The sequence below is a fragment of the Acinetobacter sp. CIP 64.2 genome (assembly GCF_000369645.1).
In the GTDB taxonomy this organism is placed as follows: domain Bacteria; phylum Pseudomonadota; class Gammaproteobacteria; order Pseudomonadales; family Moraxellaceae; genus Acinetobacter.
In genome coordinates this window covers 36,704-85,228 of record NZ_KB850126.1, presented here as the reverse complement: position 1 = coordinate 85,228, position 48,525 = coordinate 36,704, and the positions used below count along the sequence as shown (strand labels likewise).

35 protein-coding genes, 8 pseudogenes and 2 other annotated features are annotated in these 48,525 nt (G+C 42.5%); of the genes and pseudogenes, 11 read left to right on the top strand and 32 right to left on the bottom strand.

Annotation, left to right across the window (positions count from 1 at the left end; genetic code table 11):
• Nucleotides 1–545: 545 nt before the first annotated feature.
• The 7 genes from F895_RS19820 to merT form a co-directional block, all read right to left on the bottom strand.
• The gene (locus F895_RS19820; protein ID WP_000993245.1) at nt 546–758 is read right to left on the bottom strand and encodes a DUF3330 domain-containing protein; all 213 of its coding nucleotides are present in this window, start codon (nt 756–758) and stop codon (nt 546–548) included.
• A gap of 65 nt (nt 759–823) precedes the next feature.
• The gene (gene merE, locus F895_RS00050; protein ID WP_001087807.1) at nt 824–1,060 is read right to left on the bottom strand and encodes a broad-spectrum mercury transporter MerE; all 237 of its coding nucleotides are present in this window, start codon (nt 1,058–1,060) and stop codon (nt 824–826) included.
• Nucleotides 1,057–1,422 carry a mercury resistance co-regulator MerD gene (gene merD, locus F895_RS00055; RefSeq protein WP_001277463.1) on the bottom strand — a complete coding sequence of 122 codons (366 nt, stop codon included), beginning with the start codon at nt 1,420–1,422 and terminating at the stop codon, nt 1,057–1,059. The genes merE and merD overlap by 4 nt, the downstream gene beginning before the upstream one ends.
• Nucleotides 1,423–1,439: 17 nt before the next feature.
• Nucleotides 1,440–3,125 carry a mercury(II) reductase gene (merA, locus tag F895_RS00060; protein ID WP_000209293.1) on the bottom strand — a complete coding sequence of 562 codons (1,686 nt, stop codon included), beginning with the start codon at nt 3,123–3,125 and terminating at the stop codon, nt 1,440–1,442.
• Between the two features lie 38 nt (nt 3,126–3,163).
• Nucleotides 3,164–3,589 (bottom strand): organomercurial transporter MerC, encoded by a 426-nt coding sequence (merC, locus tag F895_RS00065; protein WP_000522997.1) that lies wholly within the window; start codon nt 3,587–3,589, stop codon nt 3,164–3,166.
• Between the two features lie 27 nt (nt 3,590–3,616).
• A complete protein-coding gene (merP, locus tag F895_RS19815; RefSeq protein WP_004178136.1) occupies nt 3,617–3,892 on the bottom strand; it encodes a mercury resistance system periplasmic binding protein MerP in 276 nt (91 codons plus the stop codon).
• Between the two features lie 13 nt (nt 3,893–3,905).
• Nucleotides 3,906–4,256 (bottom strand): mercuric ion transporter MerT, encoded by a 351-nt coding sequence (gene merT, locus F895_RS00070; protein ID WP_001294659.1) that lies wholly within the window; start codon nt 4,254–4,256, stop codon nt 3,906–3,908.
• Between the two features lie 71 nt (nt 4,257–4,327).
• On the opposite strand from merT, the gene merR reads away from it, so the two are divergent.
• Nucleotides 4,328–4,783 (top strand): Hg(II)-responsive transcriptional regulator, encoded by a 456-nt coding sequence (merR, locus tag F895_RS00075; protein ID WP_001166628.1) that lies wholly within the window; start codon nt 4,328–4,330, stop codon nt 4,781–4,783.
• Nucleotides 4,784–4,905: 122 nt separating this feature from the next.
• Here merR and F895_RS00080 read toward each other — a convergent pair whose 3' ends face one another.
• Together F895_RS00080 and F895_RS00085 are read right to left on the bottom strand one after the other, a co-directional pair.
• Complete coding sequence (locus F895_RS00080; protein ID WP_001067793.1) at nt 4,906–5,610, bottom strand: IS6-like element IS1007 family transposase; 705 nt, start codon at nt 5,608–5,610, stop codon at nt 4,906–4,908.
• 50 nt (nt 5,611–5,660) lie between these two features.
• A pseudogene (locus F895_RS00085) lies at nt 5,661–5,834 on the bottom strand (metal-sensing transcriptional repressor); the annotation flags it as partial.
• A 56-nt stretch (nt 5,835–5,890) separates the two neighbouring features.
• Between F895_RS00085 and dmeF the strand changes: the two are divergent.
• Nucleotides 5,891–6,853, top strand: coding sequence for a CDF family Co(II)/Ni(II) efflux transporter DmeF (gene dmeF / locus F895_RS00090; protein ID WP_005245015.1), 963 nt, complete (start codon nt 5,891–5,893; stop codon nt 6,851–6,853).
• Between the two features lie 372 nt (nt 6,854–7,225).
• Here dmeF and F895_RS00095 read toward each other — a convergent pair whose 3' ends face one another.
• The 7 genes and pseudogenes from F895_RS00095 to F895_RS00120 form a co-directional block, all read right to left on the bottom strand.
• Nucleotides 7,226–7,840, bottom strand: coding sequence for a thiol:disulfide interchange protein DsbA/DsbL (locus F895_RS00095; RefSeq protein ID WP_005245012.1), 615 nt, complete (start codon nt 7,838–7,840; stop codon nt 7,226–7,228).
• 619 nt (nt 7,841–8,459) lie between these two features.
• Nucleotides 8,460–9,026, bottom strand: a pseudogene (locus F895_RS0119185) (recombinase family protein).
• A 178-nt stretch (nt 9,027–9,204) separates the two neighbouring features.
• Nucleotides 9,205–10,071: a DUF7281 domain-containing protein gene (locus F895_RS00100; RefSeq protein ID WP_004676005.1), complete on the bottom strand. Its 867-nt coding sequence runs from the start codon at nt 10,069–10,071 to the stop codon at nt 9,205–9,207.
• Nucleotides 10,062–11,306 (bottom strand): hypothetical protein, encoded by a 1,245-nt coding sequence (locus F895_RS00105; RefSeq protein WP_004826997.1) that lies wholly within the window; start codon nt 11,304–11,306, stop codon nt 10,062–10,064. The genes F895_RS00100 and F895_RS00105 overlap by 10 nt, the downstream gene beginning before the upstream one ends.
• The gene (locus F895_RS00110; RefSeq protein WP_004676008.1) at nt 11,303–11,935 is read right to left on the bottom strand and encodes a condensin complex protein MksE; all 633 of its coding nucleotides are present in this window, start codon (nt 11,933–11,935) and stop codon (nt 11,303–11,305) included. The genes F895_RS00105 and F895_RS00110 overlap by 4 nt, the downstream gene beginning before the upstream one ends.
• A 24-nt stretch (nt 11,936–11,959) precedes the next feature.
• On the bottom strand, nt 11,960–15,679 hold the full coding sequence (locus F895_RS00115) for an ATP-binding protein (protein WP_005245007.1): 3,720 nt from the start codon (nt 15,677–15,679) through the stop codon (nt 11,960–11,962).
• Between the two features lie 268 nt (nt 15,680–15,947).
• Nucleotides 15,948–16,880, bottom strand: a complete 933-nt coding sequence (locus F895_RS00120) for an IS5-like element ISAba12 family transposase (RefSeq protein ID WP_010590202.1) — start codon at nt 16,878–16,880, stop codon at nt 15,948–15,950.
• Nucleotides 16,881–17,190: 310 nt separating this feature from the next.
• On the opposite strand from F895_RS00120, the gene F895_RS00125 reads away from it, so the two are divergent.
• The 6 genes and pseudogenes from F895_RS00125 to F895_RS0119180 all read left to right on the top strand — a co-directional run.
• Complete coding sequence (locus tag F895_RS00125) at nt 17,191–18,516, top strand: ISNCY family transposase (protein WP_010590320.1); 1,326 nt, start codon at nt 17,191–17,193, stop codon at nt 18,514–18,516.
• A 557-nt stretch (nt 18,517–19,073) separates the two neighbouring features.
• Nucleotides 19,074–19,721, top strand: coding sequence for a hypothetical protein (locus F895_RS00130; RefSeq protein ID WP_004827010.1), 648 nt, complete (start codon nt 19,074–19,076; stop codon nt 19,719–19,721).
• Nucleotides 19,718–20,059 carry a hypothetical protein gene (locus F895_RS00135; protein WP_005245004.1) on the top strand — a complete coding sequence of 114 codons (342 nt, stop codon included), beginning with the start codon at nt 19,718–19,720 and terminating at the stop codon, nt 20,057–20,059. Before F895_RS00130 ends, F895_RS00135 begins: the two co-directional genes overlap by 4 nt.
• Entirely contained in the window at nt 20,035–20,439 is a 405-nt protein-coding gene (locus tag F895_RS00140; protein WP_005245002.1) for a hypothetical protein, read from the top strand. Before F895_RS00135 ends, F895_RS00140 begins: the two co-directional genes overlap by 25 nt.
• Nucleotides 20,421–21,131: a PP2C family serine/threonine-protein phosphatase gene (locus F895_RS00145; protein WP_004827016.1), complete on the top strand. Its 711-nt coding sequence runs from the start codon at nt 20,421–20,423 to the stop codon at nt 21,129–21,131. Before F895_RS00140 ends, F895_RS00145 begins: the two co-directional genes overlap by 19 nt.
• Nucleotides 21,132–21,327: 196 nt before the next feature.
• A pseudogene (locus F895_RS0119180) lies at nt 21,328–21,564 on the top strand (hypothetical protein); the annotation flags it as partial.
• A 124-nt stretch (nt 21,565–21,688) separates the two neighbouring features.
• Here the strand turns inward: F895_RS0119180 and brxL are convergent.
• From brxL to brxC (F895_RS00170), 5 genes and pseudogenes are all read right to left on the bottom strand, one after another.
• Nucleotides 21,689–23,728: a protease Lon-related BREX system protein BrxL gene (brxL, locus tag F895_RS00150; RefSeq protein WP_005245000.1), complete on the bottom strand. Its 2,040-nt coding sequence runs from the start codon at nt 23,726–23,728 to the stop codon at nt 21,689–21,691.
• 29 nt (nt 23,729–23,757) lie between these two features.
• Entirely contained in the window at nt 23,758–26,382 is a 2,625-nt protein-coding gene (pglZ, locus tag F895_RS00155; RefSeq protein ID WP_005244998.1) for a BREX-1 system phosphatase PglZ type A, read from the bottom strand.
• Nucleotides 26,379–28,316: a DUF262 domain-containing protein gene (locus tag F895_RS00160; protein ID WP_005244997.1), complete on the bottom strand. Its 1,938-nt coding sequence runs from the start codon at nt 28,314–28,316 to the stop codon at nt 26,379–26,381. Before F895_RS00160 ends, pglZ begins: the two co-directional genes overlap by 4 nt.
• Nucleotides 28,316–31,855 (bottom strand): BREX-1 system adenine-specific DNA-methyltransferase PglX, encoded by a 3,540-nt coding sequence (pglX, locus tag F895_RS00165; RefSeq protein ID WP_005244994.1) that lies wholly within the window; start codon nt 31,853–31,855, stop codon nt 28,316–28,318. The genes F895_RS00160 and pglX overlap by 1 nt, the downstream gene beginning before the upstream one ends.
• A 46-nt stretch (nt 31,856–31,901) precedes the next feature.
• A pseudogene (brxC, locus tag F895_RS00170) lies at nt 31,902–34,673 on the bottom strand (BREX system P-loop protein BrxC); the annotation flags it as partial.
• Nucleotides 34,674–34,715: 42 nt separating this feature from the next.
• On the opposite strand from brxC (F895_RS00170), the gene F895_RS00180 reads away from it, so the two are divergent.
• Nucleotides 34,716–35,935 (top strand): IS3-like element ISAba19 family transposase gene (locus F895_RS00180; protein ID WP_155757835.1). Its coding sequence is split into 2 segments (ribosomal slippage): nt 34,716–34,992 and nt 34,992–35,935, totalling 1,221 coding nucleotides; the frame shifts between segments, so codons are not numbered across the junction.
• Nucleotides 34,991–35,107 (top strand) — a sequence feature (AL1L pseudoknot). Its footprint overlaps the gene before it by 117 nt.
• 35 nt (nt 35,936–35,970) lie before the next feature.
• On the opposite strand, the pseudogene brxC (F895_RS00185) reads toward F895_RS00180, so the two are convergent.
• The 4 genes and pseudogenes from brxC (F895_RS00185) to F895_RS00200 all read right to left on the bottom strand — a co-directional run.
• A pseudogene (gene brxC / locus F895_RS00185) lies at nt 35,971–36,894 on the bottom strand (BREX system P-loop protein BrxC); the annotation flags it as partial.
• A gap of 41 nt (nt 36,895–36,935) precedes the next feature.
• Nucleotides 36,936–37,511, bottom strand: coding sequence for a DUF1788 domain-containing protein (locus tag F895_RS00190; RefSeq protein ID WP_026040240.1), 576 nt, complete (start codon nt 37,509–37,511; stop codon nt 36,936–36,938).
• Between the two features lie 17 nt (nt 37,512–37,528).
• A complete protein-coding gene (locus tag F895_RS00195) occupies nt 37,529–38,140 on the bottom strand; it encodes a DUF1819 family protein (RefSeq protein WP_005244973.1) in 612 nt (203 codons plus the stop codon).
• Nucleotides 38,141–38,150: 10 nt separating this feature from the next.
• A complete protein-coding gene (locus F895_RS00200) occupies nt 38,151–39,017 on the bottom strand; it encodes a BrxR family helix-turn-helix transcriptional regulator (protein ID WP_004827030.1) in 867 nt (288 codons plus the stop codon).
• Nucleotides 39,018–39,225: 208 nt separating this feature from the next.
• Between F895_RS00200 and F895_RS00205 the strand changes: the two genes are divergently transcribed.
• A complete protein-coding gene (locus tag F895_RS00205) occupies nt 39,226–39,555 on the top strand; it encodes a DUF4236 domain-containing protein (RefSeq protein ID WP_000506885.1) in 330 nt (109 codons plus the stop codon).
• Between the two features lie 271 nt (nt 39,556–39,826).
• On the opposite strand, the gene F895_RS00210 is transcribed toward F895_RS00205, so the two are convergent.
• Nucleotides 39,827–41,059, bottom strand: a complete 1,233-nt coding sequence (locus F895_RS00210; protein WP_001255534.1) for an ATP-binding protein — start codon at nt 41,057–41,059, stop codon at nt 39,827–39,829.
• A gap of 551 nt (nt 41,060–41,610) precedes the next feature.
• Nucleotides 41,611–42,126: pseudogene (locus F895_RS00215) on the bottom strand (HNH endonuclease signature motif containing protein); the annotation flags it as partial.
• 39 nt (nt 42,127–42,165) lie between these two features.
• On the opposite strand from F895_RS00215, the gene F895_RS00225 reads away from it, so the two are divergent.
• Nucleotides 42,166–43,385 (top strand): IS3 family transposase gene (locus F895_RS00225; RefSeq protein ID WP_155757834.1). Its coding sequence is split into 2 segments (ribosomal slippage): nt 42,166–42,442 and nt 42,442–43,385, totalling 1,221 coding nucleotides; the frame shifts between segments, so codons are not numbered across the junction.
• Nucleotides 42,441–42,557, top strand: a sequence feature (AL1L pseudoknot). Its footprint overlaps the gene before it by 117 nt.
• 38 nt (nt 43,386–43,423) lie before the next feature.
• Here F895_RS00225 and F895_RS20450 read toward each other — a convergent pair.
• The 5 genes and pseudogenes from F895_RS20450 to F895_RS20445 all read right to left on the bottom strand — a co-directional run.
• Nucleotides 43,424–44,579, bottom strand: a pseudogene (locus F895_RS20450) (HNH endonuclease); the annotation flags it as partial.
• Between the two features lie 346 nt (nt 44,580–44,925).
• Nucleotides 44,926–45,255, bottom strand: a complete 330-nt coding sequence (locus F895_RS00240) for a four-helix bundle copper-binding protein (protein ID WP_004827037.1) — start codon at nt 45,253–45,255, stop codon at nt 44,926–44,928.
• Between the two features lie 199 nt (nt 45,256–45,454).
• Complete coding sequence (locus F895_RS00245) at nt 45,455–46,387, bottom strand: IS5 family transposase (RefSeq protein WP_000743262.1); 933 nt, start codon at nt 46,385–46,387, stop codon at nt 45,455–45,457.
• Between the two features lie 78 nt (nt 46,388–46,465).
• Nucleotides 46,466–47,665, bottom strand: a complete 1,200-nt coding sequence (locus F895_RS00250; protein WP_000059658.1) for a tyrosine-type recombinase/integrase — start codon at nt 47,663–47,665, stop codon at nt 46,466–46,468.
• A 393-nt stretch (nt 47,666–48,058) separates the two neighbouring features.
• A pseudogene (locus tag F895_RS20445) lies at nt 48,059–48,436 on the bottom strand (phosphoribosyltransferase); the annotation flags it as partial.
• Nucleotides 48,437–48,525 lie beyond the last annotated feature (89 nt).

Below are 48,525 nucleotides of genomic sequence, written 5' to 3'. Positions count from 1 at the left end.
CAGTACTGAGCACTGGCGATCTAAGTCAATGCTGCAGTTCTCATCATCATTGGAATAAGTGGACAAATTCCTGACATGGAAATTGCAGCGAGATTGGCTAAAGTTACTACGCTGATTATCAGCCGAGATAAAGTAATGTGAACGGGTAGTATTGCTGTAATGGATGGATTAAACGTTGCAGGGTAAGGCAATGTAATAAATGTGGGCTTTGGTGGTGCAGAGCTTGTTCTCCATCCAAAAGGCGAATATATCTACATACGGGATTTGAATTTAGTACTTACTGCAAAGCTACTGAAGCGAGGGATGTGTTGGGTGCTTTATCGGATGGTTACCTTTAATCCTTCATAAATGAGTGTACTAGTGAACAATACCACTTTATAGCAGTTAAACTTATTAAACTTATTAAACTTATTAAACTTATTAAACTTATTAAACTTATTAAACTTATTAAACTTATTAAACTTATTAAACTTAAATTGCTTAGGTGGTCTAACTAAAATTTTTAGCAGAGTGATCTAATAATAAATGTATTAATAGACCATGCTTCAATCTGACGGCTGCGAACCGCCAGGGACAGGCGCAATGTCAGATTCTGTCGCGGCCTTGGCGCGTGCCTGGAAGCGTTCATAGCAATCCAGCCCGCAGAAATGTTCGACGTATTCCGCGCCTTCCGGGGTGAAGGCGGCATCGAGCGGAATTTCTTTGCAGCATACGCAGCAGGTGGTGCAACTGGCAGTGTTCGGGGCGTTTGCGTTCATGGTGGTACTCCTCCAGATTGGTAGCGAAGCTCAAAGCTGCCCACTCTCGGCTGGCTGGGAAGCGGTCATGATCTTCCCTTGAAGGCCCGCAGCAGCCGCGTCACAGACAGGACAAACAAGCCGGTCAGCGTGAGGGCTGCAATACCCCAGTGCTCCCCGATGAACGCGCCGGCCGTCGTGCCGGCTAGCACAATGGCGAGAATCGGCAAATGGCAGGGACAGGTGAGCACGGCCAGCGCGCCCCACAAGTAGCCGGTGATCGGTTTGTGCGTCTCAGACGGCAAGTGCTCTGGGCTGTTCATGGCAGACTCTCCGCGTGCTGTGCCGGTTCGGTTGGCATGGCGGCCAGTTGCATTTCGAGGCTGGCCAGGGCCTCGCGCCGACGCTCGACGAGTTGCCGCAACACGGCAAGCTGCGCAGACGCACCGTCACCGTCCGCAGCATCCAGCGCCCGGCACAGCCGCGCCAGTGCGTCCAGGCCGATACCCGCTTCGAAGGCAGCCCGTACAAAGCGCAGCCGTTGCAACGCGGTGTCATCGAACAAGCCGTAGCCGCCCGTGGTGCACGCGACCGGCCGTAGCAATCCGCGCAGCAGGTAGTCGCGCACGATATGCACGCTCACCCCGGCATCAAGGGCCAGCCGGGACACTGTGTAGGCGCTCATTGAACACCTCCTTTTCCTCATCCGGCGCAGCACGAAAGCTGCTTCACGTCCTTGCTGAAGGTCTGCGCCGCGAGCTTCAGCCCTTCGACCATGGTCAGGTAGGGGAACAATTGGTCGGCCAGTTCCTGCACGGTCATACGGTTGCGAATGGCGAGCACCGCCGTCTGGATCAGTTCACCCGCTTCCGGGGCCACCGCTTGCACGCCGATGAGCCGTCCGCTACCTTCCTCGATGACCAGCTTGATGAAGCCGCGTGTGTCGAAGTTGGCAAGCGCACGCGGCACGTTGTCCAAGGTCAAGGTGCGACTGTCGGTCTCGATCCCGTCGTGATGTGCTTCCGCCTCGCTGTAGCCCACGGTGGCGACCTGCGGGTCGGTGAATACCACGGCCGGCATTGAGGTCAGGTCCAGGGCCGCATCGCCGCCAGTCATGTTGATCGCAGCACGGGTGCCGGCCGCTGCCGCCACATAGACGAACTGAGGCTGGTCGGTGCAGTCGCCAGCCGCATAAATGTGTGGCGTACTGGTGCGCATGCCCTTGTCGATGACGATGGCCCCCTGCGCATTGGCAGCGACTCCCGCCGCTTCCAATGCCAGGCTGCGCGTGTTCGGTGCCCTGCCAGTGGCGACCAGCAGCTGGTCGGCGCGTATTTCACCGTACCCGGTGGTCAGCACGAATTCGCCGTCCACATGCGCGACCTGGCTGGCTTGCGTGTGTTCCAATACCTTGATCCCTTCGGCACGGAACGCGGCTGTAACGGCCTCGCCGATGGCCGGGTCGTCGCGGAAGAACAGCGTGTTGCGAGCTAGGATCGTGACCTGGCTGCCCAGCCGGGCGAAGGCTTGCGCCAGTTCCAGCGCGACCACCGACGAGCCGATCACGGCTAGGCGTTCGGGAAGGGTGTCGCTGACCAGGGCCTCGGTCGAAGTCCAGTAGGGTGACTCTTTCAGGCCCGGAATCGGCGGCACGGCCGGGCTGGCACCCGTGGCGACTAAGCAGCGGTCGAAAGCTACCACGCGCTCGCCACCATCGTTTAAACGGACGACCAGGCTCTGCTCATCCTTGAAACGCGCCTCACCATGTACAACGGTGATGGCCGGGTTGCCGTCCAGAATGCCTTCGTACTTGGCATGGCGCAGTTCTTCGACGCGCGCCTGCTGCTGGGCCAGTAGTTTGCTGCGGTCAATCGCAGGCACAGTCGCCGCGATACCGCCGTCGAACGGACTTTCCCGACGTAAATGGGCGATGTGGGCGGCGCGAATCATGATCTTGGACGGCACGCAGCCGACGTTGACGCAGGTGCCGCCGATGGTGCCGCGCTCGATCAGCGAGACGTGCGCGCCTTGCTCGACGGCCTTCAGTGCTGCCGCCATTGCCGCGCCACCGCTACCAATGACGACGACCTGCAACGGGCGTTCGTTGCCACTGGGCTTATCAGCGGCCCCTATCCAGCCGCGCATCTTGTCGAGCAGGCCGGCGCGGTTGTCCGTCGGTGGCGCATCGGCAAGCGTTGCCTCGTAGCCCAGTCCGGCCACGGCGGTAGTCAGCGCATCCGATGACGTGCCCGCCTCAATGGCGAGTTGCGCTGTGCCCTTCGGATAGGACACCAGCGCCGATTGCACGCCGGGCACTTTCTCCAAGGCTTCCTTGACGTGAGCCGCGCACGAGTCGCAGGTCATCCCGGTGATTTTCAGGGTGGTCATGTATTTTTCCTTTTCTGTGGTGGCTACGGCTGTTGCCGTCAGCCACGTTGTTCTGGCAATTCACAGCTGTCCGGCCCGCAGCGGCGATGTGCTGGCGAGATGAAATCCCAGACCGACACCCCAACCATCAAGGCCAGGCCGACATAGAGCAGTCCACCGCTCTGCCAGCCGTAAGCCCGCATTAAAAACACCGCTGCCAGCACCAAGATCGGGCCTATCGTGCCGAGCGCCGTGCGTCGCCACTGTCGATGATTGAGCCAAGCGATAGCATTGGCGAGTAACGTGATGCCGGCGAACATCGGCAGCAGGATGCCAATGAATAGCCCCTCGTACTGGCTCAAGAAGCCCAGTCCGATGGCCGCGCCAAAGCTGGCGATGGCAGGAAAACAGGCGGCGCAGCCCATCGCGGAAACGACGCTGCCGAGCGCGCCGGTTTTGCCAGCGATGCGCGTGATGAGTCCCATGTGTCGCTCCCGAGTTCGGTTAACGGATCAGCGTTTGAGGCTGGACGGATAGCCCGCGTCCTCGGTCGCCTTGGTCAACTTCTGGACGTTGGTCTTGGCATCGTCGAAGGTGACGACGGCCTGGCGCTTGTCGAAACTTACGTCGGTCTTGCTCACGCCCTCAACCTTGGAAAGCGCGTGCTTGACAGTGATCGGGCAAGAGGCGCAGGTCATGCCAGGCACGGACAGCGTGACGGTCTGAGTGGCGGCGAACACGGGGGCAACGAAAGCGGCGAGAGCGAGGGAGGCAAACAGCTTTTTCATGATGAACTCCTGATTAGTAGAAAAATGGCATGACGTAGGGAAAACCAAGCGCGACCAAGACCAACACGGCGACGAACCAGAAAATGAGCTTGTAGGTGGTGCGCACTTGCGGAATCGCGCACACCTCGCCCGGCTTGCAGGCTGCGGTCGGTCGGACGATGCGCCGCCAGGCAAAGAACAGTGCAACCAGCGCCGCGCCGATGAAGATCGGCCGATACGGCTCCAATACCGTCAGGTTGCCGATCCATGCCCCGCTGAACCCCAAGGCGATCAAAACCAGCGGCCCCAGGCAGCAGGCCGACGCAAGAATGGCGGCCAGCCCACCGGCGAAGAGCGCGCCGCGCCCGTTTTGTGGTTCAGACATACGCTTGTCCTTTCAAATTTGGTTTGGATAGCTTAAGCTTACTTCCGTAGTTATGTACGGAGTCAAGCGATATGCAAATTAATTTTGAGAATCTGACCATTGGCGTTTTTGCCAAGGCGGCCGGGGTCAATGTGGAGACCATCCGGTTCTACCAGCGCAAGGGCCTGCTGCCGGAGCCAGACAAGCCCTATGGCAGCATTCGCCGCTATGGCGAGGCGGATGTAACACGAGTGCGGTTCGTGAAATCGGCCCAGCGGCTGGGCTTTAGCCTGGACGAAATCGCCGAGCTACTGCGGCTGGAGGATGGCACCCATTGCGAGGAAGCCAGCGGCCTGGCCGAGCACAAGCTCAAGGATGTGCGCGAGAAGATGGCCGACTTGGCACGCATGGAGGCCGTGCTGTCTGAACTGGTGTGCGCCTGCCATGCGCGGAAAGGGAACGTTTCCTGCCCGCTGATTGCGTCACTGCAAGACGGAACGAAGCTCGCTGCATCGGCGCGGGGGAGTCACGGGGTGACTACGCCTTAGCGTGCTTTATTTTCCGAATTCTGAGACGACCCCTAGATGCCTGGTCAAGACTGCATACTTGCAGTTTTGACGGCACTGTTGCAAATAGGGATCTGAGTCAATGATTTTCCCTTCAAAAAAGCTTAGAGACCGAAAACTCTATTTACTAGCCAAACTTCTCCTAGAATATTACCGTTATAAAATAATGAAGCTTGTCCTTTGCGTAGAGCACGCATAACCTCAATTCCTTTAATTGTGGCATAAGCCGTTTTCATAGACTTGAATCCCAACGTAGCCTTGATGATCCGTTTGAGCTTGCCATGATCACATTCAATCACGTTATTCTTGTATTTAATCTGTCGATGGTCCAGGTCTTCAGGACACTTTCCTTCCTGTTTTAGTCGCGACAAAGCACGGCCATAGGTATGAGCCTTATCAGTGTTTATGACTCGTGGAATCTGCCATTTTTTGACATGATTCAAAATCTTACCAAGAAAACAATAAGCTGAATGGGTATTTCGTCTAGCAGAAAGATAGAAATCAAGAGTATGGCCACGTTGGTCAACTGCACGGTATAGATATGCCCATTTGCCATTCACTTTTACGTAAGTTTCATCCAGATGCCATAAATGTCGATCTGTAGGATTACGCCAATACCAACGTAAACGTTTTTCCATTTCTGGAGCATAACGCTGAACCCAGCGATAAATTGTGGTGTGATCAACATTCACTCCACGTTCAGCGAGCATTTCCTGAAGTTCACGATAGCTGATGCCATATTTACAATACCAACGAACAGCCCAAAGAATGATTTCACCTTGAAAGTGCCGACCGTGGAAGGGATTCATCTGCTGTATCTCGAAATAAATAAGATATTTAGCTTATCATGTCAGCCTATTTGCAACAGTGCCCTCATTAAGCCATTTATCGCACCTTTAATTGCTGCAACTTGCTGTAATACCTCAATACAAGAATTTTCAGAATTTAAAATATTCTGTTCAAGGGCATTGGTTTGACCTTGAATTCGTCTAATCCGATTTAAAATTTTTTTGTTCTGATTTAAGTGAGACATACTATTCAACCTCAAGAACATATACTATGGGGGAGTATTAATTGTGGTGCAATAAAATGCAATATCTAAATAATGTTAAAAGTGACCATTCGCATCAATTTGACGAAGGAAATCCTTTAGCACAAAAGAAAATTTTAATCGCAACCATCCTCACTGGTGTAATGATGGTGTTTGAAATTTTTGGAGGATGGTTCTTTAATTCCATGGCTTTATTGGCTGATGGATGGCATATGAGTTCTCATATGTTGGCATTGGGCTTAGCTTATTTTGCCTATAAAATGGCTCGAAAATATGCTCGTGATCAGAGATTCTGTATCGGTACATGGAAGATAGAAATCTTAGCTGGATATTCGAGTGCCATTTTATTGATGGTTGTTGCTGTATTCATGGGTGTTCAATCGATAGAACGTTTATTCAATCCTGTGAATATTCACTACAACGAGGCAATTTCAATTGCGATTGTTGGCTTGATCGTTAATTTTATTTGTGCCTGGTTACTACGTGAAAATGGTCACCACCACCATCATCACTCTCATGATGACCATGACCACCACCACGATCATCATCACTCTCATGATGACCATGACTTAAACCAGAAAGCCGCTTTTCTTCATGTAGTAGCAGATGCAGTAACTTCTGTATTAGCTATTATTGCACTTTTCGCAGGGAAGTATTTTGGATGGGATTTTTTAGATGCAATTCTAGGGATCGTAGGTGCAGTGCTTGTAGCACAATGGTCTTGGGGATTGATTAGAGAAACAGGTAAAACATTGCTTGATGCAGAGATGGAACATCCTGTAGTAAAGGAGATTCAGGAAGTTGTAGAGGAATTAGATAACCAAATTACGATTACTGATCTGCATGTCTGGAAAGTAGGTAGAAGTAAATTTTCATGTATTTTATCCCTAAATACAGTTAATGACTCCTTAACAGCAGAGGTAGTTCGTAAAGCTTTGTCAATTCATGAAGAAATTGTTCATATTTCTGTTGAAATTAACAAGAATTTCCATGTTGTTTAAATTAATATTTATTCCTTTTAAACTTTATCAGTCTATTTATGTAAATCTTAGATTAGAATTTGTTTGTTGTAGAGCGTCGGGGCGCCTCGGCAGTGCTGCGTTTTGAAATAGAAAGGAAAATTCATTTTCTGAATGAAGATATCGGGTATGAACGGGTAAAGATACAATCCACGATTCATATGCAATCCCATGCCTTTAAAGCGCAAAGCGTGTTGCAGATGCAGCTCTTATTCCGAGGAATTTTACACTGGTATCGCCCGCCGATAGAAACACCAGATCCGGCAGTCAGGACGTAAATAACCATTCCTCCAGTTTAAATAAAAAAACCTGCAGATTCGATGCAGGTTTTTTTTAGAGATAATCAATCGCGTCTTATTTGGCTTTACGCTCTTTCTCGATCAGGTAATTCACCACCTGAATGACTTTGGCATCATTACCCTGCACAATATATTTACCATTCACGGTCACTGCCGGAACACCACTTAACTGATACTGAGCAGCCAGATTTTTGGCTTGGGCAATTTTCGAAGTGATCGGGAAAGATTTATAAGTCGTGTTAAATTTCTCTTCAGAAATACCATAACGGGTATAGAACTTGGCCAATTGTGCCTGTTCTAAAATTGGACGCTGCTTGTCATGAATATCATGGAATAACTGTAAATGTGCTTTTTGACGCACACCCAGGGCTTCTGAAACATAATAAGCACGTGCAGCCTGTTCCCAAAGCGGGTTCATTGCAGCAGGTGTACGTACAAAACGTACATCTTTTGGTAATTTTTTCAACCAGCCCTGCATATGTGGTTCAAGCGCGAAACAGTGACCACAGCCATACCAGAAGAATTCACGTACCTCAATTTTGCCCGGTTTTTCGACTTTGACTGGTTTTGCAACCACCTGATAGTCCTGACCTGCCACAAAATTGGCCATAGCATTGCCTGAAAAGGCCAAAACAGATGCGGCAACAGCTCCTAAAAGGAATTTTTTCATTGGGATTATCGTCCTCTAAATCATTATGCTTAGTGTATGGGTTCACTATAAATCAATTATGCCGGTTCCGTTTTCATGCTGCGAACTTTTGTGCTATCAGAACCGCTACATTAAAGTATGCGACTGATTTTAAGTCAGTTAATATGGCCATTCGACCGCTATGTGTTTTTAGACAATCACAAAAGTTAAACTTTGAGTAATAAAAACGGTTATAATTTCTACGATTAAAAAGTAGTGGTCAAACCTACAGCAAATATTAACTTCTTACTATTCTCTTCAGTAACAGCTGCGTGGCTATGATAATTGCTGGAATTTACAACATAGAACTGAGCAAAAAAATCTTTACTTATAATAATGAGTAAATATATACATCAGAATGACAACAAAATTACAAACTTGTAATTTTGTTAAGGTTTGTTCTCAAAAAAATAAATTAATACTATTTTAAAAAAGATAAATCGTTGCTGAAAAAGCTAGATTGCAATCGAGTTAATTAATTATAAATCAAAAACTTATATTGTATAAAATTAGTAACTCTTTGCTTTCTGCACTTATTATTTAATCAACGTTTCACGATTTTCATAAGCTAAACTAAATATAGTCGCCAATTTCAATTGAGTTATTTCCCGGCTTTTAAATACCGATATACCGCTTGGCGACTAATTCCAAATGCCTGGCCTAATGCCATTTTTGAAGGGTACTTCCCTTCCTTCCAGTCTTGTCGCAAAGCTTCAGCCTGATCAGGTTTCAATTTATGTACCCGGCCTTTGTACTTCCCTTGAGAAGAGGCAAGTTTAATTCCTTCCTTTTGCCGCTCTAAAATGATCTCACGTTCAAACTGTGCAAAAGCACCCATCAGTTGCAGCATCAAATTATCCATCGGGGTGGATTGGGCCGTAAAAGTAATATTTTCTTTTACAAACTGGATGGCAATCCCTCGTTTGACCAGTTTATCCACTTCAGTCACCAAATCTTTTAAGCTTCGCGCAAAACGATCCATGGAATGTACTATCACCTGGTCTCCTTCCCGGACATAATTCAACATTTCCTGAAATTTCGGTCGGTCGGTATTTTTACCTGAAGCACGGTCAACAAAAATCCGGTCGACTTCAATTCACTCAAGTTGACGTCCCGTATTTTGCTCGACCGAACTCACTCGCACATAGCCTACTTTTTGGCCTTTCACTTTTTACGCCCCAATTGGATAAAAATGAACAATTTCGTAAATTATAAATCTTTAATACCAAAGTTACATGTTACTTATGATTAAAAAACATTTAAATGGTACATGTTTTTAAGAACTTTTAAAATGTAATTTTAGGGTATAGTCTAAAGTAACACCTTGAACTTTTGCAACAGTGCCCTTAAATTGCTATACACACCAATGGACCAAGCCGGTTCACGTTCTCTTGCATAACTGCAACTTTATTGAAGTTCACATGCTTCAAGATCGCTTTCATCGGCTCCGACATGCCTTCGGTTTCCGACAAATCCGAAATGTACTCTGACTGGTCTACATACTTATAGAAGTTGTTATCAGGGTGTTGTTCTTTAATGCTTTGCCAACATTGGGGAACCATCACAGAGACTGGTCTGATCAGGTTGAAATTATTGGCGATATTCAACCCATACAGGTCGAAATCGGTATACACCGCTACCGGACATTCTTCTGGCAGAACTTCAAGCAACTGATTGACTGACCGGCAGTTCTTACCATGCCCCCTGTAAAGGAATAGGCTGTCTTGCCATTCGAGTGGAACTTGCTGATACCAGTCCGAAATCCGTACAAGCATAGTGCCATTCTCAATAATGATCAGCTTCCTGATTTTTTCTACTGCAAGATGCTCTAAGGACACGGCTGTTGTCACGCCAGGATGTGCAATGTGCATCTCACCGGACTTTAACGGTAGTTGTGCATTGATCGCAGCAAACCAAAGCTGCTCACCGAAAACGCTGGCATTGCCAGACTTTTCATCTATACGATGATCAGCAAGCGATATTCGGTCTGCATTGGAGTCATACGTTACCTCTGGCTCCGTTTTTACATGCTTTCCGTACAGAACCCGAAGCACATCAAGATCTGATTCACTTAGATGCAGCTCACGTTTGATGATGCTACCGATCTGCATGTCTTTGTTCAGCATTGTCCATGTCTTGTTAAGCTTCACCACTCTGGTTTTAAGCTGTAAAACCGTCTGAATGATTGAGAGTTCTCTTTGCCCTAAGCGCATTGCATCACCTTTCTGTTGCTGTCTTTGCGACGAAACACGATATCTGAAATGTAGTAGTTGCCATTATATTTAGCATCCGTTTCACCCACTAACTGCAACTCAAGATGGTTTGAGTGGTTGAGTTCAAACTCATACAGGAGGCGACTAATCCAGTATTCAAATTTGCATCCAGGCTCTAGGCGTATGTAGGCGTTCTTTGCTGATATTTCATTGATTGCCTGACTGCCAAAAGCGTCAAAGAAGAAAAATGCAGCTTTATCCAGAGGTGAGACTGCCTTCACTATCGTATGCGTTGCCTTCTCTACCGGTGGGCGTTTTTTTTCAACAACTGGACCATCTTTTTTAACACGCTTCTGATTGGCTGTCTGAGCTACCGCAGATAAAGTGTTCTCAAAATCCTCAAGGTAGATATCGGCACGAGCTTTCAGCTTGATAAGTGGTACACGACGGAAGCTATCAGGTGCCTTGTTGAAATCAATATCGGCATTCAGCGTCCGGTTGTTGGCAAAATGACGGTGCAGCGCATCAATCAGATTGATTCGCTCCTGGGTTTTTATGTCCTTTTTCCATTCAAAGAGTTGCTTGTCCAGTCGGTGATGGCTGTGGTTCATTTCTTCAATGGCTTCAAACACGCTTGGCTTGAGACGTTTGGAGATCACTCTCTGCAAGTCTGCATCACCTACCGCCAATTCATCCATCGTATTTGGTGAAAGGATTTCCAGTGCCGTAATTAGCATTTTGGCAGTCTTTAAGCTTTGTTCAGCCTTACGCATTTTCATGTCGTAGTTGTTGAACAGCGACAGATACTCAAAGCACTGATCGGCAAAATTGGTCATGTTCTCGCTGATATTGTTTGAAAGCTCAATAATCAGGTCACTTGCTTCAACCTTTAATACTTCGGCACTTTCCGGGTCCTCGACTTTTGACAAGGCATAGTCGGTACTCACCGTTTTGATACGATCAATCAGACCGCTAATGTCGGGTGCGGAAATGTTGCGTTTCTTTCTGTTTTTATAGAAATTCACAAACTCAATGACGAAGTTTCTTAGATGCAGCGTGTTTTTTTCTGCATCCAGATACCCAAGATCGCAAGACAGCAAATTATCAATCAAGGATTTGTTTGATTCATTGACCTGAATAGACGAACTGGTAAACATGATTGCTTCGGCAATAGCATCAATGTTTGCAGAGAAAACCTTCGCCCCACGTTCAGCCGGATTCACGAAGTCGATCATAGTAACTCGCCCTGCTCCACATCATCTGTTTGAGTGATATCAATCGCATTGTGTTCGGCAAGGTACTCAGCTTCATCGTAGAAAATCGACCAACGTGAAGTTGCCAAAAACTCAGTACCCACAACCCCAACCGGCACTAAATATTCGCGCTGTACCAAAAACTGAATAACACCGTTGATCTGGTCTTTCACTGTGCTTGCTGTCTTACCCAACTTTGCAGAGAGTTCTTTTAGCCCTTTTTGGACATGCTTGGACTTCTCCACTTCAACCAGGATTTCACCAGACGTAATTCTGTCGCCTCCAATCAGAGGTTCATTGCGCCCCCCTGCCTTTCTGAACAGTCGCAGCCAGTCCACAAGTGGCTCCATTTTGCTGACGTTTTCCTCAAACTGTTTGGTGATGACCTTTTTGATCTCAGGGTCACTTTCAATATCAAGGTAAATCAGGAAATACCCACCACCGCACGGTGTCTGAATACACTTTTTGCCTAGAAAACTAATATGGTTGTTTAGTTGATCTAAAAATTCGACATCATTCAAAAACTCAAAGTTCTCAAAATCACTCCACTGGTCAATTAGATAACCTTCTAATAATTTGGTCGCTACTTTTGTTAATCGTTTATCAGCCATTTAAAATTCTCCACTTTTTCCCTATTAGACTGGTTCTGCTGCAAGCAATGGGTTATCGCCTTCGATTTCCAGTGGAACAACAGTGCTGACACCATTGGCTCCAACAATGTAGAGATTCTTAAACTTGTGGTTAGAGGTTGAGTTTTCCGGTTGAGCACAGACCAGATAGATTTTGTTATGGTCCATCATGTCGAACAGCAAATTGGTGTTGATCGCATCAAAGTTGCCAATCTCGTCAAGTGGGATATGGATGTAGGTCGAGTTATCAGGGCATAACTTCCGTGACAATGCGAGGAACATGATCAGCACCAGAATACGTGACGTTCCTGTACTCCCTGCACTGGTAAAGTCGTTGTCAGTACGCAGCTCGGCAAGACGACCATTGTTCATCACGCTCATTTTCAGACGTACCATAGAGCGGATATCATCAGTATGTCCTTTGGTGCTTTCAATTGCCTTTAAGGTGTATTCACAGCAACGAATGAAATCCTCGATCGGAATGGAGCTGCTTTGCATGTTTTCAAAGGATTGATAGTCCTCACACTGCAAAACAAACTGATTGAGCTGATCTAGGGTGTTCTTGTCATTCAGCACACTTTCCAGATTCATTGAGAAGTCAGTGAATGCCTTGAACTTGTTGCTACGGTTCAGGTAGCCAGACAGTTCCGTAGATACGCTCTTTAAACGCTTATTTAGATTAAGGATTTCCTGAATATAGTTACGCAACTGAGCCGATTTATTACGGAAAATGTTTGTGACTGCATCATGCTTTTTCGGCAAGTCGTAGTCCATGATGCTTTCGATGGTAGACATGGAGTTAATGGTGTTCATGGTTTCACTGGTAGTCCCCATACTCTCCATCTTTTCCTCAAACAGCTTGAACAGAGAGAAGGCTTCATATTTGCGCAGTAATGCCTTAGAAGCGTTTGTCTGCAAGCGTAATTGATAAATCTGTTTCTTCTGTGTATCAGCCAACGTACCCAGATCACGAGAGAAGCTGTCGAAGCTTAAAAACTCAGGTCGATCTACCTCTACCAATAGGATATCGTCATCGAACAGGTTTTCGATTTCACGCCCCTGTTTATCCAGCTTTTTGATTTTCTCCCTGAAATCTTGTGCACTCGCTTCAAGATTGTCCACTCTTGTACGAAGGGAGGTTCGGACTTGTTCAAGCTCACTTTCCAGTTTGGAAAGATTGTGGTTGTATTCAGATACAAGTTTCAGAGCTTGGTTCATGTCCTCGATATGGTTCTGCTTGTACTGATAGTGGTTTTTCTTCCACATATCGTACTCAGCCAAAATGCTTTCATAGCCTTTGACTTTGGTGTGCTGTGCAATCGCAGCCTTGATCTTCATTTCTGCCTGTTTCAGGATATTTTCATCCACGCCTTGCTCACGCAGTTTGCTGTGATACAGGTTGGTCAAATCATCCATCTTGGCTTGATAGCTGCTCTCTAGCTGCTTTTCCTTTGTGGCAATCAGATCAAGCTTGATACGCAAGTCTGCATAGGACGCATCATAGCTCTCCTTTAAGCCATTTTTTTCAAGCATGTTGGCTGATCGAAGCTCACCACGTTTCTTCGGCTCAATCTGATTGTTGAAAGTTTGCAGCTCGTATTTCGCTCTATTTACAGCTTCTTGCTCAATACGTGTAGCTTCTGCCTTCTTCGCTTTCAGCTCTTTCTCAGTCTGGTCATAAACCTGTCGGGCTTGCTGCTTCTCGTTTTGCAGGGTATTTAACTCATTTTCGAGTTTAACAACTGCAATATTGGTCTCGTTGATCTCTCTATGGATGGACTGAGCCAGATGCGATTGCTTGTCGTACTGCTCAACCAAAGAAGCCGTGTAAATCTCGGCATCTTTCAGACGTATTTGTAGTTGCTCAAGACTGTCGGCTTCCCCTGGAATCTCCAACTTGTTCAGGTCTATTTCAAGACCATAGAGGCTTAGGGCATTGGCATTCACGCCAGTTTGCCAGACAGGGTTCAGGTTGGTTTTGAAGAAAAGCTCAGGATTGATGACCTTCGCAATGGTAGTACGCCAGTCCACATCTTCATTCGGTGCATCATTCAGGAACCGTAGCAAGGTGTCTTTCTGGAACAGGGTTGTACGCAGATTCTCTTCTGACTGCTTGGCTTTCTCAAGCTTGGCTTTTAATCCATTAAGATCATACTGCGCCTTGTTTTGATCAAAATTAAGTTGTTTAAGCTTGTTTTGAGCCGCTTTCAATTCGTCAGACTTTGCAGACAAGGTATTCTCTTTGACTTCATAAGCCAACTTGAGGCGCTGTAGCTGTAGGTTTTCTTCATCCGTAAACAGTGTTGATTGGTGCATGCGCTCCATAGCTGCTGACTGGATATCCAGAAGCCTTTGACGTTCACTGGAAATTTCTTGATCAAGAATTTGGAGCTGTTCAGCCTGTTTGCGCTCAAGCTCTTTCACCTTGAGATCAAAGCGGTTTCGCAACTGGTTGATTGCCTCCTGAACCTCGTTAGATTCAGCATTAAGGGCTTCACTGGATGCCATTTTTTCACGAAGCAAATCTGCTGAATGCTTGTCGTACTCGCGGTTGATATTTTCGTAGCTTTCAGTCAAAAACTGTTTGTATTTCTTCGCTTCTTCAATCTCGTTGAAGTAGTGCGCACGTTTCTTATATTCCTGTTCCATGACGGAAATATTCATGTCTTGATAACGTCTTTCGGCAACTTCAATATTATGAATTGCCTGTTTAAAGTTACCTGCAGACTTTTCTTTTACTGCAATCAGCTCTTTGACTTGTACAATCTGGTTATTCAGGTTACGGACTGTCTCATTCCCTTTGTTCTTTACCGCATAGATTTCATGCTCTATCGAACTGATCTGCTGCTCGTAGTTCACCACATGGTCCCGGAGTACCAACAGGTGTGCATGAAGCGCATTAAAGGAGGCTAAGACCGCATTCTTTAACTGAATGCCAGAGATAATCTTCTGCTTTTCCGATTGAAGGCTTTGTAGGGCTTTCACATCATTGATGGTTGCTAACCAATCTGCGGTAGAGGTTGGTTTTGTTTTGATTTTCTCGTTGTCCAAATACGCTTCAATTAACATGGTTTTGAAGTTTGAGACAACATTGTTCTGGTTAATCGTTACCTGGGTCAGATTGCTCAGGAATTTTAGCTGTTGTTTGCTTCCAGACAGTGAATAGCGGTTGCATAAATCACGAAGGTTTCTTTCACCTGTCAGTCGTGATTTATCTGCAGTCAGCGTATAGATATATTCAGGGATGCTGTCGATCTGACGGCTCACATCAACGCCAGATTTATAAACCTGATCAAATACGTCTTTCACATTCTGAGAAAGACCCAAGATTTCCAGACTGCTCTCACTTAATAGCGTATCTTCCGCGCATCCATCAACAAATCGGTAGTTGTGCTTGCCCTGATTATTATTGCGATACAGCACCACACACTTTGTACCTGAGTGAGCAAGGTATTCAAAAATCACCATGCTTCGACTGCTCGGCAAATAGTAGTCTACGAAATTTTTCTTGTTTGCAGCTTTCTCTATTAACCCATTTGGTGAGGCACCAAAGAAAATAGGAATCAGGTTCAGGAATGAGGTTTTCCCTGCACCGTTGATACCGGTAATGTTTGTATGACCACCACTAATATCAACTCGGAATAGTTTAGATGAAAGAAAAGAATCATAAAGAATGATTGACTGTAAACCTTTCATAGAGGTTTCTTGAGGGTTAATAATACTCATTATATACCTTTTATAAATATTCATAAGTCTAATGGATATTTCAATTTTAAATAAAAACTGTAACTTTCCCTGATCTTATACTTTTATTAAATATAATGGCGGTTATCCGACATAGACACCAACATATCAAACCGTCCGCTAAGAAAATTGCAAAAGCGCATATTCTAAAAGCGGACATTTTTACTTTGGAGAAACCGGACATTTCTACTTTGGGCTGGCTTTGTTGCACAAAGATTTGAAATGCAAAGCGCCCCTAATTGAGCCAAATTTAAGGCGTAACTTGGGTAAGTGGGCGACCTAATTCCGTAAATCTGTTAAGGACTGCTACACGTGCATGGATCTCATTCACTTGGCTATCAAAACTCCTTGCACTGAGTTTATCTCCTAATAATTTGATGCAATGCATCTTAGTTTCAACCAAACTTCGCCGATGATAGCCTGACCATTTTTTCCATAGTGTCCTGCCTAAACGTTTAATTGCTCGAAGTAATTCATTTCGCTCTAGCGAGCTACTCTTTGTATCTTTCCATGGTTTCTCATTTTTTCTAGGTGGAATCACCGCATGCGCTTGCCGATCTGCAATGACCTGACGGCATTGCTTGGTGTCATAAGCTCCATCGGTATAAACAGAGTTAATCTGCTCATCTTGTGGAATCTGATTAAGTAAATCACCAAGCACCTGTGAATCACTGACATTATTGGTTGTAAGCTGAACTGCTCGTATTTGTAGGGTTTTAGCATCTATACCAATATGAAGTTTACGCCATTGGCGACGATATTCAGGTCCATGTTTCTTGCGTTTCCATTCGCCCTCACCTAGAAACTTCATGCCTGTAGAGTCCATGAGTAGATGCAGCCCATCGCTACTTTTTTGGTAGCTGATTACAATATCAATATGCTTTTGTCTTCTACAAAGCGTGGTGTAATCTGGAGCTATCCAATTTAATCCGCAAAGTTTAATCAGACTTTGCACAAAGCCTGTGACCATACGTAAAGACAGACGGAATAAGGATTTAATCATTAAGCAGCATTGGATGGCTGCGTCGGAGTAGGTTTGATTTCGCCCTTGTTTGCCTTTTGATGGAGCATACCATTGCGTAGCAGGATCAAACCAAATGGCAATATTTCCGCGACTCATGAGTGCTCGGTTATATGCGGGCCAATTGGTTGTGCGGTAGATTTTGTGTGCAGGCTTCTTCATTTGAAAATTATATCGCTGAAAAACCCTTTACAGATAGGTTTGTGCAACAAAGCCTTTGTTCTTTAAAATAAATTTCAAGCACTTAAATAAGAATAATTTATAAAAATAGATCCCAAAAAATAACCTATAGAATTAAGTTAAAAAAATTATATAAATGTAGTTTTTCTAAAATTAACATAATACACGTTATACGAAATTTCATTTGTAACTCCAAAATAGAAATGTCCGGTTTCTCCAAAGTAAAAATGTCCGCTTTTAGAATATGCACTTCTGCAATTTCCTTAGCGGACGGTTTGATATGTTGGTGTCTATGTCGGATAAAGAACTTAAACGATTGTCGGTCTTGCAGGAAATCTGCGATCAACGCATAACTCAATCCCAGGCTGCTCAGCTACTTCATATTTCAGAACGTCAGATCAGACGCTTACTGCAGAAATACAAAGCTCAAGGTCCATCTGCATTAGCCCATGCCGGTCGTGGCCAAATCAGCAATTCTAAACTTCCTGAAGAACTCAGACTCAAGTGCCTCAATATTGTTTCTGACCAACTGCATGGTTTCGGACCCACTTTAGCGCATGAAAAGCTTACCACCGTACATGGATTCGATCTTTCAGTAGAAACCCTGCGTTCTTGGATGATTGCAGCTGACTTATGGATGCCTAGATCCAAGCGCCTGAAACGACCGTATCAGCCTCGTTACAACCGGGATTGCTTTGGTGAACTGATCCAAATTGATGGCTCACACCATGACTGGTTTGAAGGACGCGCTGCTAAATGCTGTCTGCTGGTGTTTATCGATGATGCTACAGGAAAATTGCAGCATTTACGCTTCTGTGAGTCAGAATCAACCTTTGACTATATGATTTCAACACGCTTATATGTCGAACAGCACGGTAAGCCTTTAGCGTTTTACAGCGACAAACATTCAGTCTTTAGAGTGAATCAAAGCAGCAAGAAAGACACCAAGATTACCCAGTTTGGACGTGTACTCAGCACCCTGAATATCGATATCATCTTCGCTAATTCACCGCAGGCCAAAGGCCGTGTGGAACGGGCCAACAGAACCCTTCAGGACCGTCTGATCAAGGAGATGCGCCTGAAAGGCATCTGTTCGATTGAGCAAGCTAATGTCTGGCTACCCTGCTTCATTGAGGAGTTCAATCAGAAGTTCGCCAAGATGGCTTTTAATCCTAAGAATCTACATCGGTCTATCACTGAAACAGCCGAAGAATTAGATGATATTTTTACTTGGCGTGACCCCCGCAGAGTCACGAATAGTCTGACGATTACTTATGATAAATGCGTATATCTCCTGGAAAACACCGAAGAAAATCAAAGGTTGATCGGTAAGTATCTTGAGTTCCTTGAATACCCGGATGGTACTGTAGCCATCATGCATAATAGCCGAAAGATCAATTACAGCCTCTTCGATAAATTAAGTCAGCTGAATCAGCGAGAGATTGTTGAGAATAAACGGTTGGGTGCTGTTCTGAATCATATCCAACAACAGCATGAAGAACTGGAACAGCAAAACAAACGTAATCGTTCTCAAAAGATGCCAAGCAGACGTGCACAGAAAACAGCAATTCAAGAACGAAATCTAAATCCTGTGCTTGACTTGGAAATGTCCATATAGGACATTTCTATTTGGTTATTAGGTAGGACATTTCTACTTAGGAATAACATTCATTATTTTATCTTTTAAAATCATTATGATATGGAATTATAAAAAGCCAATTCACCCTCGAATTGGCTTTTTTATGAGCGGTTTTGATAGTTCTTTCCAATAATTTTGTTTAAAAAGTAGTCAATTTTTCGGTTTTTCCAATGTTCTCAGCCCTTCCAGGGCGAAAACTATCCCCAATTTCTGCGGATAAAACCGGGACAACTTTTATCCATTTTTGTACGCCCTGGCGCACAGAGATTTAAGGATTTTGCGGCTAGGGCAGCTGCGGTTTTTTACTTATGATGAAGTCATACAGGAACAGGACGTTCCGGAACATAAAACAATAACGATAAGTTCTAGCACCAGGATTATTAGGTAGACAGCCCTACCTAGCACCAAAGATGAAAAAGCCCGACAAGATGTCGGGCTTTTTTATTTAATATTATTTTTAAAAAATACTTGCAAATAGTGTAACGAGTTGATCAAATATGAATTCAGTCCACGGATTGAGGACAAGGTAACTTAATATGATTAAACCTCAAGACATTCTAGTTCTCGTAAAACTGATCTCTATTGAGAATCAGCACCAGATATTCAAAGAATACTATTCAGAAGCACAACTTGAGTGGGATAAATTAGAAGATGAGCAGTTAGATATCTTTTTAAAATTAAGTGCTTTTTATGATTCTTTATCAATCAGAGGGTTGGCTGAAGCAGTAGTTATTAGTAAAAGTGAGGTTGCAGAATCTTTAAAGCGTTTAATCAAGATAGGGCTATTGATCGTAACCTCTAATTCACCATTTAAGCGATTAGAGCTAGTAGAAATGCAATGGAAAACCAATAGAAGAGCTCTCTTAGACCTAATTATTTACAGTTTTCAATACTTTTTCCATACAGAAGTTGGTGCTATTGATATTGGTATTCCTACTGTTTTCAATAATAAAAAACTTTCAGATCATTTATCGTATTCTTCTTCATTACCTTATATTTGGCCCGCTCAAAGCTATCAATCAATTTCAGGATTAGCAGTTGAACCATTATATAAATCTGTACCATATGCAGCGTTAGATGATAATTTCCTGTATGAAGTTTTTGCTCTTATTGATGTGTTTAGAATAGGTTCCCCAAGGGAAAAGAAAATAGCTGAAAAGTTATTACGTGAGTATCTACAATGAATAATGCTTTAACACAAATGAAGATGCTAGAGCAGGTTGTAAGTGCTTTAAGCGAGGATCTTATCAAAGACCTAGTATTTATTGGAGGGTGCACTACTAGCCTGTTTTTAGATCCAGAAAATTTATCTTTATCAACTAGATACACTCAAGATGTTGATTTAATTGTAGATATAAAGACCACAACCCAATGGTATGAGTTAGATGAGAAAGTCAGAAAACTAGGGTTTAAAAATTATCAAAGTTCAGATCCATTTGAAAAGAATACGGACTTCACTTGTCGTTACCAACTAGGAGAAGATCTAATTGTAGACTTATGCCCACTGATGAAAAAATTTTAGGCTTCTCTAACTCTTGGTATCTAGAAGCTTATAAGAAAAAAGTAGAGTATAAGCTGGGGAATAATTTAATTATCAATACCTTAATGCCTGAATATTTCTTAGCAACCAAGTTTGAAGCATTCCATGGTCGTAAAGAAGATCCCTTATATAGCAAAGACTTAGAAGATATCATCACAATTTGCCTGGGACGATCCGCCTTAGTTGAAGAAGTCTATAATGCTCCAAAAGAACTCAAAGATTACTTATCTGATCAATTTAAAAAACTCACTGAATTAACTGATTTTGAAATCATAATGGAAGATCAATGTAGATTTGGCTCAAGAGAAAGAGCTTTACAAGTAATTCAAGCGATCATAAAACAATGGCCAAAAGCATATTAATAAACTCCTTTTCCTTATGTCAGAATCTTAGCGCACCAGAAAAATTTGGAATCGATGCTGTAGGGAACCTTACTGATAATGAAAATCTATATTTTTGTTACGTAGTGGATGGTCATGGGGGATGTAAAAACAGCGACATACTAGTTAAAAATTTTCAGGCTTATGTACTTTCTTTGAAGGACGTCTTTGCTCAATTAAATAATACTACACAAGATATACATGATTTTTTTGAACGTCTAACAGAGAATTTTTATATAGAACATCGGGGAAAATTGCGACCTGCAGCAATGAGTATTTTGATGGTTATTTTTAGTCAGACTCAAATTTATTCAGCACATTTGGGTGATTGCAGACTTGGGAAAATCAATAATGAGCAACAAATCAGTTGGATTACTTATCCTCATAATTTAGCGATGAGCTTAAATAATCAAACAGATCCCCAAAGTATCGAAATGATACTTAGGTCTTCTTCAAATGATAATATTGTCACCAAGTCATTTAATACAAAAAAGTTAAAACCCTTGAGCTTTAAGACCTTAGATATTGAAAAAAAATCCACATATATTCTAGCATCCGATGGATTTTGGAAGCTTTCAGAAAATGATATAAAAACAATAATTTATAGCAAAAATTTATCCGAAGTATCTTCATTATTTGATGATATTTCTCTATGGGTTATATCATTCATTTAACATAAAATCTCATATACCCAATTCGGATGTTAAAATCAAATAAACCTAATTTTTATAAGCAGATACTCGCTATGAACCGTACCGGGTTTGTCGGAGAATTTTTATTTAAGTTAGGCCACCTGACCTAACGGGTTAATCTTATCATTGTACATTGCTTCAAACTCAAAAGGCGATACATTGTCAACGGCATTCTAAAATTGCCCCCTTTTATCTTACAAATGGCAAAGTAAAATTGACCCCTGAAATCAGAGAAAGAGCGGTTCAATTACTAATTGAATCTGAAAAAGATTATCCTTCTACTTGGGCAGCAATCACAGCTATTGCTCCTAAAATCGGTTGTACTCCTGAAACATTGCGTGTTTGGTATCAAAAATATTTAGATCAACAAAATCCTGTCAAAATACAACAGATATCTGATCAAGAAAAAATGAAGGGTAATCCCCCCCTAAAATACTAGCTCTTTAAAAGAGGCAGTATTATGCTTTTACAACATGGTGTTTAACTTGAGAAACTGAATTTAAAACAATCTACTGTAACTCTTCCAGACAGATATGAAATTAATCCACCCCTAGCCCCTTAAACACAGCATCTACCGGATCTGCATAAAAGCTGGTCTGGAACTTAGTAAATAGTTCAACTGGAATGGTTGGGATATCTGCCGCACTGCTCATCGGTAAAGCGACTTTCTTGGCTCCGGCATCGAATGCAACCTGAAGACATTCAGCAATACTTTCAACCGGTGTGACGTTTCCACCCAGGCTCATATCTCCCAGGACCACCATCTGATTCTGTACTGACCGTCCGAGCAAGCCTGAAGCAAAAGCGACTAGACTCGGCAAAGCCAGATGACTAAGTGGCCCGGTATTCTGTAATTCCACCACATGCAGATGGAAGTCATGCTCCATGACTTTGCTGCCACCCGATATTCTAGAGGCGTTCGCTTTGAAGTAGTCAAAGGCAATCTTGACTTGTTCTTTGGCACTGCTGGAGTTCCAGAGGCCTGAAGTTGCAAGCTTACCTGAGCCTTTGGTGACTTGAAGCTCTAAGCGATACAAGCCAGGCATGCCTTTATTACTGAGTCCGATGGTATACAGAAAACCTGGTTTCGCTGGACCATCTGGAATCAGTCCGCCACCACCCTGCTCTTTGACTGAGACAAAATGTTCTTCTAAGGTATCATTATCGATATAGCTGAAATGAACGTCATAGAATTCCATGCCACCAATTTTCTTCAGCTGCTCTTTGACGCGACGGCGGACCTGCAGTGCATATTCCAGACACAGGCGTACATCTTCTTTATTAAACTGACCGTGTGGGTAGAGCAGCTTCATCAATCCAAAAACCGTCTTGCGAACGGCAATCACATCGCGCTGATTCAGGTTATTTCCGAGTTTGAAGTACTTCTCAATGGCATCCGCAAAACTACGCTTACGCATTTCCCGGAAGAATTCAGCCAGATAATCAACGATTAGACCATAACGGTTGGTAAAGAATTCCGGACGCATTTTTGGAATTTCCCAACCTGGAATATAGGCATGAAAACGATCGAAGAATGCCGAATCGATCATGGCTTCAGGGAAAGGTGCCAAGAGATGGCTGGTTTTTACCAACGATTCGACGCTTTGGTTAATATTACCCACAAAAACCATTGAAGCAGATGCTTCCATCTGTTCCCGGCCACGGGCAAAAGATCCCGATGCCATGTAGTCTTTCATGATCTGAACGCCATCTTTGTCCTTAAAGGAAATACCGGCAACTTCATCAAAGGCCACCACATCCCACAACCCCACCAGACCAATACGGCGGCTACTCATGTTATAGAACAGATTGGCGACAGTCGTTTGCCCACCCGAGACTAAAATACTATTCGGTGAACACTCTTTGTAAATATGGCTTTTCCCGGTACCGCGTGGTCCAAGTTCACAGACGTTATAGTTATTTTCAACGAACGGAACCATACGCGCTAATAGGTGCCATTGCACGTCCTCTTTTAACGAAGCCGGTTCCATGCCGATCGAACGGATTAAACTCTCGCGCCACTGATCAGTGCTTAATGCTGCTCTGCCACTGAAAAGTTCATCCATATTCATATTCGGCATTTGAATCGGCTTGAGTAAACTCACCCCAAATGGAGAATTGGTTTGTCCTTCTTCAAAATAGTAACTGAGCGTAGCAATGACCCAGATACCACCAACAAGTAATTTTTCATACTCTTTGACGATGCCTGCCGAGATTTCGGCATCTTTGATGCCCAGATTACTAAATGATGCTTCGTATTTGTCTTTACGCTCATTCAGCTTTACAGTCACCCGATCAATGACCTTATAACTGCCACGTTCACGAACCAGGGATTTCACCTTCTCAGCTTCATCAGGTCGTACATAGTTCTCTGCCAGCACGGTCTTTACGTTACGTAGTCCCTGCTCAATGATCTCTGGATCATCCGAGGCACAGTACATCCCCAGCAGGTATTCGAGTACATAGACCGGGACATTGGCCCCTTCTTTGATCAGTTTAGTCAGATCCTTACGTACCACCCGCCCAGCAAAGTGTTCATTCAGCAGCTGATCCAGTTCTTTATCGTTAGCAGATTCCATGTAGGCTACGCTCTATCGTTAATTCGTTATCAGAAGAAGTCATCGGTAAATGCCAAATCAATGGTGACCTTATAGCGTTGCATCTCGATATTCAGGTCTTTGTCCTTCAGTACCAGGAAGTAATCTTTCTTACGGTCAAAATCAGTGCCAGACAATGACAGTCTGACCTGTTTGACCCGATCGGCAACAGAATCGGTAGCGCTATCAAAAGTCAAAGTTTCTTCACTGGAAACTTTAAGATCCCCATCATAAATGGCAATGGATAAAGTCACTGGCATGACCAGCTCACTGACAGCTTCAGTTTGCATCAAATCAAACTTCTGGATGTTATTGACCATCTTCAGCGTGGATTTGGTAGAAATGACCTCAACTTTACGCTTGGTCCGCTGTCCAGCCTTTTCACCACGTAGCTGTTTTACCATCAGTACCGGTACCACAATTTCCTGAGGCATGATGCCGCCATGCACGAAACGTGAGCCTCCTACGAAATGGAAACGGTTCGCCCCTTTTGGAATCCAGAAATCAGTCGCAGATAATGTGCCTGCCGTAGCTTGGGTTGAGCCTTTCCAGGCTTCCTTGCTCTCTGGTAAACCATGCCCAATCACATAGCGTTTTTTGCTCTTCAATGTATTGGCAGGTTTTTCAGTCAAGCTTGAACGATCCGCAGATTCCAGTTTACTTTGCTGGAACAGGAAGCCATGGTCGGCTGTAATCAACAGGGTAGAAATATTGAAGTGCATTAAGATTTTGCGGCTGAGTTCGGTCAGCTCTTCAATAGCATGTTCTACCGCCATAAAGGTTTCTGATTCTGTAGAGGCACTGTCTCCCCGAGCATCAATCACGTTGTGATAAACGTAAATCAAATCATGGTCTTTAAGTGCTTCACGGCCTTCATCACGCGACCAACCTTTTACCGTTTCAGCGGTAACCGCCAATCCATTATAGGCAGCCAGAATTTTGGATCGTGCTGCAGTCCCTTTGCTGGACTGCCCATCTACTAAAACATCATCACCTGCGGCCTCTTTGTACTCCAAAGTCTGATGCGGCAACAACGAGGCCATGCCAAGTGTGGTGTAACTTGGGACAACGCCCAGCTGTGAAGACAATGTCGCTTCAGAATAACGCTTTTCATTGATACGATCACGCAGCTCTACTGCAGCTTCATAGCGGAAAGCATCACTGATGATCACTACAATACGGCGTTTAGTTGCAGAACCCAGTAAGGGTCTGACGTGGGTATCGTAGAAGTTCTGCTGATTTGGGATATCTGCCACTTTCCAGACATTCAAGCGTTGCTCAGCTTCTACACGCTCGCCCCAGTTGCGTGCCAAGTGGTCAATAAACCAGTAGGCATAGCAATTTTCGATTTCTTCATCGAGTTTTTTCAGGATATCAACATGAGCTCGCTGAGAGGCTGCACTGTAGTGGCGATAGGCCATATCAAAACGATACAGCTCCTGTTCATAGGCTTTATACAAGGCTTCACTGGAGTCGAAATAGAAACCGGCATCAAACTGCTGTCGCAGGCTAAACAGCTCAATGGCTGCCTGCAACGCTGTATAGACAGTACGATATTTACGGCGTGTCGCATCATCCTTATGTTTGGAAGCCCAATAGCCATCCAGACGGGTAGAAATAATCGTTCTGAAATGTTCCAGTTCAGCTTTGGTTGCTGCAGGGATCTGGCTGGCCAAATCAACAATGATCTTTTGTTCAATCACTTCAAAGGTCATGACATCCAGCAGCTGCTCCAGATCAAAAGCCCCGACCTTCTCCTGGATCCGCAGTGCATTTGCCACGGTCTGGGAGAGTGTATCGAAGGTTGGGTAGTATTTGGAACTGTCTCTCCAGCGCGACAAAAAGGCTCTGGCTGTTGCACGGGAGCTGACAGAAGACATTACCAGTTCCTGAGCCCATACGGGTACATCGCCCAAGCTTTCACAGAAGCCTGTGGTCATCAAACGGATAAAGAACGTACCGAGCTTGAATGGTGCTTCCCCATTCAACTCTTCAACCGATGCTGGATAACCAATTTCCGCCTGTAATGCTGTGACTAAAGCTGGCACTAGTTGGAACTTTTCCAGTTCAGCAAAGGAGTCTGGATTTACTTCCAGAGCCAGGTTCTGCTGTACCATTTCATCTGCCAACGCCAAGACAATATGCATGAGTTCGGCACTGTCAGCCTTGACCACAGCCGCAATCATGGCCATATCCAGATTCTGTTCATCTGCATCAGGCTGGATGTAGCGTTTTAAGGTGCTCAGACGCGCTTTGGCTTTGAGGAATTCTTCACGTTTGGCCAGATGTTCTCTTAGACTCTGCTGCTGTAAACCCAGCTCATTGAAAATAATCGAGAAACGATCGGCATAGAAGCTGCGTGAATACAGCTTGATGTCCAGCAACCAGTCTTTTTCGGTTTCAGGCTCTGGGCTTGGAAAATACAGCAGGTATTTGCCCTGCTGATCTTGCAGTTCCAGTTTGAGCTTGATCGCTAGGCTCGACTCTTCTGCCATATTCAGAATTTGGACATCATCCAGTTTTAACGATTTGACTTCTTCGCTAAAGGACTGTTCAGCATCGTACCAAAAGACAATCCGGTGATTTTCAGTGTAGAAAGCCTGTTCCAGACCCTTCTGTAGCTGATCCAGATTCATGCAGTCACCTCTTCTTCCGTTACTGCAACAGGAAATGGGATGCCATCAACATGAAGTAATTTTCGTTTAAATTCCTCATCCCCTAATTCAATGTTCCATCTTTCCTCCATAAAATGAAGTAACTCTAGACCTCGCTCCAAGATTTTTTGTGGTGTCCAATTCTCCTTAAGATTGACTTCATTTTCCGAAACAGATCCATTGTAATATCCAAGACCTTTACCATTATTTTTCTTTAAATCAAAACTGTCGTTTTGCAATGAAGAGTTTTTCGCACGAGATAATGGCAGCAAGTTGCCTAAAGAATGTGTAAGCCATTTTCGTTGTTGGTCATCAAGATGAGTAAATTTGCTGACCCAATATGGATCTGTATCTATCTGCGGATAGATATGCTCTAAAGTTACATAACCATCCAAACTCTCGGTAAACTCGTTCCACATTAATTTAGTTACTGCGTTCTTTCCTTTTTCTTTGAGATAATATTCATGTTCATAAAGGAAATAGCGAACATCTGTCCATGAATAAAAACCTTCTCGAAACTTATACTTATCTTCGATATAGGTGAAATAGTTATTTGGATCATAGTAACGTGTAATTAGACCTTCGATTACTTTAATAATTGTATCGATTGAGCTCTTTCCTGTTAAAAGATCACGTGCAAGTCCATAGATTAAAGTATCCCCTGTATTGGCTCGTCTTCGACTCAGACTGAATACAGTAAAGACAAAACGCTCTGCAACTCTCAACAATTCAGCGATTTGAATTGCGGAAGTATTTGTATTGTAAGCAGCTAAAATTAAAGGTCTAAATGCACTAAAGCCCAAACGTCCTAGACGATCTAGCCATAGTTGCTCATCATCAGAAAGGCTGTTAGCAATTGGAAAGTAAGGATTATGTAAATAGAACCAATTCATAGCCGACTGCTGAAGACTCGCTACATACCCCTGAATCTCTTCGATTTTTAAGCTAGCTTCTCCCTTTTTGGGACTTGTGATACCACGTGCATTAAATTTTTTATCTAATAGAAATTTTTTATAATCATCGCCTTTATCACGACTATATGTGAAATACATAATCCAATGATTTTTTAAGAACTCATCGTCTGGTAAAGGTTTTTCTGGATTTTTACCTAAATATTCATAAATAGTTTTCCACGCATCATTAATATTTCTTCTAAGTTTAGAACGCCCTTCATTTTCACGATATAAAGTCGATAGATAAATCAATCGGTTTTTCAGCAATTCTAAATTGGTTAATGATTTGCCACGATTATTCATGGTTTCAAAAGTAACAAATACATCAATCTCATCATCAATTTCATACAAGTTAAAACGCAATTTTTGCGTCAATTTTTTGTATAAAACCGTCATTTCTTCAAAGCTCAGCTCCTCTAATTTCTCTTTAAAGAATTTCTTTGCATTGAATAAATTGCGTGTATACAGCGTTTCCTGCAATTGGTTAGTATGAGACTGAAAACCAAAAATTTTAGTTCTTAAAAACTCATCACTGGGATTATCTTTTTCATAACCAAAAATATAACTTTCTCGAATGCCGTCCGTTGGTTTTCTTTGAACAAATTTCGCTTGTAAATCAGAAACAAACTGATTTGCGATACTTTTTCCTTCAGGAATTTTTTCAATAATCGCCTGAATTAAAATAATTGCCGTGGTCAATCGTTGCTGACCATCCACGACAAAGTAGGGCTTATAATCAAGATCATCAATCAGCCATTCATCGTCTTCCCACTTTGACCAGGTTTTACGGTCTACAGCTTCTAAGGTAATAACCCCGGTATAATGAACACGATCCGCTTCAAGTAAAGTTAAGTCTTCCCAGAAATCTATTAACTGTTGCTTGCGCCATGCATATCCCCTTTGATAATCAGGAATGCGAATCAGTCGATTTTCAAAAATTTCATTTAAGCTTCTTAATTTCATTATTTTTCCCCCGTCACTGCTTTCACTTCAGCCAACAAGTCCCCAAACTTGCCATAGTTCACTTTCACTCCCTCATCAAGATCTAGAGGGATACGCTGATCGGCATAGTGACGTAATTTTTCTTCAAAGCTACTGAGTTCAGCCTGTTGCTTGTGTAGTTCCTGCAGTTTTTTCTCTATACGTTTGATTTCGGCAGCCGAGTCACTATTTTCTTTAGCATTTTCCAGTGAGTTAGCATAAGCAGCCATTTTAGAAATCAGTGGCATCACGTATTCGGTACGCATACGTGCCAAGGTACTTTCGTTATAACGATGCAAATACACCAATGCTTGGAAAGCCCCCTGTTTACCACTGCTAAATAACCAATAGATTGGACGCTTTTTATAGGTTTGCATGTGGTCTTTATAGAATTTGCTGGCTAAGTAACGGCGAATGGTATCTTCAGCGGTTTCACTGGCTTTTTTATCTAAGCTTTCTGCGAGCCACTGCATATTGGCATCTAATGTGTCTTTACCCCAGACGGCGGTTAAGAACTCTTGGATACGATGTGTAGCATCATCTTCAAACCAGTGCATTTCGGTCAATGGAATAATACCGTCAGCATCGGCTGGGAATGTTTGATAACGACTAGCATCAAAGTCTTGATTGCCTGCATGAGCATAGATCAAGCCAGGTTCATCTAGGCTATAACGTCCCATCATACAACCAAGTGCATAGGATACTAAACGCTGGCTGTCTTTTTCACGGTCAGCTCGAGTTAAAGTGATTCGCTCATCGGGTACGTCTGGAGTCAGTTCGTCCTGTAAACCATAAGCATCAATAAATAGCTTATTGTTTTCTTCTTCCAAACGTTTCATTTCCGCCACGGCGTCAGTATTTTGCTGCTGCCAAGTGTTAAATGACTGTTCTAGATTTGACTGTTGAGTACGAATAATTGGGTTCTGGGTATAATCCCATGAGGTTTCGTAAGAATCCCAGTCTTTTTTACTAATTTCTTTTAAACGAGAAATTTTCTCATAAATAATATGAGAGTTGATTGCTTCTAAAGAAATAGGTAATGATGAAATATTACCAGGTAAAAAGTTTAAAGTTGGATTAAGTGATTTTAAAAACACAGCTGGTAACTTTGTCCCTAAAAACCCCAAAACATTTAATCTATGGGCCTCATTCTCAACAAATGCATTTGCAGAAGCATCATTAAATAAGAAACCCTCAGGCTGATATCGAGCAGAAAACTCTCCTGAAGATATTTTTGTCCAGGAAATAGCGGGTTTAAATATTTTGTCTAAATTAAAATTATGAGCGAGAATTCTGCTCCCAGATGAGTGTTTTCGAGTTTGTAATTCTTCTCCATCATTAAACCAATTTAAAACAGTTTGATTATTTCCATACCAGCGCCGGAATTCTCCTCCTTTAGATTGTGGAAACCACTTTAAACCACTTTTTTTAGCTTCACTTCTCGTTAAACTAAATCCAATTCCATCAAATGATATCTCATACCAGTCTCTGATATATGCATTATTATCACCAGTTATTAACCCAATTCTTGTTTCAATATATTCAGCAAGTTTAGGAAACTTCGTAAAGCAATTACGAACTGATTCACTTATCCAATAAGCTACAGGGCTTCCCGGAATTTTCTGAAATTCATCCGGTTTTGTTTTTACATTTCGTTCATTTAAACTAGGGAATTTCCTAGGCAATCCTTCTTCTGTTAACTCATAATATCTAAAACAATCAAAACTACCTACTAACCCATTAATTTTATATTTTTGAAGAATAGCTAAAGAAACACCGAAATTGATTCCCATAGCGGTTGGACCTTTTCCATCATAAGGCAATTGAATTAAGCTGATGAGAGAATTGTTAGAAAGTAACTTCTCACGCATTGCTTGATACGATGACAGGAACATCCAGCTTTGCATGGTCACCATGCTGTTAAAGCCATTATCCTTACACCATGCAAAACCACGCTCAATAAACATAGAAAATAAATCAGATTTACTATCAGGGAATTTCTTTTTGGCAAAATCTTTCAGTGCGGTATTCATACCATTACCCCCCATATACGGCGGGTTAGCAACCACGGCATCATATTTTTTAGCTAAAAGTTTTGCTTGCTTTACTAAAGGCAATAACTCTTGCGCTGACTGCTGTGCAAAAATATCGCCTGACGCTAATGCTGTATTCAGCTTGGTTTCTAAATCAGACAGCTTTTTAGCGAATGCTTGAGGGATTTGAATCAAAGAACCAAAAGTAGAAGCATGTTCAAATAAATCCAGTAATTCTTTTAAATCTGCCTTTTCTAGGCCTGTACTTGCCAAATCCTGAGCAAATGCTTCTAGTCGTTCTGGCTGACTATCCTGTAACGCAATAATATTGAGCTTCGGTGGATTGCTAAATAAACGGCGGTCGTCCTCACGCGCTTTCATAAGCAGTGCAAAACTGGCGAGCTGTGCCGCACGGGTATCAATATCAATGCCGTAGAGGTTATTTTCCAGAATCAAGCGTGGAATATCCCGGCTACGGTAACCACGTTCTAAATAAATCGCTTTTAAGCAATCATAGGCTTCCACCAGAATATGCCCCGAACCACAGGCAGGATCGAGTACCGTAATGCTTTCAGGATTTAAAGTATCGCCATCTTCACTGATGCGCACATCAATCAGTTGTTTCAGCTGTGCATTAACTTCATCACTTTGTTCCGCTGGCTGAATATAGTATTCCCACTCACTGGCAAGCGTACTATCAGGCTGTGCCATCAGCCATAAACGACCAACACTATTCTGTACCAAATATTTCACAATCCAGTTTGGAGTGAAGAGTTGCGTCGCTGCAGGAATGTCTTCACTTTTGACGACTTTACCAATCACTTGATCTTTCTTTTCAGAAATATAGAACTGATACAGCCAGCCAATAATCTGTACATCCGACCAATCCTCTTCCGGAATGCTGCTGACCAGATCACGAATCAAAGAATCGGTTTTAGTCAGGTTATCCGGTAACAGTAGTTCAGACTCATCAGAAACCTGTTCGAACAGGAGTGGCATGACCTGATTCAACGCATGACACTGAGCCAGTAACAGTTCCCGATACAGCTCTTCGTCTTTATTGCCATCCAGCTTCAGTTCAGCCACACGGCTGGCATCTAAACCTGGTAGGTCAATATCCAGACATTCTTCCAGAATCTGTGGCAAGCCTGCACTACCATCGGCACTACTGAGTACACGACGGCCATGATCCAGTAAGCCTTTGCATTCCATGTAGCGAATCGCACAGAGACGGTTAAACCAGCTGTAAGCGATATAATCAATCGTCTGCTCAAAACTGCTGGTTTGAATGCGCTTGATCAGCTTCTCACGAGGTTTCATGACGGATAGCGGAAAAACCTGATCGCCAATCAGCAGCAAGTCGCCTTTCTGTTCTGCCGGTAGAATGCTGTCTGCGGTGATGCCGTATTTGGCTGCCTGCTTGCGCATCGCTGCGATAAAATCATTTCGTGCTTGCGGTGCGTATTTTTTAATATTACTGGTATTCATCTTTAAACCTTTAATTAATGACTGATGCCGATATCCCTAACCCGAGTTAGCGGATACGCACACGCTTTTTATCACTCACGATTTTTTTCAGTTCAGCTTTGAGTGCGTCTACAAACTGATCTACTGACTCTTCTGTTTCCAGATAGACACTACTTGAGCTTTTGCTGTAAATGCTGGCGACATCGACTTCCACCACCGGTTTCGGTGGCACTACGGCTATCGCAGGCTGTACCAGACTCGCAGCAGGTGCTGATGTAACTGGGCTGGAGGTGGTTGCAGTGTTGGTTACACTCTCGGCTTTGCTCTGAGCCAGTTGTGCCGCTTTGGCCTGACGCTGGATTTCCGCCTGAACTTCGCTTTCCAACTCATACAAGGCTTCATCAAAACGCTCCACGGCGGTTTGGGTTTGCAGCATATAGATGGTGGATAGGCTAGTTTCCACTTCAATATCCGTTTTCAGCAATTGCAGCGGACGCAGTAGCTTGTTACTCAGCTCAGCGGTGGCAATACCACTGTTTTTGATCTCAGCTTCTAACTGCTTGATCTTGTCATCAATGTGTTCTATCGCCTGATTGCGCTTCTCTGTCAGCAATTGCTCATTGACGCTTTCTACTGTGCGAACCAAATCAGCCACTTTATTTAACAGACCATAGGGCGATTCGAGGGTGGCAATACGATGTAATTCGGAGAGGGCTTTTTTTGCCACATCATCACTGCCCAGCGCCTGTTTGTTCTTCTCAAAATGACGTAGAGCCTGTTGCAGTTGTTGCCAGCTTGGCATCTGGTTGCTGAAGAATTCATGAATGTCACGATAGTCTTCTTCCAGATCCAAATAGTCATTCTTGTTCTCAACCACCGCTTTAAAGAAATCGAAGCTGTCGCTATTCGCCAGCAGACGTTCCAAAGCCAGAATCGACTTTTCAATCACTTTCTTGCCCGGGAACTGCCCGACATCAGTTTTACTCTTATACGACTTAAAGTTGGCTAACCAAGCCTTAAAATGCTGCAAATAGAATTCAAATAGCTCTTTCTCAGTCGCTGGTCCCATAGCCGAGAACAGTTCTTGGGTGAGTTGGCGTGCCTGTTTCAATACCTGATCATCAGTCTGGCGTTTTTTAATAATAGAAACATCACGGCGACGACGGCTGTTTTGTAAAGGCTCAAAGGCCTCTTTCAACTGTAAGCTGCCGCCATTTAACTGCAGAGAAATCAGCCCCATCGCAGCCAGCTGACCTACCAACAGTAAAATCTCAGCATCTGGCCAACCATAAGGGCGTTTGGCAAAACGATCGACCACATCCGAGACCAGAATACGCTCTGTACCAGTGGCCCGTAGTGCAATGTACTGTTCCACTTCTTGTAGTGCTTTCGGGTTCGTCTGCCCGCCATCCAGAGACAATCCGAGCTGCGCCATATCATCCACAGTCAAGACGGCGTTCAGTTCACGCCAGGCATCCTGCTGATAGACCTGCAGATAGCTCAGCTTGGTATAAGTGTTTTCCAGCAAATAACGACAAGCCTCATCCAGCTTGGTGGAAGGGCTAGAAGATGAAAGTTGTAGATGTTGACCCAAGGCATAACTTTCCGCGTCCAGCAGCATTTCTTCGACCCGGGCACGCAGGCGTTTTTTACGCTCCTGGTTCTCACGGCCACGGTCTGCCAGGATACGGCTGATATCGGACTGAGTGCCATCATCATTTAACCGAATAAATTTATTGGTTTTCAGCCAGGTGCGCAGTTCATTAAAGAACTGTTTATCGTCTGCCAGTTTAAACAGGACTTGTCCTTCGGCCTGAGTACTTTTACCAATACAGTAAGCTTCAGTATAGAGGTTGTATTCAGTATCCAGTGGAGAAATGATTTCGACTTTCAAATCACTCTCATACTTGCCATCCAAGCTATGGCTATCCAGAAAACGACCAATCTGATAGTCCATCTTGTTGGCTTGATGGCGGTATTTGTTCTGATCGCGCAGTAAATCTTTAAAGATCAGATTGGCTAACTCTTTATTTTCTTCTGAAGCCGCTAAGTCAGTGGCTTTAATTTTGCGGGTGATATCACGTTCTTCATTGGTCAGGAACAGGAACTCATCACCATTGCGGGTAATCAGGCTCTCTTTTTCCAGACGCAGTAGGCTTTCTTCAATCCGCTTGCGTAATGCCAGCTTATCTTCATCAATTTTCTCAATCGACAAAGTCACCAGGTTATCCAAGGTACCTTTGATGATATCGACATAGCGGATCATGAACAGGGTACGCAGCATCTGCACATCAAAACCATCCAGGGTTTTATTCTGCCCTGCCTGGTCGATGGTACGCTTCACTGCTGTATCCAGGAAGCCTTCGACCGAAGTATAGAAGCGATGGAAAGGAACCAGGGCACCGACTTCATCTGTGGCAATCGCGTTCGCGGCCATCTGGAACGCATCCAACATGGACCGTTCACCATAGGCCAGGTGAGCACCGGTCGCACCGACCTTACGGATTTCTTCAAAAACTTTTTGCACCAGCTGGAAATGGTACGGCGCAAAAGGATAGTTATGAATAAAGCTGTCTGGACCCTCATAGTTCTTGAGTGTTGGGCCTGAACGGTCAAAGGTGATCTGGTTTTTTAAGATATCGCCCTTTTGCTCAAACACCGATCTGAGCAATGCTTCAGCTTCTGGGGTTTTACGTAATAAACGTTTTTGAATAACTTCATCGGTATTGGAACTGGACAGCGATAAACGGGTTTTAAAACGTCCAGCAATCTTGGAGAAGTCATTGGCTTTTGAAGAAGACATCTCACCTAAAACAGCATCGATGTCTGCCTGAACCGTACCGGGTTTGTCGGAGAGTCAATATTCTGAGAGACTATCCCGATGACAAAACCAAACTATACCCCCGAAATTAGAGAAAGAGCGGTTCAATTACTAATTGAATCTGAAAAAGATTATCCTTCTACTTGGGCAGCAATCACAGCTATTGCTCCTAAAATCGGTTGTACTCCTGAAACATTGCGTGTTTGGTATTTAAAGCATCTGGATCAACTAAATCCTGCCAAAGTACAACAGATATCTGACCAAGAAAAAATGAAGCAAATGGAACGTGAAATTAAAGAATTAAAACGTGCCAATGAAATTCTACGTAAAGCAGCCGCTTTTTTCGCCCAGGCGGAGCTCGACCGCCCACACAAATAATGGTGGATTTTATCCATAACAATAAAGATCGATATGGTGTTGAAGCGATTTGTAGAATTTTACCGATTGCACCTTCAACCTATTACCGAACTTTAGATCTCACTGACAATCCAGAACATCGAGCGAAACGAGATCTACATGATGAGTATCATGCTGAACAAATTAAACGAATTTGGAAAGAAAGTTCAGGTCGATATGGTGTACGTAAAGTTTGGCAAAAATTGAAACGTGAGGGTTATGTTATTGCACGTTGTACAGTTGCTCGATTGATGCAAAAGCTAGGTATACAAGGTGTTTGGCGTGGTAAGAATAAACAAACCACCCGTAACCGAGATGATCAAAAACGGGCAGATGATTTAGTGAAACGTAATTTTAATGCTGATCATCCTGACCAACTATGGGTGAGTGACTTTACGTATATTCAAACACATTCAGGCTGGGTCTATACCGCATTTATTATTGATGTGTTCTCACGAGCAATTGTTGGATGGAAAGTATCTACACGGATGAATACAGATATGGTGCTTGATGCATTAGAGCAAGCATTGCATGATCGAGGCATGCCAAAGAATGTGATTCATCATTCCGACAGAGGTGTGCAATATCTTTCCATTCGCTATACCAATCGTTTAGAAGCAGCAAATTTACGAGCATCAGTCGGTACAACAGGTGATTCATACGATAATGCTCTGGCTGAAACGGTGAATGGCTTATACAAAACAGAGGTGATTGAATATTTAAAAGCAGATTGGCAAGGTTTAGCAGATGTACAACTTGCGACACTAAACTGGGTAGATTGGTTCAATAAAAAGCGTGTACACAGTGCACTGGGTTATGTATCGCCTTTTGAGTTTGAAGCAATGTACTATGATAAGATTAACCCGTTAGGTCAGGTGGCTTAACTTAAATAAAAAAGTCTCCGACAAACCCGGTACGGTTCAGCCTGCGAGGTGACGATAATCCAAGCGCGGCCTTTACAGATCGTACCCAAGTTTTCAGTAATGGTTTGCAGTGTCAGCATCAAGCGGGTATCGCTGCCAATAAACTGCCCCACTTCATCGACCAAGAACAATATGCGTTGCTGGGGTCCTTTGCTGTCTAGGTATTCTTTCACCCACTGACAGAAGTTTTCAACCGAAACACTAAAGGTCTGCTCAGAATCCTCAAACCATTTATGCGCAGCTTCAGCAGATAAGTTGAGGGCTTGGGAAATCGCGGTTTCGACATCATCCTGATAGAACTGATAGCCGTCACGCTCCTCTAGCCAGGACATGCCGCTAGATTCCTCAAACGCCTGTTTAAAGCGTTCGTAGACACCTTTCTGGCTCAGGTGACGTTCCATATGGGCAATATGTGGATGATCCGCGCTAAAACCCTGATACTCGTTAAACACCCGTAAAAACACATTCAGAATCGGATTGCCGTCATCATTTGAACTGGCTTTACTGTCGATGTTAAATAGGATGACATCGGCATGATGGCTGACCGCCTTGCCAATATCCGCACGGATAAACGCATCACGGATTTTGCTTTCATCAAAGAATTCTGCAGCACTGCGTTCGTTACCTTGCGCATCACGTGCCACTTTATTGGCCAGAATATACGACAAGGTTTTCAGGAAATGTGATTTACCTGAACCAAAGAAGCCTGAAATCCATACGCCGACCCGGTTGGCAATCGAAGGATCGCTCAGGTCTGTACCATAAGACTGGAAAAAGTCACGAAAATGCTTTTCCAGTTCATTGGTGACCACATACTCATCGAGTTCCTGATAAACCGTAGTATTGTCATTCTGGTCTGCTTTTACGACCCCGTTAATCGCACGATCTAATGGCTTGTAAAAAAGTTCTTTAATATTCATATCAATTAATTTCCTGATTTTTATCTATTTTATGTGCCGTGTTATGGCACTAATTTGAATGCTCTGTAATAGTTATTGCTTGGAATTTTTCCAAATAAACTCATGCTTTGACCGTCGTAATAACCTGGGTAAAACAGCACCACTGGCTTATGCCCCAGTAACGAATGCAAACTGTTCAATAAGTGATGGGCACGTAACAGTGGCCAAACCGACCCTACCCCAGTCATCAACACAATATCTTGCGCATTGGTGGCATATTTACTCACCAGATAGGGCGCGAACTTATCCATATGCAGTGGGCCTTTCAGCGCTTTGAGCAGCGCCTCATCGCCTTTAGCTTTTTGCATTTGAATGGCTTTATCGATGAAGTTACGCTCAGCCAGATAATCCACCACGGCTTGCAGCAGGTTGATATTCACCACCTTCAGCTGACTGTGTTTTTTCTCCAGCATCCCGTCTAGAAAATGCAGATATTCGCGCACTTTCAACTCATCTTCAGGTGCATAATCAAAAATCCAGAAGCCAATTTCATTGCCCAATCCTTGACCGGTGAGAAACTCGGTGGAAAGAATTCGCTCTGGAATCTGATTCAGACGCTCATGTATTGTTTGACTCATTGCTGCCCCCTCTACAACTACCGCGTCCATAGCGACACTTCCATAGATCTTTTAATGCGTTGTTTATAATGTTCTTCCAACAGGCTACGCAGCTCTGCTCTGACGATCACACGCTGCAACTCCAGCTTACGGGTACTTTTTAAGTAACCGGCTTCTGCCAGCATGCGAAACACCACCTGCCCCATTTTTTTCTTGCTGGACTCTTTCCAATCACAGATATCCGGATCACGTTGTGAGCGCTCATCCAGAAAGTCTGACCAGATATAACTGTCCAAGTGTTGCGCCTGAGAGATATAGGCATCCCTCATCACTGTTTCCATAAACTCAAGCAGCAACAGGTTGCGTTCCAGTGCCCCACAAAAAGCCACCTGGGTCGCCAGCTCATCATCGCCATCACGCAAAGCTTTCCAGAAATCAGGTTCTAAACGCTCCAGGCGCTTGCGAATAGCGGTGGCATTGCGTTGAGCTGAAGCAGGTGTTCTTTTTTGCAGAATATTGTCCACATGAATCGCCTGATGCCATTGTTCTGGAGTCGCCTCACGCAATAACAGATCCGCGATTAACCGACTTTCACGCACCATCAGTGAACCACCAATCAGGTCACTGTCATAATGAAATTGTTCTAACATGGCCAATCTCCTATGAGGCCTGATCAAACAGATAAGACGACAGTTTTTCGATATCTGAACGTTGTAGTACCAAGGGATATTTCAAGGCATCATCTGCTTCAGCCAGCGTGATCGCAGCCTGATATCGCTGCAAGGTATAGTGAGCCAGGGCTTTTTTGACCGGAATCTGTAATCTGCCATCAGGCATGCCGAAGTCTTTTTCGACCAGCGCTTTTTGAGCTTCATTCAATTTTGGATTAGGGATCAGCGTCAGTACAATTTCTTCATGCCATTGCTGATCCTGAGCAGGGTCTACTGACTCAATCGCCACCACAACAGGTGTGCGATCAATTCTGGAGAGTAAAAAGTCCTTAAACTGCTTGCTCTGATGGCAATAGGCACGGACATGCCAGCGAAAACCGGTATACACCAGGGTGTGTGGGGAAATGATGCGTTCATGCCACTGCGGATTCTGCATCGAGGCATAAATCATTTTTAAAGTACTTTGGTTGCGGCAGGCACGCAAAACTTCCCGAATCACTTCAGGACGTACACTGCGATCAGGTAATTGAACTGCTGCAAGATTCGGTTCTGGCATCGCAATCAGGGCATGCGATTCACTAACCAAACCTGACAGCATATTAAGATATTCATTGATGTGCGCTGTAGTCAGTACAGGCTGGAAGCTGGCCTTAGGCACATAACCCTTGACGGAGGGGTCATGAATCAAGGCATCTGGGTTATACAGCGTATTGTAACGCTTGATATCCGCAGAAGCCTGCTGTCGACTCAGTCCAAACCAACTCATCAAACGATTGGTAACCAAACGACCTTCCCAGTATGCAAGGAGTTCAATGGCTCTCATTCTAAGAAGGACTTCATGCTTATCTGTCGTCATATACCAATCAGTCAATAAATAGCAGCTTTAAGATTACCCTACAGCAAATATACAGTAAACATTTTTGACGGTATTTAAAGGTAGTATTGCAATCATCAGATAAAAAATATACTAGTATCCTGATGATAGCCGTCAAAGTAAGATCTCTAGCAGATCATGGATCCTGGTGTAGAGCGTAAATTGAGCTAAATTTTAGAATGAGAGCAATATGGGTTTTAGATTTCGTAAAAGTATTAAATTATTCCCGGGTTTTAAAATTAATCTGACCCATAAAGGCATCAGCAGTGCCAGCATTGGCAAACCTGGTGCTTCTCTAAATATTGGGAAAAAAGGTACGCGAACCAGTGTCGGTATTCCAGGTACGGGACTATCTTACTCTAAACACCAGCCTTACTCTAAAAAAACCCGTGTTCCACAACCGACATCGCTAGAACACACGGAATATAATCCTCAGAATTTAGAACAACCGAAGACAAAGATCTGGCCTTGGATTATTTTTGGAATATTGTGTTTTATGGTGGGTGCCGTCATTTTTTAGCAAGAACAGCACTGTATTTTGATCAAAAAAAATGCCCAGATGGATGAATGGGCAAACTAAGGAATTAATATCCTTCAGAAACTCCAGCGCAATTCTCGCTACTTTCAGTAAGCGACTCTGGCTCAATCATGATAGTCTGACTCAATCGAATCGAGGTAAATCGATCCATCACAATTGGAGCAGAAATTATGCTTGAATACATTCTTGAATGATGCTGAAAAGTCTTTGAGTTTTAATTAATAAATAAGAGTATCCATGTCTACCCTCAACTTTACTTATTTTCAGATAGCAACCAATCGAGAGCACTCATTTTTACAATACCATTATAATTTGCTTCAGTCCCTATCGTGTCTAAGGTAAGCAAATATTTGGGATACGAATCAGAAATTTTCTGTAATGGACGTAACTCTCGGCTGAGTGTCTCCTCATTGAGCGTTTCTAATGCCACCTGATAATAAGTTAAATTCTGTAAAGTATCGACAGCAACAAAATCAATTTCATATTCATCAACCCGCCCTACATAGACCGTATAACCTCGTCTGACAAGCTCAAGATAAATCACATTTTCTAAGATATGACCTTGATCAGCATTAGCATCAGGCAACATAATCCGGCGCAATCCGACATCAACTAAATAGTATTTTTCAGAGGATTGTAATAACTCACGCCCGCGTACTTTAAACTGTGCGGCACTATAAAATAACAAACTGTCCTGTAAGCCCTGAATATAGCGTTTTACTGTTTCAAATGAAATTTTAACCCCACTTGAAACAAAGGTATTTTTAATTTTATTGATGGAAATAGGTGAGCCTGTCACGCTTGCCAAATATCTTGCGACACGCTCGAGAGAGTTAATATCGGCAGTATTCAAACGGGGAATAACATCTTTAAACATTACACTGGCATAGACCGCTTGCAAGTAATCATAGGTTTCCTGCTGGCTAGTCATGGCAAGCGTATAAGGGAAACTACTGCGCGTATACATGGCATACAAATCACGATTGGATAATTGTTGGATGATCGGATTATTTTCAATATGCCACTGTTTAAATTCTTGGAATGACAGAGGTAGAACATGTTGCTCGATATAGCGTCCTGTAAGTAAAGTCGCAAGTTCTCCACTTAGAAAGAATGCATTTGAGCCTGTAATATATAAATCTATATAATCCCGAACATATAAAGAGTCGACTACTTTCTCAAAATTTGTAACATGTTGTATTTCATCTAAAAAAACATAGTTTTTTTTACTTTTATCAACTTTGGACAATACATAATCATGTAGTTTACGGTAATCGGTGAGTTCTTCAAATTCCATAAATTCGAAGTTGATGGCAATGATGTTTTCGGCTTGTACACCCTGTGCTTTTAGGTCTTGTTGAAACATCGCCAATAAGGTGGATTTTCCAGAGCGACGCACACCTGAAAGTACTTTAATGACATCACGGTCTTGCCATGTATTCAGAAATTTTAAGTAGCCATCACGTCGAATATTAGCACTTCTCATTATTTACACTTAGAATCTAAAGTTTTAATAAATTCTATCAAATTTTAGAATGTATATGTAAATATATTTAGTTTTAAGAAAAGTTTAAAGGTTAAGTGAAACATTCAAAGCTGCTGTAGAAGCATGTAAACATGCAGATCTGATCAAAATCCAAATTCTGTCTTTTTGATTATTTTCCATGTTATGTTATTTCATTGATGCTACGAGTTAACTGCTATATAAATTAAGTGAAAAGTAAATGGAACTAAGATGTTAACTAGAGTGGAACTCATTTTTGTTGTGCTGATGGTCTCAGCCTTAATCCTAATTGCTTATGAAATGCTAAAAGGTTTATTTTAGAGCATCTATACAATTTTTGATCAAAAAAAAGCCCACAGAGGGAATCTATGGGCGAAACTAAGGACCTTGACGGTCATTCAGAAACTACAGCTAGTTTCTGGTTGTGATTCTGGACTGAATTAAAAATAACCACATTGGCTGAATGTATCAAAAGTTAAATCATGTGATTAATCATTGATACATCTGCAAAAATGAGCTCATCGCTCTGTTGATTAATACAGTAATTCACCAAACAAATCCGCTCTAATCTCTTCCAGACTCAGATCTGATTTCATTCTATTACAGATGGGATGAACCAGCAGACCATTCTCTAGAACACCTTGCCCACCTACGGCTTTGGCAATCCGATGATCCGATTCAGTAGAATCAAGATAGATCAATCCATCACAAATGAGGCAAAAGTTATGATTACCCACCAGAAAATTGTGCTTAAGCAGACTCTTGGTTAATGCCGAAAAAGCCTTGGGCTTTGACCGAGAAATTGGACTAATCGACTCCACATATCCCACCACATGCTTGACGACTGCATCATCATAACCACCCAAAAATCTTTCGACATAAAACTCGTTAAAGTTTATGTACTTGAAGGCCTTAGACATGGACAGAATAAAGGTATTCAGGCATTCCTCATCATCAAAATCAACCTCCATTTCCAAGCTTAAGCAAATAAAGGCTTTATAGACAATTTGTAGCCGATCATAGCCCTTGATACCACTGTGAACCGTACCGGGTTTGTCGGAGACTCAATATTCTGAGAGACTATTCCGATGAAAAAACCAAACTATACCCCCGAAATTAGAGAAAGAGCGGTTCAATTACTAATTGAATCTGAAAAAGATTATCCATCGAATTGGGCAGCAGTTTCCGCAATTGCTCCTAAAATTGGCTGTACTCCTGAAACACTTCGTGTTTGGTATCAAAAATACTTAGATCAACAAAATCCCGCCAAAGTACAACAGGTATCTGACCAAGAAAAAATGAAGCAAATGGAACGTGAAATTAAAGAATTAAAACGTGCCAATGAAATTCTACGTAAAGCAGCCGCTTTTTTCGCCCAGGCGGAGCTCGACCGCCCACACAAATAATGGTGGATTTTATCCATAACAATAAGGCGTTATATGGTGTTGAAGCGATTTGTAGAATTTTACCGATTGCAGCTTCGACCTATTATCGGGCTTTAGATTTCGTTGATAACCCAGAACATCGAGCGAAACGTGCTCTGCATGATTTACATCATGCAGAGCAAATCAAACGTATTTGGAAAGAAAGTTCAGGTCGATATGGTGTACGTAAAGTTTGGCAAAAATTGAAACGTGAGGGTTATGTTATTGCACGTTGTACAGTTGCTCGATTGATGCAAAAGCTAGGTATACAAGGTGTTTGGCGTGGTAAGAATAAACAAACCACCCGTAGCCGAGATGATCAAAAACGGGCAGATGATTTAGTGAAACGGAATTTTAGTGCTGATCAACCAGACCAACTATGGGTCGGTGACTTTACGTATATTCAAACTCATTCAGGCTGGGTCTATACCGCCTTTATTATTGATGTGTTCTCACGAGCAATTGTTGGATGGAAAGTATCTACACGGATGAATACAGATATGGTGCTCGATGCATTGGAGCAAGCATTGCACGATCGAGGCATGCCAAAGAATGTGATTCATCATTCCGATAGAGGTGTTCAATATCTTTCCATTCGCTATACCAATCGTTTAGATGCAGCAAATTTACGAGCATCAGTCGGTACAACAGGTGATTCATACGATAATGCTCTGGCTGAAACGGTGAATGGCTTATACAAAACAGAGGTGATTGAATATTTAAAAGCAGATTGGCAAGGTTTAGCAGATGTACAACTTGCGACACTAAACTGGGTAGATTGGTTCAATAAAAAGCGTGTACACAGTGCACTGGGTTATGTATCGCCTTTTGAGTTTGAAGCAATGTACTATGATAAGATTAACCCGTTAGGTCAGGTGGCCTAACTTAAATAAAAAAGTCTCCGACAAACCCGGTACGGTTCACTGCCGAACTTGCCGACCGTTTCGGTGGTCGCCACGGGGAAATTGGCGATCAAGAACTCAATACTACGGCGTACCCGGGTGAAGTCTTTGAAACTAATCGTTCGATGATGAATCTGCATGAGGCTTTCATGAATTTCATACACAATTGAAAACCATGCAAGAAAAGAAGTAATCTGAAAACGCTGGTCCTTATAAAAATATAAGTATGGATGAAAGCCCAAACTCGGAACCCCAGTATTTTTTACAGGCGTCGCTATTCTGCAAAGAATGGTCAACAGATGCGACATCAGGTTTTCAACGCGTTCCCCCTGATTCAGACTCATAATATTATGAATCTGATCACCAGCAATGATATTCATCAACTCATTGACCAAGCCAATTTTTTTGCCATGACTCATTTCATTGTCTAATAAAATGGTCGAAAAAAGGAGCTGATGGATCCTCTCCCCTAACTCAATCAGCTCATTTAAACGTGTATATTGGAGCTCTTCCAAGTTAGATTTATTGTCATTGATATAACAACAGGCATAGATCGCATAATACGCGTCACTACCGCGACTTCTGAGATGATATTCCTCATATTTATCTAGACGTTTAGTATCTGAGTTAATCGATTGAAATACCCGTCGCGCATCTTCCGGGGTCCCCAGTACCTGCCGGAAACTGATTTTAATATCGCCTAATTTCGATTTTTTTTTCTGCAAATTCGGCATCAGTACAAATTTTTTGAAAATCAGCAAGATCTCCTAAATAATTGCGGAGGTAACGAATATCTTGTTTTTGTTGATCATTGAAATTAGGTGCTTGAGGGACTTGCTCATCCGCAAAATATCTATTGATCCACGCATAGATACAGGAAAGACGATGTGCTCCATCAATAATGTAAATATTGCTGTGTATATCTTTCCAATACAAAATGCATAAATTGATGTTTTGATCTTCTGTGCAATCCTCAATAAAGTTTGCAATTTCTTGCACGCTCCAACATTCCGTAGAACGCTGGTTATCCGCCTTAAATAAACATTTGATGATTGGATGCTTTTCAAAATCAGTCAGTGTCACTTCAAAATTGTCACGCTGCATTGAAGGTGACATTTCTTCTGGCAACATGACTTTACGCTGAATAATATTGGTCAATAGTCGTGTAGAACCCATTTCTTATTCTCTCCAGGCAACACTTTCCTACTTTCGCTCAAGTACGAAATTTGAAAATGTATATAGTTCGATTTGGTTAAAGCTGTGAATTAAATGACCGTCAATATCCAGTCAGCGCTAACAAAAGAGACCTAAGAGAAATGGGGGGATTAGAGAACGTAATAAATCATAAAAAAGCCCCGATTGGAGAAAAGGGGCTTTAAAGATTGTATTATACCATTGAAAAATAAAGAAAAAAATATAAGAATTTCGTATAAGGTGTATTATGTTAATTTTAGGAAAGGCTCTAGACTAGTAGAATGATTATGTTAGTCTAGAGCCATATAATTAACATTATTGAAGTATTTTACATGGCAATTTTTCGACATTCTTCTGCACACTGACGGCAAGCCTCAGCACATTTTTTACAATAATCATGTGAATGTTTTTCACACTCTTCCGCACAATATTCACAGATCTTAGCACAAAGCTCACAAATCTCTTTGAGGAAAGGTGAGTTATGTTGTTGCATACGCACACATAACTGACAAATATCTGCACATTCTAGACAACGTTGAATACATTCACGCATCATCTCTAAATCTTTTTCTTTTAAACAAGAAGTTGCACATTCAGTACAAATAAGTGAACAGTTTGTACATGCAGAAATACACTTTGAAAATTCCGTATTAATCATTTTTTACTCTCAACTTATATAATCAAAGAAATAATTAAAACATAATTTTTTTCTACTAATTATTTTAAATTATTAGTAAATGTAATACATAATGTTAATTTATATGAATAATGTTAATTTTAACTAAATCTTATTTATATTCCAAATGGCTTTGTTGCACAAAGATTTGAAAGGCAAAGCGCCCCTAATTGAGCCAAATTTAAGGCGTAACTTGGGTAAGTGGTCGACCTAATTCCGTAAATCTGTTGAGGACTGCTACACGTGCATGAACCTCATTGACTTGGCTATCAAAGCTCCTTGCACTGAGTTTATCTCTTAATAATTTGATGCAGTGCATTTTAGTCTCAACCAAACTTCGGCGATGATAGCCTGACCATTTTTTCCATAGTGTCCTACCTAAACGTTTAATTGTTCGAAGTAATTCATTTCGCTCTAGCGAGCTACTCTTTGTATCTTTCCATGGTTTCGCATTTTTTCTAGGTGGAATCACCGCATGTGCTTGCCGATCTGCAATGACCTGACGGCATTGCTTGGTGTCATAAGCTCCATCGGTATAAACAGAGTCAATCTGCTCATCTTGTGGAATCTGATTAAGTAAATCACCAAGCACCTGTGAATCACAGACATTATTGGTTGTGAGCTGAATAGCGCGTATTTGTAGGGTTTTGGCATCTATACCAATATGTAGTTTACGCCATTGGCGACGATATTCAGCTCCATGTTTCTTGCGTTTCCATTCGCCCTCACCTAGAAACTTCATCCCTGTAGAGTCTACGAGTAGATGCAGCCCATCGCTACTTTTTTGGTAGCTGATTGCAATATCAATATGCTTTTGTCTTCTACAAAGCGTACTGTAATCTGGTGCGGTCCAATTTAATCCGCAAAGTTTAATCAGACTTTGCACAAAGCCAGTGACCATACGTAAAGATAGACGGAATAAGGATTTAATCATTAAGCAGCATTGGATGGCTGCGTCGGAGTAGGTTTGATTTCGCCCTTGTTTGCCTTTTGATGGAGCATACCATTGCGTAGCAGGATCAAACCAAAGGGCAATATTTCCGCGATTAATGAGTGCTCGGTTATATGCGGGCCAATTGGTTGTGCGGTAGATTTTGTGTGTAGGCTTCTTCATTTGAAAATTATATCGCTGAAAAAGCCTTTACAGATAGGTTTGTGCAACAAAGCCAGTCTATGTATAAAAGTACGATTTTCACTTAGCAGTACTTAAATAATCACCCCACCACTGCATCATTTCAGTCCGCTGGGCTAAATAGTCAGCGTGATTATAGCTGGCACGGGTACGGTTCTTATCAATATGTGAAAGTTGTGCCTCAATCCAGTTATCCTGGAACAAACCTGAGTCATTCAAAATGGTACTAAAAGTGGAACGTAGTCCATGAGAGGATAATTGATGTTTTCCATAGCCCATCTTACGTATAGCCATATTTAATGTATTAAAATGAATCGGTTGATTATGTTTCCGTGGGCTAGCAAAAATGTACTTTTCACCGTATGACCATTGCATGACGTCTTTTAAAATATCTAAAGCCTGATCTGAAAGTGGAACTAAGAAGTCGGGAATCTCATGGCCTAATATGACTTTTCGTCGAAACTGTTTAATATGCAAGGCAGGTATTTTCCAGATTTTTTCATTTAAATCAAAATGATGAGGCTCAGCCAATAACAATTCAGCCCCTCGCACGCCAGTATGTAATTTGAACAGCAGTGCTTTTTTAATAATCGGATGGGCATCCAATTTTAATAAATTTTTCTTAAAATCTGATATATCCTCCGCTTTCAAATACGGATAATTCTTCTTGATTTTACTGTTAATGGCGATTTTATTTAAACCATGCGCGATGTTGAATTCACAATAACCCATCGCTACAGCGTAGTCATAAATTTGGTTCAAATAACTACAAGCTTTCTTGACAGGTTCTTTTACTTGGCGTCCCTCTATTTTTTTGATTACTGAAACCAGGTCATAACGCTTGATGTTTTGAAAAGGTAAATCCTGAAGGTCTGGATAAATATCTTGCTGTAAACATCTTTCTGCTAACTGTAGTACACCGCAGCGGGGTGAATCATTAAATGCATTTTTCAGTTTGAACTGCAGCCACTCCTCCCCTACCTTACGAAAGGTGATGACATTAGAGACAGTATCATGCTCAAAACAATAATTATTGTCTTTAAAGTCATCTTTGACTTGTCGTGCCTTTTTCAGCGATAAATCAGGATAAAGCCCCAACTGAATGCGGCGACGTTTTTTTGTTTGTGGATCTGTATAGCGATAGCACCAAGATTTTCTTCCAGTCGGCTCAATCTTCAGGCTAAGTCCATCTTCATCGGATAAAAAACAAGTTTTTTCCTTGCAATGAGCTTGGCGAACTTTAATTTCAGTAAGACTCATGAAATTTAAATGAAACCTATCAGCAGATTGACGAGATCCATTATATCAAAATAGAAGAAAATATATATGATGCGTACACTACGCATCATATATATTTGTAATATATTGTTTTATATATTTAATATTTTAAGTATTTGTATTTTAGTAACCATTATAAGTACCACCTCTTCTTTAAGTTCCCAACAACTCACTTTTTCTGTCATCAATGTTAAATAAGTCTTGTGCTTTAAATTCTTAGATGACCTCCTCTACCCTTTATTATCATTTTTATAAAAGTAACTATATGTACTCATTAAAATTTGTAGAGCTCAAAAACAAAAAAGACCGCTATATAGCAGTCTTTTAACTTAATTAAATAATAATTAATTCATTTTCATCATAAGTGCATAAGCATCACGTTTGTTTTGACGCAATGATTCTATCTCGGACTTCGTCAGCTGTTTTACGAGAGTTGAGGATATACTTTGCTTCCCACTCTGTGAGCCTTTCGAAATCGTACCCGTAAATCGATTTCCACCATGCTTCAAGATTACCATATACATCCCTCAATTGCTGAAGAGTTTCTTTACTTAGAGCTAATTGTGATGAGTATTGTTTACCCGTCAGTGCATATGCTCCAATAACTTTATTCGTCCCAGTTGTTTCAATATGACCTTTTAATGCTGCAAAAGTACCACCTTGGGTCTGGGTATCATCAACAATAATAACACATTTATCATTGTTTATTGTCCCATCAAATGCTGGTGGGTTGGCTAATCTATGCCACTGAACCGTACCGGGTTTGTCGGAGACTTTTTTATTTAAGTTAAGCCACCTGACCTAACGGGTTAATCTTATCATAGTACATTGCTTCAAACTCA

Excerpts from the sequence above, each read along its gene's own strand:
- pglX (WP_005244994.1), bottom strand. The coding sequence starts at position 31,855 with ATGAATACCAGTAATATTAAAAAATACGCACCGCAAGCACGAAATGAT.
- F895_RS00105 (WP_004826997.1), bottom strand. The coding sequence starts at position 11,306 with ATGATCGACTTCGTGAATCCGGCTGAACGTGGGGCGAAGGTTTTCTCT.
- F895_RS00135 (WP_005245004.1), top strand. The coding sequence starts at position 19,718 with ATGAATAATGCTTTAACACAAATGAAGATGCTAGAGCAGGTTGTAAGT.
- F895_RS00245 (WP_000743262.1), bottom strand. The coding sequence starts at position 46,387 with ATGAAGAAGCCTACACACAAAATCTACCGCACAACCAATTGGCCCGCA.
- F895_RS19820 (WP_000993245.1), bottom strand. The coding sequence starts at position 758 with ATGAACGCAAACGCCCCGAACACTGCCAGTTGCACCACCTGCTGCGTA.
- F895_RS00095 (WP_005245012.1), bottom strand. The coding sequence starts at position 7,840 with ATGAAAAAATTCCTTTTAGGAGCTGTTGCCGCATCTGTTTTGGCCTTT.
- F895_RS00195 (WP_005244973.1), bottom strand. The coding sequence starts at position 38,140 with ATGTTAGAACAATTTCATTATGACAGTGACCTGATTGGTGGTTCACTG.
- F895_RS00140 (WP_005245002.1), top strand. The coding sequence starts at position 20,035 with ATGCCCACTGATGAAAAAATTTTAGGCTTCTCTAACTCTTGGTATCTA.
- F895_RS00115 (WP_005245007.1), bottom strand. The coding sequence starts at position 15,679 with ATGAGTATTATTAACCCTCAAGAAACCTCTATGAAAGGTTTACAGTCA.
- pglZ (WP_005244998.1), bottom strand. The coding sequence starts at position 26,382 with ATGAATCTGGATCAGCTACAGAAGGGTCTGGAACAGGCTTTCTACACT.
- F895_RS00160 (WP_005244997.1), bottom strand. The coding sequence starts at position 28,316 with ATGAAATTAAGAAGCTTAAATGAAATTTTTGAAAATCGACTGATTCGC.
- F895_RS00125 (WP_010590320.1), top strand. The coding sequence starts at position 17,191 with ATGTCGGATAAAGAACTTAAACGATTGTCGGTCTTGCAGGAAATCTGC.
- F895_RS00110 (WP_004676008.1), bottom strand. The coding sequence starts at position 11,935 with ATGGCTGATAAACGATTAACAAAAGTAGCGACCAAATTATTAGAAGGT.
- merD (WP_001277463.1), bottom strand. The coding sequence starts at position 1,422 with ATGAGCGCCTACACAGTGTCCCGGCTGGCCCTTGATGCCGGGGTGAGC.
- brxL (WP_005245000.1), bottom strand. The coding sequence starts at position 23,728 with ATGGAATCTGCTAACGATAAAGAACTGGATCAGCTGCTGAATGAACAC.
- F895_RS00200 (WP_004827030.1), bottom strand. The coding sequence starts at position 39,017 with ATGACGACAGATAAGCATGAAGTCCTTCTTAGAATGAGAGCCATTGAA.
- F895_RS00190 (WP_026040240.1), bottom strand. The coding sequence starts at position 37,511 with ATGAGTCAAACAATACATGAGCGTCTGAATCAGATTCCAGAGCGAATT.
- F895_RS00130 (WP_004827010.1), top strand. The coding sequence starts at position 19,074 with ATGATTAAACCTCAAGACATTCTAGTTCTCGTAAAACTGATCTCTATT.
- merR (WP_001166628.1), top strand. The coding sequence starts at position 4,328 with ATGCAAATTAATTTTGAGAATCTGACCATTGGCGTTTTTGCCAAGGCG.
- merT (WP_001294659.1), bottom strand. The coding sequence starts at position 4,256 with ATGTCTGAACCACAAAACGGGCGCGGCGCGCTCTTCGCCGGTGGGCTG.
- merP (WP_004178136.1), bottom strand. The coding sequence starts at position 3,892 with ATGAAAAAGCTGTTTGCCTCCCTCGCTCTCGCCGCTTTCGTTGCCCCC.
- F895_RS00080 (WP_001067793.1), bottom strand. The coding sequence starts at position 5,610 with ATGAATCCCTTCCACGGTCGGCACTTTCAAGGTGAAATCATTCTTTGG.
- F895_RS00240 (WP_004827037.1), bottom strand. The coding sequence starts at position 45,255 with ATGATTAATACGGAATTTTCAAAGTGTATTTCTGCATGTACAAACTGT.
- F895_RS00145 (WP_004827016.1), top strand. The coding sequence starts at position 20,421 with ATGGCCAAAAGCATATTAATAAACTCCTTTTCCTTATGTCAGAATCTT.
- merC (WP_000522997.1), bottom strand. The coding sequence starts at position 3,589 with ATGGGACTCATCACGCGCATCGCTGGCAAAACCGGCGCGCTCGGCAGC.
- F895_RS00100 (WP_004676005.1), bottom strand. The coding sequence starts at position 10,071 with ATGCGCTTAGGGCAAAGAGAACTCTCAATCATTCAGACGGTTTTACAG.
- F895_RS00205 (WP_000506885.1), top strand. The coding sequence starts at position 39,226 with ATGGGTTTTAGATTTCGTAAAAGTATTAAATTATTCCCGGGTTTTAAA.
- F895_RS00250 (WP_000059658.1), bottom strand. The coding sequence starts at position 47,665 with ATGAGTCTTACTGAAATTAAAGTTCGCCAAGCTCATTGCAAGGAAAAA.
- F895_RS00120 (WP_010590202.1), bottom strand. The coding sequence starts at position 16,880 with ATGAAGAAGCCTGCACACAAAATCTACCGCACAACCAATTGGCCCGCA.
- F895_RS00210 (WP_001255534.1), bottom strand. The coding sequence starts at position 41,059 with ATGAGAAGTGCTAATATTCGACGTGATGGCTACTTAAAATTTCTGAAT.
- dmeF (WP_005245015.1), top strand. The coding sequence starts at position 5,891 with ATGCAATATCTAAATAATGTTAAAAGTGACCATTCGCATCAATTTGAC.
- merA (WP_000209293.1), bottom strand. The coding sequence starts at position 3,125 with ATGACCACCCTGAAAATCACCGGGATGACCTGCGACTCGTGCGCGGCT.
- merE (WP_001087807.1), bottom strand. The coding sequence starts at position 1,060 with ATGAACAGCCCAGAGCACTTGCCGTCTGAGACGCACAAACCGATCACC.